The following is a 54,655-nucleotide window of genomic DNA, read 5'->3' as shown; positions in this document are numbered from 1 at the left end:
CCTGCTCTATCAGGGCGGACCCCAAACCGGCAAACCGCGCCTTTTCCGTCGTGGCGCTCGCGTTTCGGCCGATGATCTGATCCACAGCGGTCGTCGGTGTCTGCTCCCATACCTGCATTTGTCGGCTGCTGGTCTGCGATGGGGCGATTGCTTCGTATGTGATGTCGATCGACTCCATCGCCGAGGGCCACTGGGTCACGTGCAGAAACCTGGTGTCACCCATCGTCGAAGGCACGGCTTCCGAGAGGGCAGATGGAGTGAAAGTGGTGACGCTGTTGCGGGTCACGTCTGGCGATACCGCGCTCGTTAGCGGCACACGTGACGAGGCCTGCGCAGAGGCCGTCACCGATGCTTGGGTGGAATTTCCTGACGGGCTCCAGCTGGTGGAAAGAGGGGAGAGACTGATCGCGCTCATTCAAGATATGTCATAGCTGTCTTGTGGATATCGGCAGAAACGAGGAGGACTGAAGCTTGGCGTTCTGCGCGAGAGAACACTGAGACAGGACGTGGGCGCTTCCGGGATACAAAAGCGCCCTCGTGCGAAGGCCAATGCATTGGTCTAGGGAAATCCTGCGAAACCTCGCGAGCAGTCTGATAGACGCAGCTCAGTCATGACATCCTCGCAGGCCATGAGGCAAAGCAGCCTTGATCTGAATCTGAGCACCAAGAAGACCCGCAAGCAAGATCTACTGGCCCAGATGGATCGGGTGGTTCCCTGGGCCGCGTTGGTCGAACTCATTGCGCCCTATTACCCCGAAGACAAGAACGGCCGCCCACCCTTTGCACTGGAGGCCATGCTGCGCATTCACTGCATGCAGCAGTAGTTCACCTTGTCGGATCTGGCCATGGAAGAAGCCTTTTTTGACACGCCGATCTACCGGGAGTTTGCAGGCCTTGATGCTCACGGCAGGGTGCCTGACGAGAGCACCGTCTTGCGCTTTCGTCATCGGCTGGAGAAACACAATTTGGCCGAACAGATTCTGGCCACCGTCAACGAACTGCTGGCGGCCCAGGGCCTGCTGCTCAAGGCAGGCACGGCTGTTTGCGCTGTCCAACCTGTGGATGGTGCGCCATCAGCCATCAATTACTGGCGGCACAGGGATGAGCACGCCTGAAAACAGGCAAGGGGCCGCGAAAGCGGTGCAGGTGGCCCGGAGGGGCGTGAAAAGTGGGGCGAACACGCGAACAACACGGCTGCGATTGCGTGATCTGAAAATACGCGCTCTGTATCACTCACAAATCCGAGTTGTTCAGGACATCCCTAGCCCTTATTCAGTAAGCGCTAGCAGCTATGATTTTGGATAGCACCATCCGCAACAGCGCATAGCAGCGTGAACCGGCTCAGGGGAGATCACAGCTTCGGAATCCGAATCCGGCTGATCATCAACGACCCCGACACCGCGAACACCAGCACCAGCGGGTGTAGGGTGAACCCGCCCACCAGTACCTGACCGAACCACAGGTTCTCGCGCACGGCGCCCATGTAGGCGGCCAGGGCCATCAGGCCGACCAGCACGATCGAGGTGGGGATGGGTGTGCCTTCAAAGTATTTGACCTTGCCATCGTCGCCCGACAGCGTTTCGGCCGTGACGTTGTAACGGGCCAGGCGCGACACACCGCAGGCAACAAAGTAGGCCAGCACCACGCGGTCATACAGCCCCTGCATTCCGCAGCCATAGGCAATGATGGCCGGGGCCACGCCAAACGAGATCACGTCGGCAAGTGAATCCAACTCGCGGCCCATGGCCGAGCTCTTCTGGCGCCAACGCGCAATACGGCCGTCCAGCACATCAAAGATCAGCGCCGCCAGCACCAGCGCACATGCGAAGTACACGTGCAGCACGTCGTTCGTCTCCAGGTACGACATCACCGAGAACAGCGCACCCACGCCGCAGACGGCGTTGCCCAGCGTGAACCAGTCGGCCAGATGGAACTCGCGGATCATCGAAAAGCGCTTGGGGTGGGGGGTATGTTCATGGAGCAAAAGCGCGCCAGCGGCGTACAGTGAAGTCGGGGCCATTATGGGCGCGGTGCAGCGGGCTGACATCTGCGTGACTGCTTTGGTGCCCGCGCACGGCGACACTGCGATTTTGCAGCGGGGGCTGCCTGATGCTGCTGGCGGTATGCCCTTGACCCGCCGCCGGACCGCCGCCCCTCTCACCCCAGAAAGGCTGGAGACAGACACTATGCCGACCCCCGTGGTCCCGACGCCCCCCGTCCACGCACCGTTTGCGCGCGCCTTCCCCATCCGCAGCCTGCAAGACGTGCAGCGGCTTGAAGCCCGCCCTCTGGCGGAGGTGCTGCCCGTTCAAAGCACCTACGAGATCTTTGTGAACTCGGCCCATGCGTTTGGCGACAAAACAGCGCTGACTTTTCTGCCCACAGCCGACCCGGCGGACGAACCCATCCGCTGGTCGTATGCGCAACTGCTCACCGGCATCCACCAGACGGCCAATCTGCTGCACCACCTGGGCGTGGGCCCGCAGGACGCCGTGGCCGTGCTGCTGCCCGGCTGCCTCGAATATCACCTGGCCCTTTGGGGCGGCGAGGCGGCGGGCATTGTGCAGCCGCTCAACCCCATGCTGACCGACGAGAAGATCGCTGCCATGATGACCCTGGCAGGGGCCAGGGTGCTGATCGCCTACGGTGCCGAAGGCGACGTGGGCTACTGGAGCAAGGCGCTGCGCCTGCGCGGCATGGTGCCCGGCCTGCAGACGCTGCTGCGCGTGGCCCCGCACGACGAAGCCCCCGGCGCCGCGCCCGCTCTGCCCGACGGCGTGATGGCGCTGGCCGAGCGCCATCAGCACCCCGGCGACCACCTGGTGAGCGGTCGCCGCATTGCCGCCACAGACATTGCCGCGTACTTCCACACTGGTGGCACCACCGGCGCCCCCAAACTGGCGCGCCATAGCCACGGTGCGCAGGTGTTCACCGCCTGGGGCAGTGTGCAGATGCAGGGCATTGCCCCGCAGGATGTGGGCATCAACGGTTATCCGCTGTTCCACGTGGCCGGTGTGCTGCCGGGCTCGCTGGCCGCACTGTCGGCGGGCGTGGAAACCATCATTCCCACCACCGGGCTGTTCCGCAACCGACAGGTGATTGCCAACTACTGGCGGCTGGCCGAGCGCTACCGCTGCACCTATCTCTCGGCCGTGCCGACGGTGCTGGCAGCGTTGGCCAACGTGCCACTGGACGGGGCCGACATCAGCGCGCTGCGCTACTGCCGCACGGGCGCGGCCGTCCTGGCGCCTGAACTGGCGGCGCGGTTTGAACGCCTGTTTGGCTTGCACATCCACGAAAGCCTGGGCATGACGGAGATGGCAGGCATCTCCACCGTCACCCCACCTGGCGTCAACGCGCCTGCAGGCTGCGTGGGCTGGCGGCTTGCATACATGCAGCTGCGCGTCGTCGCACTGGATGCACACGGCAACGCGTCGGACCACGACATGCCGCCCGGCCACTCGGGCATGGTGCTGTTCAAGTCGCCCAACCTTTTTTCGGGCTTTCTTGACCCCGCAGACACCGCTAAGGCCTTTACACAGGACGGCTGGCTGGCCACAGGCGACCTGGGCTTTCTGGATGAGCAAGGGCGGCTGCACCTGAGTGGTCGTTCCAAGGACCTGATCATCCGCAGCGGTCACAACATCGACCCCAAGGTGATTGAGGATGCGCTGGGCGCCCACCCTGCCGTGCAGCTGTGTGCTGCCGTGGGCGCACCGGATGCGTATGCCGGAGAGCTGCCTGTGGCCTATGCCACGCTGGTGCCGGGGGCGCAGGCCACCGAGGCCGAGTTGCTGGCCTTTACCGCCGAGCGCGTGGACGAGGCCGTGGCCCGCCCGCGCTGGGTGCAGGTGCTGGGCACCATGCCAGTGACCAATGTGGGCAAGATCTACAAGCCCGAGCTGCGCCTGCGCGCCGCTTGCCACACCGTGCAGGCGCTCGTCGACAGTGTGTGCGCCGACACCGGCACCGGCAGCATGCCCCGTCCCCAGGTGCTGCCTGACGGCGATAACGCGGTGCGCGTGACCCTCAGCGCGGCGAGCGCCCCCCTGGATGACGCTACCGCCTTGCAGGCCCGCCTGCGCGAGGCGCTGGCCCCTCTGCCCTTGACCGTTACCGTGACACTGAACACGGCCGCGACTGCCGTAACTGCCGTGGCATCCGAGAACCCCCAGCCCGCATGAGCCCATGGCGTGACACGCCCGCCGCGACAGGCCACTATGCACGGTGAGGTCCGTTTCAAATTCTTATAACCCTGACAGGAGACAAAGCATGCAATTTCACAACCCTTTGATGACACGCCGCCACTTGCTGGGCGCCGCGGCCCTGGCCGCCGGGGCCTTTGTGGGAGCCGGTACCAGCACCGCAGCGTTCGCGCAGGCCTATCCCAGCAAGCCCATCAAGGTGATCGTGCCGTTTGCCGCAGGTGGCGCCACCGACGTGCTGGCGCGCGTGCTGGCCGAGAAAATGACGGTGGGCCTGGGCCAGCCGATCGTCATCGACAACAAGCCCGGCGCGGCCGGCATCATCGGCACCGACGCCGTGGCCAAAGCCGCACCCGACGGCTACACCCTGCTGCTGGGCCTGAGCAACTCCATGCTCACCAACCAGTTCCTCTACACCAAGCTGCCCTACAGCCCCGAGCGTGATATCTCTCCCGTCTACCAGATCGCCATCGCGCCGTTGGTGCTGGTGGCCCACCCCAGCGTACCGGTAGCCACGGGCCCCGAGCTGCTCAAGTACGTGGTGGCCAACAAAGGCAAGGTCGCCTATGGCTCGTACGGCACGGGCGCCTATCCGCACCTGGCTGGGGCCTATATGAGCCTCACGCAGAACGCCGACATGAGCCATGTGGCCTACCGGGGCGAAGCGCCCATGGTGCAGGACCTGCTGGGTGGCCAGATCCAGATCGGCTTTGCCAGCGCGCTGCAGGTCAAGCCGCACATCGAGGCCGGCAAGCTCAAGGCCATCGGCGTGAGCGGTGAGCGCCGCATGGGCACGCTGCCCAACGTTCCCACGCTGGCCGAACAGGGCCTGAACGACGAAGCCTACCGCGTCGCAGGCTGGCTGGCGTTTGGCGCCCCAGCCGGCACGCCCGCGCCCATCGTGGAGCGCATTGCGGCCGAGGTGCGCAAGGCCGTCGAGCAGCCCGACGTGGCGCAGCGCATTGCCGCCATGGGGTTCGACGTGCAAAAGAGCTCGCCCGCACTGTTTACAGCAGCGATGGCCAAGGAGCGGCCGGTGTGGGAACGGCTCATCAAGGCGTCTGGCGCAAAGCTCGACTGAGCGCCTGAGCGCCTTGGTACCTGAGCGGCTACGCTGCTTTCCCAGGAGGAGGCCACGGCCGCAGCTGCAGGGCAGCATGGCTGTGTACTCCACGACGCAGGTGATGCTTTGTGGCCGCGCATTGCGCACCAGACCGACGATGGGATGCACCCTGGCGCGCTCGCAGCAGTTGATGAATGCGTTGCCTGCAAAAACGCGAGTCGGTGCGGAGCGCACTTTGCGCAGCTATGCGCCATGCTTAGATGCCTTCCGCGTGTCGCGTTTGGTTCCCAGTTACCCAGACGCTGCGCCAGTAAGCCCGCCCACCCCACGGTTATGCCTCCCCACTCAACGCCGTGATTCTTTGATCATGGAAAATCGGCCCCATGCCTACCACCCTCAAAATCGATTTCGTCTCTGATGTGTCCTGCCCCTGGTGCATCATCGGCCTCAAGGCGCTGGAGCAGGCGGCCGACCGCCTGAAAGGCGAAGTGGCCCTCGATATGCACTTTCAGCCCTTCGAGCTGAACCCGCACATGGGCCCCGAGGGCCAGGACATCACTGAGCATCTGCAGGAAAAGTATGGCTCCACGCCCGAGCAGCTGGAGCGCAACCGCGAAGCCATCGCGGCGCGGGGGGCCGACCTGGGGTTCACCTTCGGCAAGGGCAAACGCAGCCGTGTCTACAACACTTTCGACGCACACCGTCTGCTGCACTGGGCTGAAGAAAAGGGGCTGCAATCCCAGCTCAAGCATGCGCTGTTCACCGCCTATTTCACCGATGGGCAAGACCCGAGTAGCCACGAAGTGCTGGTGCGCGTGGCGGGTGAGGTGGGTTTGAATGCGGACGAAGCGCGTGAACTTTTAGCGTCTGATCGTTTTGGCAACGAGGTGCGCGAGCGTGAGCAGTTGTATTTGCAAAATGGCATCCACTCGGTGCCCGCCATCATCATCAACGAGCGCCACCTGATTCAAGGGGGCCAGCCGGTGGAGGTGTTTGAGCAGGCGCTGCGGCAGATTGCGGCGCAGGGTTGAGCTGCCGTAATTTCAGGGTGTAGTATGAATTTGATAGCCGCTAGCGCTTGATGGATAAGCGGTAGAGGCCGTTTTGACCATAAAAATGGGGCTTTTTGCAGCCCCATTTTTTCGACTTCTTTGTCTCGGTCTTCGTCGGAGTCTCGGGTCTTACTGCTCCGTCTGCTGACGCATGTCGCGTGGACTCACTTGCGCAGCGGAATCGTCATGGCCCGGTCCACCGGCACGGCGGTCACGCTGTTCTGGGGTGATCCGTCGATGAGCTTTTCGGAGTAGGTCAGGTACACCAGCGTGTTGCGGGCCGGGTCCACCATGCGCACGATGCGCAGGCGCTTGAACAGGATGGACATGCGTTCGCTGAACACTTCTTCCTGTTTTTTGAGCGGCTCAGGAAAGCTGATGGGCCCCACTTGGCGGCAGGCAATCGAGGCTTCGGCGCGGTCTTCGGCCAGGCCCAGGGTGCCTTTGATGCCGCCCACGCGCGCCCGCGATACGTAGCAGGTGACACCCGCGACGCCGGGGTCGTCATAGGCCTCCACTATGATGTCGTGGTCGCGGCCGATCCATTGGAACGCGGTGTCCACGGTGCCGATCTTTTCGCTGGCGGCGTTGACCGTTCCGGCCAGCGTGAGGGCCGCTGCGGCGATGAGCACCGCGCGGGTCAGGTGGGTCAAACGGGTGAAGCGTGCCAAGGTGCTGAGCATGTTCATGCGTTGGCTCCGGTTTCGGTGCAGCGCTGGGCCAGGTGCGCAAGGGCTTCTTCCACCTGGTCCACCAGCACCAGGCACAGGTCGCCGGGTTGCAGGCGGGCCAAGGCCGTGTCGATGGCAATGAACTCGCCGCGAATTTCTTCGACATGGGCGGTGCGTGCAGCACCCGCCAGGCCCTCGCGCAACAGCGCCATCACCTCGCCATCAGCACGGCCGCGCTGGGCCGCATCCTGGTACAGGATCACGTCGTCGAATGCGCCGCCCAGGATCACCGTCTGGTCGCGGATGTCTTCGTCGCGGCGGTCGCCCGCGCCGCTGATCACCACGCTGCGGCGCTTGCCGGGCAGGGCGTCCACAGCGGCCACCAGTGCGCGCATGGCGTCGGGGTTGTGGCCGTAGTCAGCGATCACGGTAGCGCCGCGGTAGTCCATGATGTTGAAGCGGCCGGGGGCATTGTCGCTGTCGTTCACAAAGCCCGACAGGCCACGGCGAATGGTCTGCCAGGGCAAGCCCGCGCCCCACACGGCGGCGACGGAGGCCATGACGTTCTCCACCTGAAAACCGATCTTGCCGTTGCGCGTAATGGGCACGTCACGCAGGTGAATCGTTTCGCGCCACGATCCTTCCGACGCCACGATGGAGTCGCCATCGACATACACGGTGCGGTGACCTTGCGCGCGGTGCGTGGCCATCACGGGGTGGTGGCGGTCGCTGGCAAAAAAGATGATCTTGCCGGGGCACGCGGGCGCCATCGCGGCCACGATAGGGTCGGCGGCATTCAGCACGCCGTAGCCGGTGGTGGCCACGTTCTGCACGATCACGCGCTTCAAGACCGCCAGGTCTTCCACCGTGGTGATGTAGTTCAGGCCCAGGTGGTCGCCCGCGCCGATGTTGGTGACCACAGCCACCTGGCAGCGGTCAAAGCCCAGGCCTTCGCGCAGGATACCGCCGCGTGCGGTTTCGAACACGGCTGCATCCACCTCGGGGTGCAACAGCACGTTGCGGGCGCTCTTGGGGCCGCTGCAGTCGCCGCTGTCGATCTGGCGGCCGTTCACGTACACGCCGTCGGTGTTGGTCATGCCCACGCGCAGGCCATGGGCCGTGAACAGGTGGGCGATCAGGCGTGCGGTGGTCGTCTTACCGTTGGTGCCGGTGACGGCCACGGTGGGGATGCGGCCGTCGTCGCCGTGGGCATACAGCTTGTCGACCATGGCCTGGCCCACATTGCGGGGCTTGCCATAGCTGGGTGCCAGGTGCATGCGCAGGCCGGGGGCAGCGTTCACTTCCACAAAGCCGCCGCCTTGTTCTTCCAGCGGGCGCAGCACGGTTTCGGCCACCATGTCCACGCCACAGATGTGCAAACCCACCATCTGCGCAGCCGCAATGGCGCGCGCGGCGACCTCGGGGTGTACGTCGTCGGTCACATCGGTGGCGGTGCCGCCGGTGGACAGGTTGGCGTTGTTGCGCAGGATGACGCGCTGCCCTTTGGGTGGCACCGATTCGGCGGTCAGGTCCTGCATGGCCAGGCGCGCAAGGGCGATGTCGTCCAGGCGAATCTTGGTGAGCGAGGTGGCGTGGCCCTCGCCGCGGCGCGGGTCGAGGTTGACCAAGTCCACCAGCTCGCGCACCGTGTGCTGGCCGTCTCCCAGCACCTGGGGCGGCTCGCGGCGGGCGGCGGCTACCAGCTGGTCGCCCACCACCAGCAGGCGAAAGTCATGGCCGGGCAAAAAGCGCTCGACCATCACGGTGCCGTGCTCGACGGCGTTCTTGTAGGCTTCTTCCAGCTGTGCGCGGTCGGTGATGTTCACCGTCACGCCCTTGCCCTGGTTGCCGTCCTGCGGCTTGAGCACTACGGGCAGCCCCACCTTCTGGGCGACTTCCCAGGCCTCGTCCACCGATTCGACCGGTTTGCCCAGGGGCACGGGCACACCGGCCGCGTGCAGCAGGCGTTTAGTCAGGTCCTTGTCCTGGCCGATGGACTCGGCCACGGCGCTGGTCGAATCGACCTCGGCGGCCTGGATGCGGCGCTGTTTGGAGCCCCAGCCAAATTGCACCAAGCTGCCGCGTGTGAGGCGGCGGTACGGAATGCCCCGTGCCACGGCGGCGTCGACGATGGAGCCGGTGCTGGGGCCCAGGCGTTCGTCTTCGTCCAGTTCGCGCAGTTTGGCGATCACCGCGTCGGCATCGAAGCTGCCGTTACCCAGCGCAGCCTGGATGAGCTGCTGGGCTTCTTCAAAGGCCTGTCGGCCTACGGCCTCTTCGCTGTATTCCACTACCACCTGGTACACACCGGCGTCGGTGGTGGCGGTGGTGCGCGCAAAGGTCACCGGGCAACCCGCCTGGGCCTGCAGAGCCAGTGCGGCGGTTTGCAGCACGTGGGCCAGAGAAATGTCGGTGTCGCCGCCTTCGGGGTGCAGCACGCCGATGGCGGGGAAGAGGGCCCGCAGCCGTGCTTCAAAACCGTCGATCTGCGCCATGGCGCGCTCCGATTCAGCGCAGGCCACCACGGCCTCGATGGCCATGTGGCGGCTCCAGAGGTTGGGGCCACGCAGGGCCCGGGTGCGGGATACATCCATGGAAATGTCTCTTTCAGTGGTCGATCGGGGCTTGTGGCTCCCGTTCAAATCAAGTCGTTCGCTTGGGGGCAGAATCAATCAATCAATCAATCAGGAGGGCAGGCCTGCAGGTGCGGGCAGGTCGGGCTCAAAAGTCTTGATGCCTGCTCCGATGAGGTCAGGTGCAATGTCCAGGGCCCAGGCGGTGCCAATGGCGGCCAGCAGGGCATCTGTGTCGGGCACCACGGCGTTGCGGCCGAAGGTCAGGTCCGTCAGCGACCCCAGCACGTGTTCTGCAGTGCCCGTGGCCAGCACCACGCGGCCGTTTTTCACGACCACGGCGCGGCCGTTGTCCGTTGCGCGGTGTTCCACGATGGCGGGCAGCGTGGCGTCTTGCGCGTACAGCACCACAGCGCCGTCCGATAACGGGGCCAGGTCGGCCACCTGCGGGATGGCGGCATTGAGCACCGCAGCACCTTCTGACAGCACCACGTCCACCTGGGTACGCATCACCTTGGTCATCTGGTCCTGCTCGTGCACATCAAACTCGGCCAGCGTTTCTACACCGTCCATGTCGGTCACCACGCCCACCTGGCAACGGTCATAGGCCAGGCCGTCGCGCAGGATGGTGCGCGCGTCGCTTTCGATGACGGCAGCCTGTACCGTCTTGTTCATCAGCAGGCGGTGCGCGGCCTCCCAGTGGGCGCAGTCGGTGGATTCGACTTGGCGGCGGTCCAGGAAGAGCCCTTCGCGGCAGGCCAGGCCCGTGTGGTGTCCGCTCAGGTGCAGAAGCCAAGCCACCACACGTGCGATGGTGGCGGTGCCGCGCGTGCCCGCAACGCCCACCAGCGGGATGCGGCCTGCCTGGCCTTCGTCGTCTTCTGCAGGGAACAGGTGTTCTGCAATGGCCTGGCCCACGGGGCGCGGTGCGCCCACGGCGGGTTTCAGATGCATCAGCAGACCCGGGCCTGCGTTGACTTCGACGATGGCACCGCCCTGGGCATGCAGAGGCTTGGAAATGTCCTTGGCCACCATGTCGATACCGGCAATATCGAGGCCCACCACCTTGGCGGCGAGCTGCGCGATGTAGGCCACCTCGGGGTGCACGTCATCCGTGCAATCGACGGCCACATTGCCGTTGCGCTGCACCACCACCTGGCGGCCCGAGGCGGGCACCGAGTCGGCACCCAGGTCCTGGCGCTTTAGTTCAAGCTGCACTTTGGTGTCGGTGGCCAGGTCGATGATTTCGAGCGGGTACTCTTCTTCGTAGCCCCGGCGCGGGTCAGAGTTGAGCTGGGCGTCAATGAGTTCCTTGACGGTGGACCGGCCATTGCCGGTGATGCTGACCACCTCGCCACGCGCCGCAGCCACCACCTTGCCATTGACGACCAGCAGGCGGTGCTCGTCGCCGGGGATGAAGCTTTCGACCATCACGTCGCTGCCTTCAGGGTAGGCCACGTGGTAGGCCGCCTTGATGTCTTCTTCCTTGCGCAGGTCCAGCGTCACGCCGCGGCCGTGGTTGCCGTCTGACGGCTTGACCACGACGGGCAGACCGATGTCCTGCGCGGCTTCCCACGCTTCCTCAGGGCTGTTGACCACCTGGCCTTCAGGGATCGGCACGCCGCACGACTTGAGCAGGCTTTTGGTCAGGTCCTTGTCGCTGGCAATGCCTTCGGCGATGGCGCTGGTGAACTCGGTCTCGGCCGTCCAGATGCGGCGCTGGCTGGCGCCGTAGCCCAGCTGCACCAGGTTGCCGTCATTCAGCCGGATGTGCGGAATGCCGCGGTCGGTGGCGGCCGTGACGATGCAGGCGGTGCTGGGGCCCAGGTACTGGTCGTCCACCTCGGTGCGCACGCGGGCCACGGCGGCCTGCACGTCAAACGGCTCGTCATTGATGGCCGCCATGATGAGCGCATGGCCCTGCGCCAGCGCCACACGCGCCACGCTTTCGTCGCGCGCCCGGAACACCATGCGGTACACGCCGCGTTGGCTGGTGCTGCGGGTCTGGCCAAAGCCGGTGGGCATGCCTGACAGATTGAGCAGCTCAATCACGATGTGCTCCAGCACGTGGCCGCACCAAGTGCCTTCCTGCAGCCGCTGCAGGAACCCGCCGCGCTCGCCCACGCCGCAGTGGTGCTCGATCAGCGCGGGAAGCCACGCCGTGAGGCGGTCATTGAACCCTGGCAAGAGGTTGGAGGGATAGTCCTCCAGTTCGCCCAGGTCCAGCCAGACTTCCAGGACTGGCCGATAGGTCCAGATATTGGGGCCCCGCAGGTAGTTGATACGAAGCAGTTGGATGTCGTTGTGTTTCGCCATGGATTGCAGCGGGTAGTTTCCGGCGTTGCGGGAAGGGTGATTTTTGTGGACAGTGATTTTGCGCCTGTCGCGGCGCCCATGCAGTGTCAGCGAAATGACGGCTGCAAACGTTACAGGAGGATGCCGTTGCACTGTGGCGTGCAGTATCGGGGAGAATTCGCCCTTTCGCGAGACCGGTCACCGCAGGCTGCCGGGGGCGGAAAAACCAACCAAAAATGCAACATCACCATTCTGTGGACGCCTCGGGTGTCTTTTCTGGCCCTGTAGGGGCTGATCTGCGGGCCATGCTCGCACCCCATGAGAACGTGCTGGCGGCGCTGCAGGTTGACCTGAGCACCGATTTGCGTTTTGCCGCCGGTTGGGTGGTGGTGACGTCTGAACGCCTTCTGGCCCGCGACCCCGGTACCGCCGCATGGCAGGGCTGGCCGCTGAGCGACGGCTTGGCGCTGCGCTTGCAGGACCACGGCGGCGTCGGGTCGCTGGAGCTGCACAACCCCGCCGCCCGCCTCGCCCTGTGGCGCTTTACCCTGGCGCACCACCCGCAGGCGCTGCGCCTGGTGCAGCGGTTCGAGCAACAAAGCGCCCGTGGTGATACAGGCGCCCAAGACGAGGTGGACGACCCAGCGTGTCCTGTCTGCCACACCCCCTTGCCGCCCGACACCGACGAATGCCCCGCCTGCGCGCGCGCCCAGCCGCCACAGACCTCCACCTGGGTGCTGCTGCGCCTGTGGCGGTTTGCCCGCCCATACCGCAAGCAGCTGGCCGCCGGATTTTTCCTGACACTGGCGTCTACCGCCGCCACGCTGGTGCCGCCGTACCTCACCATCCCGCTGATGGATGACATCCTCATTCCGTTTCAGAACGGCCAGCAGATCGAGCCCGGCCTGGTGCTGCTGTACCTGAGCGGCCTGCTCGCATCTGCCCTGGCCGCCTGGGGGCTGAGCTGGGCACGCACTTATATATTGGCGCTGGTGTCCGAGCGCATCGGCGCTGACCTGCGCACTACCACCTACGAACACTTGCTGCGCCTGTCGCTGGACTACTTTGGTGGTAAGCGCACGGGCGACCTGATGGCGCGCATCGGGTCAGAAACAGACCGCATCAACGTCTTCCTGTCGCTGCATGCGCTCGACTTTGTGACCGACGTGCTCATGATCATGATGACGGCCGCCATCCTGTTCTCCATCAACCCCTGGCTGGCGCTGGTCACGCTGGTGCCGCTGCCGTTCATCGGCTGGATGATCCACACCGTGCGCGACCGCCTGCGCACCGGGTTTGAAAAGATCGACCGGGTGTGGAGCGAGGTGACCAATGTGCTGGCCGACACCATCCCCGGTATCCGCGTGGTCAAGGCCTTTGCGCAAGAAAAACGCGAGGCCCAGCGCTTTCGCGACGCCAATCAGCACAACCTGGAAGTCAACGACAAGCTGAACAAGACCTGGAGCCTGTTCACGCCCACGGTGTCGTTGCTCACTGAAATTGGCTTGCTGGTGGTTTGGGGCTTTGGCATCTGGCTGGTCTCGCGCAACCAGATCACGGTGGGTGTGCTGACCGCGTTCATTGCCTACATCGGCCGGTTCTACGGGCGGCTGGATTCGATGAGCCGCATCGTCTCGGTCACGCAGAAGGCCGCAGCGGGTGCCAAACGCATCTTTGACATCCTGGACCACGTGAGCAACGTGCCAGACCCGGCCCAGCCGGTGAAGGTGGACAAGGTGCAGGGCGCCATCAGCATGCAGGGCGTGGGTTTCCGGTATGGCAGCCGCGCTGTCATCAAAGGGTTGGATCTGGAGATTCGCCCCGGCGAGATGATCGGCCTGGTGGGCCACAGCGGCTCGGGCAAGAGCACGCTGGTCAATCTGATCAGCCGCTTTTACGACGTGAGCGATGGCTCCATTCAGGTGGACGGCATTGACATCCGCCGCTTTGCGGTGGCCGACTACCGGCGCCACATCGGCTTGGTGCTGCAGGAGCCTTTCCTGTTCTTCGGCACCATCGCCGAGAACATTGCCTACGGCAAACCCGAAGCCACACGCGAAGAGATCGTGGCAGCAGCGCGGGCCGCCCATGCCCACGAATTCATCCTGCGCCTGCCGCATGGCTACGACTCGCTGGTGGGCGAGCGTGGTCAGGGCCTGTCGGGCGGTGAGCGCCAGCGCATCAGCATTGCCCGCGCGCTGCTGATTGATCCACGTATCCTGATCCTCGACGAGGCCACTTCCGCCGTCGACACAGAGACGGAGAAGGAAATCCAGAAAGCCCTGGACAACCTGGTGCAGGGCCGTACGACGATCGCCATTGCCCACCGCCTGTCTACCCTGCGCAAGGCCGACCGCCTCGTGGTGATGGACCGGGGCGAGGTGGTGGAAGTGGGCCCGCACGACGAGCTGATGGATAAGCAGGGCGCCTATTGGCGGCTGTACGAAGCGCAGGCGCGTCGCGCCGAAGAAGATGCGCAGGCTGCCGGCGTGATCATCGACAGCAGCCTGCTGCACCCGGCCCACCCCGCCGGTAACTCCTGAGACGCCGTGAACGAGTCCGCCATGAACGCACCCTCTTCCCTGTCTGCTTCACGAGCCGTTGCCTTCGGTCTGGAGCGCAACCCCCACGGCCGCCTGGTGGCGACACTGCCGGACGGCAGCGTGCACGAAGGCGTGACGCCTGTGCGTGCGTTCCCGATTGCCGCACCTGCTGAGGGGCTGTCGCTGGTCGGCTCGGATGGGCATGAGCTGCTGTGGATTGCGCGCCTTGATCAGGTAGCGCAGCCCGCGCGCCAGCTGATCGAAGACGAGCTGGATGTGCGCGAGTTTGTGCCCACTATCGAAAAAATCATTGCAGTGTCGAGCTTCTCAACACCCAGCACCTGGGATGTGGAGACAGACCGAGGCCCGGCACGCCTGGTCCTCAAGGCCGAAGAGGACATCCGCCGCCTGGGCGGGCGCACCCACTTGTTGATTGCAGGCGGTGACGGTGTGCAGTTCCGGGTGCGCGACACCACCGCGCTGGATCGGCATTCGCGCCGACTGCTGGAACGGTTTCTCTGATCCCCTGATCCCCGGCGCTCCTTGTCCTGTCCCCGTTTCGAACCGTCGTAGCTAGGAGCCTGGCGGACTTGGACGTCGTCGGCTGCAAATCGGCCGCAGCGGTCCATTTTTGGCTACGCCGCTCTTCGAGAACACCGTCTTTTTGCCCCATAACCGCGCTATGGGGCTGCAAATTCGGCAAAAACTGTCCTCGCTGGGGCCGATTTTGGCGAAACCTACGGTTTTCGCTTTCGACGCTCCAAGCCCGACAGGCTCCTAGAAGCGGCTGAGGGCGGCACGGTGCAACGCGCCCGCGTGCTGTTCTGGGGGGCGCATGCGTGGTCTAAAACGGACGTTTATGACAGCGACGCGCCGCATCGGCTCACCCGTTTGTACTCAGCCACGTTATCAATCCAGTGATCTCGGACGGTTTGCCTCCGTCTATGGCGTGGCTTTGGTTGAAAAGGGGTTGTTTTTATAGGGGTAAACCCTATATTTCGACCAATCCCCTAAAAAGACCTAAATTTGCCCTTCTTTTTGCCGTTATTAATTACGAAGACGGCGAAAAAGCATCTTCACTTTGTCACACCTATTTCAACCACTGGGCCACTGCCATGCAAATGCCACCTGTCGACCGATCGCCGAGTTGGCGTCCTCAGGGCGCTGATTTGTATTCCACTGGCGCCTCTGGTGCTCCGCCGGTGCGCCCTGTCAATACGCCCAACCCCGTGGAGTCCATGGACCGGTTGGGCGAGGGGGCCATTGTGAAAGCGCCCGACAAACCGTCGGCGCCCGATACGCCCAACCGTGACTGGACGGAAGTCAAGAAGAAGGAAACCGTCGAAGAGCCCCCAGAGCCGCCCAAGGAGCCCATCTACAAGCAGTTGCTGGAGCTCATTCAGTCCATGTGGCGCGCCAGCGGCAGTGCTATCGAGATCGCGCAGGAAGTGAACAAAATGACGCTGCAGGAGCGCATGGCCCAGCAGGTCAAGAACGAGCCGTTGACCTATGCCGACCCCAAGGTCAAGCGCACAGGCGGTTTGTGAACGCGCCGACTGCGGCAGGGTGGCGGGGAGTGATGTGATTAAGCGCTGCGTGGGGCCCTTGCGACATGACCGGGTCGCACACCTAAAATGCTCCTGAAAATATAGCTGCTAGCGCTTGATGGGTAAGCGTTCGAGACGTTTTTGACGTAATTTTCAGCGGCTGGATGTGTGCGGCAGCGAGCAGCCGTTGCCTGCCTCTCTCGGTCAGCGTTTCGGCTGGGACGCAGCCGCTGCAGGTGCCGCCGCTCCCGCCGCCGCCTCGACAGCTCGTTTGCGGTCGCGCTCGGCGCGGTACTTGGCGGCAAACACGCGCACCTCTTCGTACGATACATAGCCGTCTTTGTTGGTGTCCGCATCGTCAAACGCGGCAGCAAGGCGGGGGAACAGCTTGACCTCGGTCCGGCTCAGTTTGCCGTCGCCGTTGAAGTCCAGCATCTTGAACTCGCGCATGGCCTTGATCTCGCCCTTTGTCAGCGCAGCTTGCTGCGCGGGCGCGGACGATTCAGCAGACGTGCCCGCAGCAGGTGGTGCGGGTTTGGTGGGCTTGGCGGGTTTGACGGGAGTAGCAGGTGCGGCTGGCGTGGCGGGGGCAGATGGAGCAGATGGGGTTTGGGCCAGCGCGCTGCTGCAAGCCAGCGCCAGGCATGTGGCCAGGCTCGCCAATGAAATTCGTGTTCGCAAACGCTTGCTCCTTGAGTGCAGGGCCGTGATGGTTGCACAGTTGGACGCCAGCATTGGGATTGCAACCGGGTCTTTGCAGGCTTTCACCCAGCGTTGCAAGGCTTTGCAGAACTTTTCGCGCGGGCCCCGGTTTCCGCCTTCATTCGCCGGTGTTCTGAAGCGGGTTGGAGACACCGCTGTTCACATGCCCCGCAGGCACATGACGGGCCGCAGAGGTGGCATGGCCCGTCTGGTCGTCAAAGAAAAAGTCGGGCTCAAATTCGCGCAGGAACGGGCCTTTTTCAAGCCCGCCCAGAAACATGGCCTCATCCACAGCCAGGTTCCATTTCATCAGCGTGTTGATGGCGCGTTCATGCGCGGGCGCGCTGCGGGCAGTAACCAGCGCGGTGCGCAGGCGCATGCCCGACACGTCGGCCTGCTGCTGCAACTGGTGCAATGCGGCCAGCAGCGGTTTGAACGGCCCACCCGACAGCGGAAGCGCCGCCTTGCTGATCTCGTGCGTCTGGAACGCGGCCAGGCCTTCGGCCTGGTACACCCGCTCCGCCTCGTCCGAAAACAGAACGGCGTCGCCGTCAAACGCAATGCGCAGTTCCTTGGGGTAGTTGACGCCCGCAGCGGCCGAATCCGTCAGCACCCGCGCTGCCGGAAAGCCCAGCGCCAGCGCTTCGCTCACATCCTTCTCGTTGGCAGACAGAAACAGGTGCGCACCCAGCGGCCGCAGGTATTTGAACGGATCACGCCCTTGCGTGAACACCCCCCGCTCCAGCGGCAGGCCGGCGTTGTGGGCTGAATGGAAGATACGCAGCGCGCTCACCGGGTCGTTGCGCGAGAGGATCACGACCTCCACCGGCCGGGCCTGGGGCGTGTTGAATGCCAGCAGCTTGTTCACCAGCGGAAACGCCACGCCCGGCTTGGCGGGCACGTGCAGCCGCTCTTGCTGCAGCTCCATGTACGGACGCGGGTCCAGCGGGTCGAAGATGCGGTTCTCTTCCTCAAAATTGAACAGGGCGCGCGAGGAGATCGCCACCACCAGCTTGTCATCCAAGGTTACGGCCATGGTTTTTTACTTCACAAACTGGTTGAGCTGGATGATGGGCAGCAGCACTGCCAGCACGATCAGCATCACGATCAGACCCATGCCGACGATGAGCAGTGGCTCCAGGATGGTGGCCAGCGCCATGGCCCGACGCTGCACCTCGGCGGACAACTGCTTGGCGGCGCGCTGCAGCATCACCGGCAGTTGCCCGGTCTGCTCGCCCAGGCGCGCAAACATCGACAGCAGCCCCGGGAAGCGCTTTTTCTGCGCCAGCGCAGACGCCAGCGGCGCGCCTTCGCGCACTAGCACCAGCGCGTCCAGCGCGTCGGCGCGCAGCGCGCGGTTGTTCAGCGTCTCAGCGGCAGCCTGCAAGGCCTTGAGGATGGGCACACCCGCGCCCGCCAGCATGGCCAGCGTGGCCGCAAAACGCGCCGCGTTGTAGCCGCGGGCCAGCTTGCCGACCAGCGGCAAGTTGAGCCAGGCGGCATCAAACCGCTGGCGGAAATGTTCAAACGTCAGCGCCCACCGAGCTCCCACCGCAATCAACACGGTAGCAATCAGCATCACCCAGCCGTAGTTGCGCACAAAGGCGCTGATGCCCAGCATGGCCATGGTCAAGAACGGCAGCGCCCGCTTGGTACCGGCAAACACACTGGCCACCTGGGGCACCACATAGCCCACCAGAAACAGCACGATCACGATGGCCACGATGGTGACGATGGCCGGGTACAGCGCCGCGCCCACCAGCTTGGCTTTGAGCGCCTGGCGCTCTTCCAGGTCGTCGGCCAGGCGCTCCAGCACCAGGCCCAGGTTGCCGCTGTGCTCGCCCGCACCGATCACGGCGCAATAGATGTCAGAAAATTCACGGGGATGTTGCGACAGCGCGCGCGCAAAGGTGGCGCCTGCGTTGACCTCGGCACGCAGCGAGGCCACCAGGTGGCGCTGGCGTTCGTCGTCGGCTTCTTCAGACAGCGCGGTCAGCGCGCGTTCGAGCGGCAGGCCGGACGACACCAGCCCGGCGATTTGCCGCGTCCATATGGCCAATGCCGTGGCGCCGAACACGGGGCGGGTGAACAGCCGCTGGCTGAGCCCGGCAGAGCTGCCGTCCAGCGACTGGCCGGTCTGCACCAGCTCCACTGCCAGCGGCACCAGTGCCTGGGCCCGCAGCAGGCTGCGTGCGGACTTGGCGGTGTCGGCCTCCATGAGGCCCTTGCGGGTCTGGCCCTGGGCGTCCAGGGCTTCAAAAGAAAAAGCGGGCATGCGGGCGAGGGCGGTGAGAAAGAGCTAGCGGCAGGGCGGGCAACAACACCCGCAAACCGTGATGGTAGCCGCTACCCATGGCACCAGTGACGCGCGCCAGTCCCACTGCCCAAGGCATGACCCACGTCAAGGTACTGACGCACCGGGCGCGCAGAATAAAAACGGATCTGTGGCATCGGGTTGCAGGCGGTCTGGACAAACAAGGAGTCTTTCATGCTGAAGAACAAGGTGGCGTTGGTAACGGGCGCGTCGTCGGGCATCGGGCGCGCGATTGCGCTGGTGTGGGCGCGCGAAGGCGCCAAGGTGGTGGTATCTGACGTGAACGTGGCTGCGGGCGAAGAAACTGCAGCCTTGGTGCGTGCCGCCGGGGGTGACGCGATATTTGTGGCGGCAGACGTTGGCAAGCCCGAGGACTGCGAAGCGCTGGTCAACAGCACCGTTGCTCACTACGGCCGCCTGGACGTGGCCTGTAACAACGCGGGCATTGGTGGCCCGCAGGCGCCCACCGCCGACTACCCGCTGGACGGCTGGGCGCAGGTCATCAACATCAACCTGTCGGGCGTGTTCTACGGCATGAAGTACCAGATCGCCGCCATGCTCAAGAACGGCGGCGGCTCCATCATCAATATGGCGTCCATCCTGGGCTCGGTGGGGTTTGCCACCGCGTCGGCATACACCGCTGCAAAACACGGTGTGGTGGGGTTGACCAAGGCGGCGGCCATTGAATACAGCGCGCACGGCGTGCGCATTAACTCCGTGGGGCCTGCCTTTATCCACACGCCCATGATCAGCGGGCTGGAGCAAGACGCGGGCATCAACGCGATGCTGGTGGGGTCACACCCCATCGGCCGCCTGGGCCAGCCCGAAGAGGTGGCCGAACTGGTGAGCTGGCTGGCGTCCGACAAGGCGTCGTTTGTGACCGGGGCGTATTACCCGGTGGACGGCGGCTACCTGTCGCGCTGACGTTCCAAAAAGGCGCTCAGGCTGGCACGGCGGCCTGGCTGAGCGCAGCGTGCGCCTGGGCTGCAATGTCCATCGAGCGCAGGCGCAGCGCCGGGTCGTAGACATCGCTGACCAGCATCAGCTCGTCGGCCCCTGTGGTCTCGGTCAGGTGCGCCAGTCCTGCACGAACCGTGTCAGGCCCGCCAATCACGGCGGCTGCCAGAAAGTCGCCAATGGCCGCGCGCTCTTGCGGTTGCAGGCGCGCGGTGTAGTTCTCGATGGGCGGCTGCAGGCGGCGGCGGTCGCCCGTCAAAATGCCCAGCACCCGCTGGTAAGTGCTGCTGGCCAGGTAGTCCGCCTCGTCATCGGTGGGCGCTGCAATCAGCGGCACGCCAATCGCCACATAGGGTTTGGGCCAGGCGGCAGACGGGCGGTACAAGTTGCGGTACAGGTCAATGGCCTGGTGCAGCAGCCGCGGCGCAAAGTGCGAGGCAAAGGCGTAGGGCAGACCACGCTCCGCCGCCAATTGCGCTGAAAACAGGCTGGAGCCCAGCAGCCAGATGGGCACATTGGTGCCCGCGCCCGGCATGGCAATCAGGCGCTGGTTCGGCTCGGCCGGTGCCAGCAGACGCTGCAACTCGGCCACATCCTGCGGAAAGTCGTCGGCCGTCTCCACCCGGCTGCGGCGCAGCGCGCGCATGGTGGCCTGGTCGGTGCCCGGTGCGCGGCCCAGCCCCAGGTCGATGCGGCCCGGGTACAGCTCGGCCAGTGTGCCAAAGGCCTCGGCCACCACCAGCGGCGCGTGGTTGGGCAGCATCACGCCGCCCGACCCGACACGGATGCGCGAAGTGCCGCCAGCAATGTGGCCCACCAGCACCGCCGTGGCCGAGCTGGCGATACCCGCCATGTTGTGGTGTTCAGCCAGCCAATAGCGGGCAAAGCCCAGCTTTTCAGCGTGTTGCGCAGTGCGCAGTGCAATCTGCAGCGCATCGGCTACGGTGCCGCCTTCTCGGACGGCAACCAGGTCGAGCATGGACAGGGCGGGGCGGTGTGCAGTGGATGTCATCTGCGCATTGTCCGGCGGCCTGCGGTTTTGTGCCGTGCGCGCGTGAGAGCTGGCAGCGATAGCAGGGTCGCCCGCAGCGGATTTCATCAGTTGGTGATTTTTTGGTAGCCAAAACTACTCAGCCCCCACAAAATGTTTCAAGACATTTCGGTGGGTGCTTGGGTGGCGCCTTGCGCAGCGTGCTGCAAAAAGGGATCTCGCATGGGTTTTTTCAGTCGATTATTCAGGATCAAGGAGCAGGACCCTGACAACCAGGACACCACCTGGGCCATGGAAGACAACGGGAGCGAACTGGTGCTGGACGCCGAATACGCCGCCACGCTCATGACCGAGATCGATATCGATGCGGCCATTGCCAGCCACGAAGGATGGCGACTGCAGCTGCAGGACATGGTCAACCGCCGATCGGATGAAGTCATGCGCCCCGAGCGCATCTGCCACGACGACCGCTGCGACCTGGGCCGCTGGCTGTATGGCACCGGGCGCCTGCGGCTGGGGCACTACCCCGCTTTTGGCATGTTGGTGGCGCGGCACAAATACTTTCACCAACAGGCGGCCGAAGTGGTCACGCTTTTCCAGGCGGGCGAGCAGCAAAAGGCGGTGCAGCTGCTCAACAGCAGCTGTCGCCACGCATCCAACCAGGTGTTGCTGTTGCTCAAGGAACTCAAGCGCGGGCTGGGGCGCTGACGGACACACATCTGCACTCTTGGCGTGTGCAGAGCGGTGTGAAGGCTTGCAAAACGCGCTCGCACCGCCAGTGGGTCATTGACTCATCTATTGATAGCTGTGAGCGCTTGATGAATAAGCGCTAGAGCCACTTTTGGCTTGAATTTTGACTCCCATCGCGCGGTAGAGCCTGCGCCTTGTGTAGCCACGGGGTGTGGGTCAATGCAGCCCACCCAGCGCATCGCCCAGCGGCCAGCATCGGCACACAGGTCTTACATCTGCAGACAACCCCCACCCCCAAAACAGCGGGTTGCGTGGCTATATTTCGGCGCACATGAGAGCCAATGCCTGCAGACGGTTGCTCAAAAAAACAAAGAACACACAAATTCAACCACCTATAGAGAGAGGGAATCCCCGATGGACCGCCGTAAATTATTGACGCTCGTGACCCTGGCTTCTGGCGTGAGCGCCGTATCGCCCGTGTGGGCGCAGTTTGACCTGGGCAAGATGCTGGACGCAGGCAAAGACTTGGCCAAATCCGAGTCGCTGACCGACGAAGAGGTGAAGTCGGCCTTTGACCAGATGGCCGCCGAAAGCGACCGCCAAAACCGCATCGCCCCCGCAGGCAGCCCCTATGCATCGCGCCTGACCAAACTCACCTCCGGTCTGGGCACGTATGACGGCCTGAAGATGAACTTCAAGGTCTACCTTACCCCCGACATCAACGCCTTCGCCATGGCCAACGGCACCATCCGCGTGTACTCCGGCCTCATGGACAAGTTCACTGACGACGAAGTGCGCTACGTCATCGGCCACGAAATCGGCCACGTCAAAAAGGGCCACAGCAAAGCCCGCATCCAGGCCGCCCTGCGCACCAGCGCACTGCGCAACGCCGTGTCGGCCAGCAACAGCCGCGCCGGCGCCATTGCCGACTCGCAACTGGGTGAACTGTTTGAAAAAGTGGTGCGCGCCCAGCACTCGCAAAGCAACGAACGCGAGGCCGACGACTACGCGATGGGTTTCATGAAGGCCAAGCGCTACCAGCCGGCTGCCTGCGTCAGCGCACTGGAGAAGCTGGCGGCCATGTCGGGCAGCGAATCGACCAGCTTCTTGTCCACCCATCCATCGCCGAAGGAGCGGGCGGAGCGGATGAAGACGCAGGTGGCTTGATCACATTACGGCGGCCCGAGCCGGAAACCAACAACGTAGCAAGGAGCATGAAGTGATAACAGACACGGTTGGCCAAGGGGGCCGCAACGCCCTGAACGACACCATGATCGTTCAGCGGCTGCTCAATCAGATCGACATTCCGGGAGCCCAGCAGTTGGTCGCTGACGGCTCACCAGGAGTTCGGACCATCTTCAAAATCCAGGCGTTTCAGCGCAGTATCGGAATCGCCCGCCCTGATGGGATCATCGCGCCGCGCAGCAAGACCATGACGGAATTGATGTGCCGGGCGAATGCGGAGAACTCGGTGCACGCGCAACTGTCGCTGACCAATCCTGCTCCGACCAGCGCTGATCTCGGAGCGCCTTGGATCGCAACAGCTGAGCGGGAAATCGGTCAGAAAGAAGTCGCGGGCCCAAAGGCGAATCCTCGCATCATGGAATACCACAAGGCCGCGAAATACTGGGCCAAGGATGATTCACTCGGTGTTAACGCGTGGTGCGGATCGTTTGTGGCCTGGGTCATGTCCCAGCACGGCCATGCAGCGCCTGCAAATGCATTCCGCGCGAAAGAGTGGGCTAGTTTTGGGACACCACTGAAAGCGCCTGTTTATGGCTCCATCGGTATCAAGAGCCGTTCGGGCGGAGGGCATGTGGCATTTGCCGTGGGCCAAAGCCGTGATGGCAAACACTACTACATGCTGGGTGGCAATCAAAGCAATGAAGTCAACGTCAGCCGCTATGGTGCGGACGTCTGGGATGCCTTCGTGTTCCCTGCGGGCGTCGCAGCAGGAGACACTCTGCCGGTCTATCAGGGCACAGCCAGTGATGCAGGGAGCGAAGCGTGAGACTGAAATTTCAGAGTGTTTGTCTTGTACTTTTTGCGGCAGTCGCAGGCGTAAATAGCACTCTTGCTACTCCGTTGGCCCAGCAGGCACCTTCTCTGATGGTTGATGCCGTCGAAGCTGAAGCGAGAGATTTTTTGATCAAATCAATTGCTGAAACACCGTATTCGGCGCTGGTCGTCCAGACAAGGGTCAGCATTCGACCCGTGGTTGAGAAGAAGCGCTCGGGAGACGAGCCGGAGGTGGTCAAAGACGAAATCCACACCTACCATGCTCGTGTGCTAGAGACGTTTCGCGGTAAGTCACTGACTCATATTCGGTATGAGATGGTCGTAGAAGCGGGCGAGGGAGCTGCGTTGAGCAGCACTCCACAGATTCTGACGCTGTGCGCAGGTCCTGCGGGCTTCTACTGGCCGGGAACGGGAGCTAGTTTCCCAGGTACTAAAGATTTTGTGGTCATTGCGCGCCGCGCAGGGCGTGAAGTGTCTTCACGCCCGCCGCGAGGATTTGCGCAGTGCAACTGACGCCAGCAGAGACAAGCATCGAAATTAGCTTCTCGGCCGCGAGGTTTTTCAAGCGTTTGGCGTAGCCCGGTCTAGCCACAGCTTTGACGCGGCCTTGCAACATAGGCAACGCGGTTCTTTGTACGTTGCCTATGCAATGGCATCGCCCATAGCTGTTCAACCAATCAACTGAAATGAACGTTCTCAAAGCAGTATTCGGTATCGATTTCACTCTTGCCGAGGGTGGCGCGTCTCGGTTTCACCACAATTGTCTGCCGGGCGGTTTGGCCTTGGTGAGCGCTACTCAAAAGGCCATGCTTGAACTCCATTTGCGCACGGCTTCTATGGCCGCTGCTTTGGTGGGGCCTCTCTTTTTTTTGACGGTTGTGCTGGGCATATTGGCAAACAACGGGTGGTTAGTCCTGCCTGTGCTTTTACTGACCGGAGGACTGGGTTTTTGGCATGTTCATGCCATTCACCGCATCGTCCTCCGCTCGAGGGATATTGCCACCGGGTTGCCGGAATCAGACATTCCAGTTTCCAGGGTCACCACGCCTTCGCCACGCAAGGTTTTGTTAGGACTCGTTGTTTGCAATGTCGTGTTAGCAGTCATGAGTGGTGGTCTTGTCCTGCTATCGGATCGAAGCTTTTATGTGGTGGTTGGCGCTATTGGATGTGGCATCGCGACGCTGCTTGCGCTGGTGTTCATAGGGGTTTGGATCAAAGCGCCACGACCTGCATGAACGTGCTCGCGCAGGCGGCAGAGTTGCTTCTTTGCCGTTACCGGGGCGGCCGAAGGTACCCAGGCGCTTGCGGATGCCCGCGGAAGTCGCTGTAAACCTTGCCATCCGGGTAGTACTCCGCCCCAAACTGCACCTTGCCTGCGGCCTCTTCGCTGCCCACCTGCGCAATGAACGCGAGCATCAGGTCGATGCCAGCAGACACTCCCGCAGATGTCCACACCGCACCGTCCTGCACCCAGCGTTGTTCTACGACCTCCACATCGCCCAGCGCGCGCAGGCGGTCCAGTGACCCCCAGTGCGTGGTGGCGCGCTTGCCGCCCAGCAGGCCGGCCGCGTGCAGCACAAAGGCGCCGGTGCAGACGGACAACACGGCCTGGCAGTGTTGCGCCTGTCGCGCCACAAATGCGCACATGGCGGGGTTGTCCACTTCACGCCGCGTGCCTTGGCCGCCGGGGATGAGCAGGTAGTCCAACTGCGGGCAATTGTCGAAAGCGTGGTGGGGATTGACCGAAAGCCCTTTGGCGCAGGTGATGGGTGCGGTGGTCTGCGCCACGGTCAGGCAGTTCTGGGGGCCATCGGCGTAGCGGCTCCACATGGTGAGCATCTCCCAGGGGCCGACGAAATCGAGTTCCTCAACGTCGGGGAAGAGAACGATGCCGAAATTCATGCCAGGCTCCTCGCGTTGTGGCGGCTCACAAAGCCGACTTTTCAATAACTCCGCCCACCCTTGTACATCGCATGCTGCCGCCGGTTCAGCGTGGCGGCTTCGCCCAACCGGGCCATGGCTGCCCCCGCATGCGCGTGCGTGATCGCCATGCCCAGGCCATCAGCCGCGTCGGTGCCTGGCAGGCCGGGCAGGCTGAGCAGGCGGCGCACCATCTCCTGCACCTGGCTTTTGGCGGCGCGGCCGTGGCCGACCACGGCTTTTTTCATCTGCAGTGCGGTGTATTCGGCCACCGGCAAATTGCTGGCCACCAGGGCGGTGATGCAGGCGCCGCGCGCCTGGCCCAGCAGCAGGGTGGACTGTGGGTTGACGTTGACGAACACGATCTCGACCGAGGCCACGTCGGGCTCGTAGCGGGCGGCCACCTCGGAAATGCCGTCGAACAAAATCTTCAGGCGCCCCGGCAGGTCGCCCAGCGCCAGCGTGGTGGTGCGGATGGTGCCGCTGGCCACGTAGCTGAGCTTGTGGCCGTCCATGTCCACCACGCCAAAACCGGTGGTCTGCAGGCCGGGGTCGATGCCTAAGATGCGCATTTGCTCATTATTTGATAGCTGCTAGCGCTTGATAGTAAAGCGCTAGAGGCCAATTTTGTTTAAATTTTCTCTGTCGATCTTTTACAGACCGAAATACCAGCGCACCGAATGGAAGAACACGGGCGCCGCAAAACACAGCGCGTCCACCCGGTCGAGCAGGCCCCCCGCGCCGGTGACGGACATGCCCTGCATGCCCCAGCTGGTGATCCCCCGGTCGCGCTTGAGGGCCTTCATCACCAGGTGCCCCAGGCTGCCCGCCACGCAGGCCAGCAGCGCCATGCCCAGCGCCTGGCCGGGCTTGAACGGGGTGATGAACGACAGCAGCCCACCGGCCAGGCCCCCCGCCGCTACACCGGCCAGCCAGCTTGTCCACTGAAAGCTCTGGCTGACCTGCGGCGCCACCGGCTTGTGCGAAAAGCGCCGGCCCAGCAAGTGCTGCACCAGCATGCAGGTCTGCACCACAAACACCAGGAAGAAAACGAGGAACGCACCCTTGTCGCGGTAGCCCGGGAAGTCCAGCAGCAGCAGCGCGGGTACATGGCTCATACCGTATACGCAGACCATGATGCCCCACTGCAGCTTGGCGTTTCGCTCCAGAAATCGCTGCGGGTCGTTGGCCAGTGCGCTCACCACCGGCAGCGCCAAAAACACGTACACGGGGATGAACACCGTGAACAGGTCAAACATCTTGCTGCCCACGATCCAGAACTGCAGCGGCAGCACCACAAAAAACGCCAGCACCAGGCTGCGGTGGTCGCCGCGCCGCGTGGGCGACAGCGTGATGAACTCGCGCAGCGCAAAAAAGCCCACGATGGCAAACAGCACCGTGGCCACCGTGTCGCCCAACACCCAGCCAATCCAGAACACCGTGGCCATGGCCCACGACGTTTTGAGCAGCCCCCAGAATCGCTTGGCCTCCAGCACGCGTGCTTCCGCTTCGGGGTCGTCGCTGGCGTGCTCGCGCAGATTGCGCACAAAGGCCCAGACGGTGACAACGGACAGGATGCCGAACATCACCAGGAACAGGGCGCCGACCTGTTGGGTGGCGGTGAGGTTGCGAAGGAAGTTGTTCATGTTCAGACTTCCCTGAGCGCAATCACGGCTCGGCGTGCGCGGTCCAGGAACGGACGGCGCTCTTCCCCTGCTTCCAGCTGCACAGGTGCCCCGAAGGTCACCGAACACAGGATGGGCACCGGCACCACTTCACCCTTGGGCATTACGCGCTGCACGTTGTTGATCCAGGCGGGCACCAGCACCACCTGCGGGAACATCTGCGCGAGCTTGAACAGGCCTGATTTGAAAGGCTGCGGCTCGTCTCCGTGGCCGCGCGTGCCTTCCGGAAAGATCACGATGGAGTCGCCGCTCTCCAGCGCGCGCACCAGCGGCGCCAGCGGATCGGATTCAGATAGGGCAGCGCGCAGGGCTTCGGGCGTGGGGGCAAGCGGCGGGGCTTCGGGCGACGGATCGGGCCCACCCGCCATGGCGGTGTCTGCATCGGCGGCAGCACTGGCTAGGGCGTGCAGCACGCCCACCGGTTCAGCAGCGACGGGCGCTGGAGGGCGTGCGGGCGTGGCCTGACGGTCGACATACACGGCGTTGAACACGGCGGTGGTGATCCATTGGCGGAACGGCGTCTTGGTCCAGTAGTCCTTGGCGGCAATGGGCCGGGTGATGCTGCGCAGCTCTTCGGGCAGCGCAGCCCAGATCAGCACCATGTCGGCGTGGCTCTGGTGGTTGGCGAAATAAATGCGCTGTTCGGCCTTGGGTGGGCAGCCGTACCAGCGGGCCTGGGACCCGGTCAGAAACCGCACGATCCCCAGCAAAAGGAAACTCATCAACTTGGCAAGCATGGCGGGGATGATACGGGGCGGTGTGCCTTGCTGGTCGTGTGCTGTGACGTGTCGCATCGCGGCAGCTGCTGCCCCTATGGCCGCTACACCCAGATTCGATATGCCCAGAACGCTTCGTCGCCGTAGATACCTTCGTACAGCGCCTGCGGGGAGTAGCCCGTGATGCGCCGCGTCACGCGGCACAGGTGCGACTGGTCCGAGAAGCCCGCGCCCGCAGCTACATCCGCCCAGTTCACTGTGCCGTGGGCGGTATCGGCCGCGATGGTGTCAAAGAACGCCTGCTCGGCCTTGCCAAAACCGCGCAGCTCGCGCAGCGGCAGCCCGGCCCAGCGCTTGATGCGGCGTTCCAGCTGGCGCAGGCTGCGGCCCGGGGCCGACATGGCGGCGCGCTGCGCCAGGTGCATGGCCCAGTCCCCATAGCGCTGTGCCTGCAGTATGTGCACGGGGCGGCAGGCTTGCCAGCGGGGCTCCAGAAACGCCTCCAGGCAGTCCATGCGCGCCGCGTCATCGGGCTGGTGCTGCACGGCCTCGCACATCGCAATCCAGTCGCGCGGCAGCACGGTTTGCGCATCCACGATGCGGTCGGTCAGCGCCTCGGGTTCCAGGCCGGTGAGCTGGTGCAGCGCATCGGGCATGAACATCACCATCATGGCGTGGGTGGGATCGGCGCAATAGCTGGTGCTGGGCCGGGTGTGCGGGCCCGTCAGCACCCAGCGGCCCGGGTAGGCCTCGCGCGGGCTGTTCAGACCGGGCATAGTGTCAGGGCGCTCAGAAAGCAGAGCCTCGCTGCGGCCTTCGAACCACCAGCTCAGGCTGCACAGGGGCGTGGCCGGGAAGCGGTTGATGCGTTGCTCGTCAGAAAGTGTGTGGCCCAGCGTGCTGCGCACCATGGCACCGCGCAGGCAGGCCGACAGGCTGGCGCGCGGCAGCCACAGCTGGCCAGAGGGGATCAGCCCCTGTGGATGCCGTGCGGAAGGTGGGACCAGGGTTGCCATGGGCCGCGAGTGTAGGGCAGGGGCGATGTCGAATTCGTTCAATACCTGGCCGCTGTTGCGCCGCACCATGCGGGCCATGAACCACGCCACCCCCACTGCGACGCCGCCGATCCCCGCATCCTCGCCCGAACCTGCGCGCACCGCGCCAACCCCCGGCGTTTTGCCCACAGGCCCCTCCAGCCGCTGGTGGGGCCTGCCCTTGTTGTGGGAGATGCGGGCCGACTACCTCGGTTTTGTGACCCGCCTGCAGCGCGACCATGGCGACCTGACCCGCATGCGCGTTGGCCCTGAAGACGCCTGGGATCTGCTGTCGCCCGACCTGGTGCGCGAGGCGCTGGTCACCCACGCAGACCAGCTGATCCGCTGGGAGCGTGGCATTGCCGTGTTTGAGCAGGTTTTCGGCCAGAGCGTTCTGGTGACCGAGGGCGACACCTGGAAGCGCCAGCGCCGCATGCTCATGCCTGCGTTCACCCCCAAACGCGTGGCGGGCTACGCGCAGCTCATGACCGATGCGGCCCGCAGCGCGCTCGATGCCGCTGTGCCCGCAGGCCAGTCCGAAGCCCTGGTGCCCATGGACACACTCTGGACCGATGTGGCCATGGATGTGATCCTGTGCACGCTGTTCAGCGAATCGGCCCAGGCCGATGCGCGCGATGCCGCCTGGGCCACACAAACGCTGTCAGAAGCCGCGTTTCGGGAAATGTTCATGCCCTTCACGCTGCCCGACTGGTTGCCCCTGCCCGGCAAAGCGGCCAAGCTGCGTGCACTCCGGGCACTCAAGGGGCTAGTGCAGCGCCATATCGACGCGCGCAGGCGAGAGGCGGGCGTCCCTTCGGGCGCCGCCCCGCAGCGCACGGATTTATTGCACATGCTGCTGGCGCTGCGCGACGAAGCCACCGGCGAGCCGCTGTCGCCGCAGGAAGTGTTCGACCAGTGCATGGTCAGCTTCCAGGCCGGGCACGAGACCAGCGCCACCACGCTGCTGTGGTGGAGCCGCCTGATGGCCGAACACCCCGAGGCCGCGCAACGCGCACAGGCCGAGGTGGACAGCGTGCTCCCCCCAGGTCAGACGCCCGGCCCCGAGCACTTGGCGCAGCTACCCTTTCTGGCCGCCACGCTCAAGGAGGCGCTGCGCCTGTACCCACCCATTGCCGCGCTGATGACCCGGCGCACCACCGCACCCATCACGCTGGGCGGCGTGGAGGTGCCCCAGGGCGCCATGCTGCGCATCACGCCCTGGGTGCTGCACCGGGATGAACGCTGGTTTGCCCAGGCCGACCGGTTTGTGCCGGAGCGTTTTCTGGACGATGCCCCGGCCATCCCCAAGGGCGCGTGGATCCCTTTTGGCGTGGGCCCGCGCGTGTGTATTGGGCAGCACTTTGCGATGCTGGAGATGACGCTGCTGGCGGCGCTGCTGCTGCAGCGTTACCGGCTGCAGTTGCCGGAGGGGGCGGCGGCGTGCGCGCCGAAGCTGCAGGTGACCTTGCGGCCGGATGCCCCCGTGGTGCTGCGGCTGCAGCGGCGCTGATCAGCACCCTCTGAATGCGCGCATGCATGCATCCAGGCCGGCAGACGTGGCGTGGCGCCAGCGGTGCGGTCTCCAACCGCTGACAGGCCCTGTCAGGGCAGTTCGGTACTCCCCATCCGCCCCGCAATCGACCGCGTCCTTCCCGCCAGATACGCCGACCCCGGTGTCTTCTCAAACCGCTTGGGTGCAGGCAGCATCACCGCCAGCCGCGCGGCTTCCGTGGCGCTCAGGCGTGAGGCGCTTTTGCGAAAGTAATGCTGCGCGGCCGCCTCGGCGCCGAACACGCCTTCGCCCCATTCCACGCTGTTGAGGTAAATCTCCAGGATGCGCTGTTTGCTCAGCAGTTGCTCCAGCAGCAGCGTCAGCACAAATTCCTGGCCCTTGCGCAGCAGGGTGCGTTCGCCTGATAGCAGCAGGTTTTTGGCCAGCTGCTGGGTGATGGTGGAGCCGCCGCGGATTTTGGGGGCACGCACGGGGCGGTCTGGGGCGCGGGCCTGTGATTTGCTGGCCTGGGCTTCGGCTTTGGCGTTGCGCTCCCAGGCTTTTTCAATCGCGTTCCAGTCCACGCCGTCGTGGGTCACGAAGCTGTCGTCTTCTGCTGCGATGACGGCGCGCTTGAGGTTGTCGGAGATGTCGGTGTACGGCACCCATTGCTGGCGCCAGCGCACGCGGCCGGTGCTGGCGACCTGGGTCCACGCCTCCGAGCGCTGAAAGCTGGTGGATTCCGGGTCGATGGCCGCCATGGCCGCGATGCGGACCACAAAGAACAGCTGCAGCGCCACCAGGGCGAACACTACCAGTCCCAGCCAGCGCAGCACAGCTTTCATCGCAGCGTGTCTCCGTGTGTGTTGTTGCCGGTCACGCGGCCCGCTGCATCTCGGCGAGCACCTGGGCCGACGGCGGGCGCACGCCGCGCCACAGCAAGAAGGCCTCTGCCGCCTGTTCCACCAGCATGCCCAGTCCGTCACGTGGCACGGCGCCGTGGCTGCGTGCCCAGTCCAGAAAGCCCTGGGCGGCGGGGCCATACATCATGTCGTAGGCCAGGCAACCCGGGCGCAGCACGCTGGCGGGCACGGGCACATCGGCACCGGCCAGGCTGCTGGCTGTGGCGTTGATAATTACATCAAAATTGGCCTCTAGCGCTTTTGGGGTAAGCGCTAGTAGCTCTGATTTTTGTAGCGTTGAGAGTGCGCTGTGCGATTGCACCAGGGCTTGCGCCTTGGCCAGCGTGCGGTTGGCCACGGTAATGTGCCGCGCGCCCGCCAGCAACAGCGGGCCCAGTACGCCGGCAGCCGCACCACCCGCGCCCACCAGCAGCACGTCGCGCCCCGCCAGTGACACGCCCGCATTGCGCGTGATGTCGGCCACCAGGCCCAGGCCGTCGGTGTTGTCGGCGTAAATGCTGCCGTCGGCGCGGAAGGTGAGGGTGTTGGCCGCGCCCGCCAGCTGCACGCGTTCGCTGCATTCGGTGGCCAGGCCCGGTGCCTCGGTCTTGAAAGGCACGGTCACATTGCAGCCGCGCCCGCCCTGGGCTGCAAACTCACGCACGCCCTGCGCAAAGCCGTCCATGGGCACCAGGCGGCGCTCGTAGGAGATGGGTTCCCCCGTCAGCTCGGCAAACCGGGCGTGGATGGTGGGCGAGCGGCTGTGGGCCACGGGGTTGCCCATCACGCAATAAAGATCAAGGGAGGATGTCATGGGGTTGCTACAGGGGGCGGGTCCGGGTGGGCGCCGGGCCAGGGATTGCGCGGGGCGGGCTTTGCCGAGCCGTTGGCAGCGATGAAAGACGCCGCCGCAGCTACCGCACCACGGTTTCCAGCGTCTGGTCGCGGGTGAACTTGAAGCGCGCCACCATCGCGATCTGATCGGCCTTCTGGCGCATGTCGGCATTGAACGTGCCAAACGGGCCTGCGGCACGTGCAATGGCTTCGGCGCGCCGGTCCAGCGTGGCGTTGCCCGAACTTTGCACCACCTCGGTCTCCAGCACGCGGCCGTCGTGATTGACGGTGACGATCATGGTCAGCTCGCCGTACAGCTTGCGCCCGCCCTGTTCCGGGAAGTTCTCCGTGCCCTTGTCTTCCACCTTGCGGCGCAGGGCGTCGTAGTAAATAGCGTACGCCTCTTCACGCGTGGCGGGGCTGATGTAGCGTTTCTTGGGGCGCGAGTTTTCTTCGTTGATGCGTTTTTCGATCTCGGCCAACAGCTTGACGAGCTGGCGGCGCTTCTCCTGCTCGTTGGCTTGGTCGGCGCTCTGGCTGGGCTTGCGCGGATCGGGCTCGGGCATGGTGGCCAGTTGTTTGCGCAGCTGGGCCAGCAGCTGCGCCTGCTGCTCTTGCATCGCATCCATCTTGCGCTGCGCTTCTTCAAAGTCGTCGCCAATGGCCGTCAGCGCCGAGTACGGCAGCGGGCTGGTGGCCCGGCCCTTGTCCGCGTCGCCGCCGCCCGCCAGGTTGGCCTGGGCAATGGCCTGCGCCTTGTCCGGGCGCTCGTTGGACTTGGCGTTGACCAGGATGACTTCGAGCGGCGTGTCCTGGAACACGCGGTTGAAGCTCACCGGGTCGACAAACCGCACGGTGATGAGCGCGGCATGCACGGCCACCGAGATGCCCAGCGCCAGCTGCAGCGTGCTGAAGGTGCGAAGGAAGGAGGGCAGTTTCATCGCCGGCAATTATCAGTGGGGATCAGGGCCCATCAAGGGGTAGTGGCTGCCGCAGGGGATTCTGCAGGCGCCTCGTTCACATCCACCGCAATGGCGATCGGGCCCGCCACGGTGTCGTCGTCTTCCGCCTCGGAATCTTCCACCGGGCCTTCATCGCTGGCGTCGGCCGGGTCGTCCAGACGCTCGATGACGGTGCCATGGATGTCCAGCGTAATCTCGTCCACCTCGCCCAGCTTGATTTTGAGGCGAGCGCCGCGTGGCAAGTTTTGGGCGCCTAGCACCGGGAACACGAGCGGGATGTCGTCCGCTCGCACCAGGAAGCTGCCGCCGGGGCCTTCCTTGAAGACGGTGGCGTTCAGCTCGGTGATGCCGTTTTGCTCTACATACTTGAGCGTCCAGAAGCGTTCCATGCCGCCCTGGTACCCGTTGTAGGCACTGTAGGCGGCGTCAAAACTGCTGATGATGGAGAACAGGTCCGCATCCTTGGGCTTGAAGGGCGCCGCCAACGCCGCAGTTTTGCCATGGCGCGCGCAGGCAATGATCTGCCACTGGTTCACCAGGTCGGTGTAGCGGCGCAGGGGCGATGTGGCCCATGAATACGCTTTGACACCGATGCCCGCGTGCGGCAGCGCCTTGGTGCCCATGCGCACCTTCACGCCGGGCGCCATGCTGGCCTGGCTGCGGTAGATGCCGGGAACACCATGGTCGGCCAGCATCAGCCCCCAGGTGCTGTTGGCCACGATGGCGGCCTCCGCCACGATCAAATCCAGCGGGGCGCCGCGCTGGCGGGTGGTGATCTGCACCTGCTCGGTGCCATTGGGCTCGCCGCGGTCGTTGCCGATGAGGCGGAAGTTGTAGTCCGGGCGGTTGAAGTTCTCGGGCTTGCCACGCACCACTTCGCGCTGCGCCTTGAGGCTTTTGGCCAAGCGGTGCAAAAACGATAGCTGCTCGCGCAGATCTAGCAAGCGCTGAGGGGTGTTTTCGACCTGAACTTCGGGGTCAGTCAGCCACGCCTCGGTCACGATGTGGTCCAGCTGGTCGTGGCGCAGGTTGGCCACCACAGGCACCCGTTCGAGTTTGGTCTCGGTGCCGGTGATCTCCAGCGTGGCTTCGTTCACCGTCACATACAGCGACACGGCCGGGTTGGCGCGGCCTTCGTCCAGCGTGTAGATCTGCACCACCTCGTCGGGCAGCATGGTGATCTTGTAGCCCGGCATGTAAACGGTGGACAGGCGATTGCGGCCCAACTGGTCCAGGGGCGAGCCCGGCACGATGGCCAGGCCGGGCGCTGCAATGTGAATGCCGAGCACCACGGTGCCCGTGCCCAGGCCCTGAACAGACAGCGCATCGTCGATTTCGGTCGTCTGCGAATCGTCGATGGAGTAGGCTTGGACGGTGGCTAGGGGCAGGTCGTCCGGGGGCTGCGGTGCCGTGAGCGCCGGAAACCCCGTGCCCTTGGGGAAGTTGTCGAACAAAAAGCGCTTCCAGTGGAACTGGTAGCTTGAATCGATGGCCCCGGCCTTTTGCAGCAGATCCAGGGGCGCGGTGTGTGTGGCGCGGCTGGCCTCGACCACGGCCTTGTATTCGGGCGCGTTCTTGTCCGGTTTGAACAAAATTTTGTAGAGCTGGTCGCGGATGGGCTGTGGGCATTCGCCCCGGCCCAGGGCGGATGCCCAGTCGTCGATCTGCGCCAGCACGGCCTTTTTCTTCTCGATGGCGGCCAGCGCCTGCTGCAGGATCTCGGCCGATGCCTTCTTGAACCGGCCCTTGCCTGCCCGGCGGAAATAGTGCGGTGCGTCGTACAGGCGAAACAGCGCGCCGGCCTGCTGGGCCAGCGTGGCGTTCTCCGAAAAGTAGTCGCGCGCCAGATCGGCAAAGCCGAACTCGTCTTCGGGCGCGAATTCCCAGGCCAGGTCCAGCTCGATGGTCTCAGCCACGGCCTGGGCCTGTGCGATCAGATCGGCCGGAGCGGGCTTTTCAAACTTCAGGAGGATGTTGGCGGCCTTGACCTTGACCCGCTTGCCCGAGTCAAGCTCAACCTGGGCGGATGTGTCGGCTTCCGACAGGATACGACCGGCCATGAACTTGCCGGCTTCTTCAAACAGTGCGTGCATGGCGGGGATTGTCCCATGGGTGGCGCAGCCGCCCTTCAGCCGTGAAGGCGCCTGAGGCATGACCCTATGATCCCGGGCTTCCCATGACTGTCTTTCTTCTTTTACAGCTGTGACCCGCCTTATTGCCGCACCGTTGTGCTTTCTGGCGGTCGCCCTGCCCTTTCTGTTCGGCTACACCGACTCGCCCATCTCCAACTTCTGGCCGCTTCTCACCGCCTGGGTGTGTGGTGCCGTGCTGCTGGCGGTGGGTGCCTGGGCTGCATGGGGCGGCGTTCCGACGTGCTCTCAGGCCAGCGACGCGGAACGATGGGCGCGCGTGCTGGCGGGCGGGCTGATTCTGGCGGCCGTGGTGGCCAGTGCCATTGGGCTTGTCCAGTATTGGGCGGGAGATGTGGGTTTAAGGCCCTGGATCCATGCGTCGCAGCCCGGGCAGGCGGCGGGCAACCTGCGCCAGCGCAACCAGCAGGCCACGCTGCTGGCGCTGGGCGCCTGGGCGCTGCTGTGGTGGACGCTCCACGGTCAGCCACAGGCGCAGCAGTGGATGCGCACTGCAACGGGTGGATCTGTGGCTAGGCGGGGGCGGCCCGGCTTGCTGGGCAAGGTGCTGGCGGCCATAGGGGTGGTGATAGCCCTGGTGGCCGTTGCCGTGGCGGGCTCGGCAACGGCGTCGCGCACGGGGGCTGTGCAGTGGCTGGTGATTGTGGGGCTGCTGGTGGTGTGGCGGCGCACTGGCGCGGGGCCTGCGCTGCGGCTGGCGCTGGTGGGGGTAGCGGTGTTTTTTGTGGCGGCCTGGGTGCTGCCCGAGCTGCTGTGGCGGTTGCAGGGCGTTCGCACCGATGCGCTTTTTCACCGGTTCACCGATGGTTCCCCGGCCTGCACCAGCCGGCTGGCGCTGTGGTCCAACATGCTCACGCTGATCGCACAAAAGCCCTGGCTGGGCTGGGGCTGGGGCGAGCTGGACTATGCGCATTACGTCACCCTGTTCCCCGGGGACCGCTTTTGTGTGCTGCTGGACAACGCGCACAACCTGCCGCTGCATCTGGCGGTAGAGCTGGGGCTGCCCGCAGCGGGCTTGCTGTGCGGGGCCTTCGTGCTGTGGGTGCTGCTGTCGCGGCCGTGGCATGAGGCGCGGCCGGAGCGCCAGCTGGCCTGGGGCGTGCTGGCCCTCATCGGGCTGCACAGCATGCTGGAGTACCCGCTGTGGTACGGGCCGTTCCAGATCGTGGCGCTGTTTGCACTGGTGCTGCTGGTGTGGCCCCAGTGGCCCCGGCGCACCGCCGCCGTGGTGCTGGGCGGGGGCGCGGTGCTGGTCTGGTGCATTTGCGGCCTGGCCGCGTGGGACTACTTTCGAGTGAGCCAGCTGTACAAGGCCAACGCCGACCGCTCGGCGGCCTACCGGGATGATGCGCAGTCCAAGGTGACGCGGTCGGTGTTGTTCACGGACCAGCTGAACTTTGCACGGCTGACCACCACGTCGCTGACCCGCGAGAACGCGGCGTACTTGAATGCGCTGGGCAAGGACCTGCTGCACTATTCGCCCGAGCCCCGCGTGATCCAGGTCGTCATCGAAAGCGCGGTCATGCTGGGCAAGGACGACGAAGCCGCCGTTCATATGAAGCGCTACCGCATCGCCTACCCCAAGGACTACGCGCGGTGGATGGGCCCCGCAGGCGGCAAGGCATCGGCCGAGGCCCGCTGACAGGGTGGGTACTTTGGGTGCTATTTTTTTGGTAGCTATCAGCGCCTGATGGATAAGCGATAGAGGCCAAAAACACTCAAATTTATGGTGGTTGCAGCGGCTGGGGTTTGCCGTTGGCAGCCGCCGCTCAGGCGAGGTCTAGAAACTCCGCAACCGTCGGCAGGTAGTCGCTGAAGTTGCTGAGCGCGTGGTCGCCTCCCTCTTGCACCACCTGTCGCGCCAGCGGGTAGCGCCCGGCCATTTCCTGCCAGTCCAGCACTTCGTCGCCCTTTGCAATGATCACCAGCTCCGGCGCAGCGGGGAGCAGGGCGTGGGCGCCCAGCGCCTGCAGCTCGCCAATGTATTCCGGCAGAAAGAAAAACCGCTCCGACGGGTTTTGCCAGGTGGTCTGCTCGCCGATGTACCGCGCGAGGTCGCGCACCGGGTGCACGGCCGGGTTCAGCATCACGCTGGGGCAGCCCGCATGCTGCGCCACCCAGCTGGCATAAAACCCGCCGAGGGACGAGCCCATCACCGCCATCGCATGGCGGGGCCAGTGGGCGATGCCCTGGGCCACCAGTGCCACGGCCGCGCGCGGCGACGGTGGCAGCTGCGGACACCAGAAGTTCACGCCCGGGTGGTGCTGCGCCACGTACGCTGCCATTTGCCGGGCCTTGGCTGACTGCGGTGAGGAGCGAAAACCGTGCAGATACAGGAGGTGGGTGGTGGTCATGCGGACGTGGACAAAAGAGCAACAGCGCCAATGGGGTCACTGGTCTATGAACTGGCGGGCAGGGGAATCACTGCTCTACCCGGCACAGCGCAGGGCATAAGATGGGGCCACAAGGGCGTCACGCCGTGTGGTGCCTTGTTTTGCCGCCCGCACCATGACCGATTTTGCCCCGCTTTCCACCGCCAAACGCTGGGCCTTGGGGGCGGGCGAGAAGCCACCCACATCGCTCGGCCGGTTTGAGCTCAAGAAGCTGCTGGGCCGCGGCGCCCAGGCCACGGTGTGGCTGGCGCTGGACCCACGCCTGCAGCGCGACGTGGCCATCAAGCTCATGCGCCCCGTGCAGGACCAGGACCCTTCGGTGCTGGAGCAATGGCTGCGCGAAGCGCGCCACGTGGGGCGTCTGGCCCACCCGTTCATCGTGCCGGTGTTCGAGGCCGACGTGCAGGGACGCCAGCCGTACATCGTTTTTGAATATGTGCCGGGCAAGACGCTGGCCGAGCACCTGGCCCAGCAGGGGCGCTGCACGCCGCACGATGCGGTGGCGCTGATGGTGGATGTGCTCGATGGCCTGCAGGCCGCACACCAGGCGGGCATCGTGCACCGCGACCTCAAGCCGTCGAACATCATGATCGACACCCAGCGCCACGCACGGGTGATGGACTTTGGCATGGCAGCCCCGGTGCAGGCGCAGGCCGATGCACAGCTGGCCAGCGGCACCCCTGCTTACCTGGCACCCGAGGCGGCGGCCGGCGCGGCCCCTGCGCCGTCGATGGACGTGTACTCGGCGGCGCTGGTGCTGATCGAGATGCTCACCGGCCAGCCCCTCATTCACCACAAGGACACCTGGCAGGCGCTGTACCAGCTTGCCAACGAAGACCTGGTGCTGCCCAAGGACCTGGGGCAGGGCGTGGACGATGGCCTCAGGGCCATCCTTCAGCGGGCCATGGCGCGCGACCCGGGCCAGCGGTATACATCGGCCGCGGATTTCAGGGACGCGCTGCGGGCCTGGGCGGCGCCCGCCAGCGCGCCGTCGGCCGCCAGCAACGCCACGCTGGACTTTTTGCTGCGGCGCATGCGGCACAAAAGCGACTTTCCGGCGCTGTCGGACTCGGTGGCGCGCATCCAGCGGGTGGCCAATTCAGAAGACGACAGCATCAGCGACCTGACGCACGAAATCTTGAAGGACGTGGCGCTCACCAACAAGCTGCTGCGCCTGGTCAACAGCGTGCACTATGCGCATGCCAGCCGGGGCACCATCAGCACGGTGTCGCGGGCGGTCAGCCTGGTGGGCTTCAATGCGGTGCGCAACATGGCGCTCAGCCTGGTGCTGCTGGACCACATGCAGGACAAGGCCCATGCCAGCCAGATGCGCGAGGAGTTTCTGCGCGCCATGATGGCCGGATCGGTTGCTGCCGAGCTGTGCAGCACCAGCCAGGCGGCCGAGGAAGCGTTCATCGGTGCCATGTTCCAGAACCTGGGGCGGATGTTGTGCGAGTTTTATTTTCCGGAAGAGGCCCGGCAGGTGCGCAGCCTGGTGGCCGCGGGACGGATGGAAGGCGGGGAGGAATCGGCGTCGGTGCAGGTGCTGGGGCTGGGTTTTGAGGACCTGGGCGTGGGGGTGGCCCGGGTTTGGGCCCTGCCGGAGACCTTGCAGCGCTGCATGCGCAAGCCCCTGGGCTCGCCCATGCAGCGCGCGCCCGAGGAGGGCGTGGAGCGCCTGCGCTGGGCGGCCATGGCGGCCAACGAAGTGGCCAGCACCTTGCTGTTCAGTGAACCCGCCCAGCTGGAGCCCCATCTGGGTCAGATAGGTACACGCTATGCGCGCACGCTGGCCCTGTCTGCCCAATCCATTGCCGAAGCCACCCTGCGTGCCCGTCACAAGCTGGTGGCCCTGGCCGAGGCTCTGGACCTGCGCGTGGCGCCCGGAACGCCTGCCGCAAGGCTGCTGACGCTCCCCCCTGCCGAGGGTGCCGCGCCCACACCGGACGACGCGCTGGAGCCGCACGAGCTGCGCGCCAGCGACACACAGCCGCTGCCCGCCGTGCTTGCGTCACAGGCGGGAGGGGCGGTCTCTGTGGCCCAGGTCAATGAGGTGCTGGCCGCGGGCATCCAGGACATCACCAACGCCATGGTCGAGAGCTTTCAGCTCAACGATGTGTTGCGCATGATCCTGGAGACCATGTTCCGGGCGCTGGGTTTTCGGCGCATGGTGTTTTGCCTGCGCGACGCCAAGACCGAGGTGCTGACCGGCCGGTTTGGCCTGGGCGAGGGCAGCGAGGTGGCGGTGCGCGCGATGCGGGTGCCGCTCAAGGCGCAGGGCGATCTGTTTGCTGCGGTGTGCCTGCGCGGCGCCGACACGCTCATCAACGACGCCACCGAACCCCGCATGCTGGCCCGGCTGCCAGAGTGGTACCGCTCGGGGCTCAACGCCCCGTCATTTCTGCTACTGCCCCTGCAGATCAAGGGTCAGCCGTTTGCGCTGATCTATGCCGACCAGTCCAGCGCGGGCGGCATTGTGGTGGATGACAAGGCGCTGGGCCTGCTGCGCACGCTGCGCAACCAGGCTGTGATGGCCTTCCGCCAGGCGGGTTGACCGCAGGGCGCGGCGGCGGGGCGGATAATTGCAGGATGTCCGCCGTTTTTGAAAAGCCCACCCTTTCGCAGCGTTTTGCCCCCTTGTTTCGGGGTTTTGACCTGCCGCTCATCGTGGTGGTGCTGGTCCTGGCCGCTTCCGGGCTCGTGGCCATGTATTCGTCGGGCTACGACCATGGCACGCGTTTTTCAGACCATGGGCGCAACATGCTCATTGCGGGCGCCATCCTTTTCATGGTGGCCCAGGTGCCGCCGCAGAAAATCATGATGTTCGCTGTGCCGCTTTATGCGGCCGGTGTGGTGCTGCTGTTGGGGGTGGAGTTTTTTGGCATCACCAAAAAAGGCGCGACGCGCTGGCTTAATGTTGGGCTTGTTATCCAGCCCAGCGAGATTCTGAAAATCGCCATGCCCCTGATGCTGGCCTGGTGGTTTCAAAAACGCGAGGGCACCTTGCGCCCCCTCGACTTTGCCGCCGCCGGGCTTTTGCTGGCGATCCCGGTGGGGCTGATCATGAAACAGCCCGATCTGGGCACCTCGCTGCTGGTGCTGGCTGCGGGCCTGTCGGTGATCTTCTTTGCGGGCTTGTCGTGGAAGCTGGTGCTGCCACCGGTAGTGATCGGTGGGGTGGGCATTCTTACCCTGGTTCTGCTTGGAGATCAGCTGTGTGCCGAAGGCGTGCGCTGGATGGTGTTGCACGAATACCAGCAGCAGCGCGTCTGCACCCTGCTCGATCCGACGCGGGACCCGCTGGGCAAGGGGTTTCACATCATCCAGGGCATGATCGCCATCGGGTCGGGGGGCATGTGGGGCAAGGGCTTCATGGCGGGCACCCAGACGCACCTGGAGTTCATCCCGGAACGCACTACCGATTTCATCTTTGCAGCCTTCTCCGAAGAGTTTGGTCTGGTGGGAAACCTTTTTCTGGTGGCCTGTTTTCTCATGCTGATCTGGCGGGGGCTCGCTATTGCCGCCGGGGCCAACAGCCTGTTTGGCCGCTTGATGGCGGGTGCGGTGTCCATGATCTTCTTCACGTACGCGTTTGTGAACATGGGCATGGTCAGCGGCATCCTGCCTGTAGTGGGCGTTCCGCTGCCCTTCATCAGCTACGGGGGCACAGCCATGGTGACCCTGGGACTGGCGCTGGGCATCCTGATGTCGGTGGCGCGCGCGCAAAAGCAGGACTCCAAAGACCCCCGGCCGGCGCTTTGACCGCCGCGCTCCAGGCTCCGAGGCGTTGCGTGCGCGGCTACAAGAAGGTACAAACCAGCAGGCCAACTGTGCCTTGGCCCGGAGGGATTTCCTATGGCGGCGAAATTCGCACTGACAAAGTCGAAGAACGATAAATTTATCTTCAATCTGCTGGCCTCCAATGGCCAGGTCATCCTGACGAGCGAAATGTACGAATCACGGGCCAGTGCGTTGAACGGCATCGAATCCGTGCGCAAAAATGCCCCGGACGATGGTCGTTTTGGTCGCCTGAGCGCAAAGAACGGGTCGCCCTATTTCACGCTCAAGGCAGGAAATGGTCAGGTCATCGGCCAAAGCCAGATGTATTCGGGCGCCAAGGCTCGCGATGCGGGTATCGAGTCGGTGCAAACCCACGCACCGCAAGCCGCCCTGGACGATCAGACGGCAGCCTGACACCGCGGCCTGCAGAGTCGGGCAGCGGCAGGGCGGCATAGGGGCATGCGCACCGTTGTCCGGCGGGGCAGGGCTGCACGCCTAAAATGCCCGGATGACTTTTCGCTCCACCACTGCCGCGCCCCAGCGCGCGGCCACCAGCCAGCGCATTGATGTTGCTCGCGAACTGCTGCTGACCCCTTTTGGGCTTGACGAGAGCCACCTGGCCCGCGCGCTGGCCGAGATCCGCACCCACAAGGTGGACGATGCGGATCTGTACTTTCAGTACACCCGCAGTGAAGGCTGGAGCCTGGAAGAGGGCATCGTCAAGACCGGTTCCTTCAGCATCGACCAGGGCGTCGGTGTGCGCGCGGTGAGCGGCGAGAAGACGGCTTTTGCATATTCGGACGACATCTCTGAAGCTTCCTTGCTGGATGCGGCACGAACTGTGCGGTCTATTTCGTCGGTAGCGCAGGCTGGTAAAGCGCGAGTAGCTCCTAAAAAAGTAGCAGCTGGCCGCAGCCTGTATCCGGGCGTGGACCCTATTGCCTCGCTCGACAGCACCGCCAAGGTGGCCTTGCTGGAAAAGCTGGAGCAGCGCGCCCGCGCCAAGGACCCGCGCGTGGCGCAGGTCATGGCGGGTTTGGCCAGCGAATACGACGTGGTGCTGGTGGCACGTGCCGATGGCACCCTGGCGGCCGATGTGCGCCCGCTGGTGCGCTTGTCGGTGACGGTGATCGCCGAACAGAACGGCCGCCGCGAAATGGGCTCTGCCGGGGGCGGTGGACGTTTTGGCCTGGCCTACTTCGACGACGAGCAGATGGGCAAGTACGTGGACGAAGCCGTCAACGCCGCCCTGGTCAACCTGGAATCGCGCCCTGCGCCTGCCGGCGAGATGACGGTGGTGCTGGGCTCAGGCTGGCCTGGCATCCTGCTGCACGAGGCCATCGGCCACGGGCTCGAAGGCGACTTCAATCGCAAGGGGTCGAGTGCCTTCAGCGGCCGCATCGGCCAGCGCGTGGCAGCCAAGGGCGTGACGGTGTTGGATGACGGCACCATCGCCGACCGCCGCGGATCGCTCAACGTGGACGACGAAGGCCACGCCAGCCAGCGCAACGTGCTGATTGAGGACGGCATTCTGAAGGGCTATATCCAGGATTCGCTCAACGCACGCCTGATGGGCGTCGCGCCCACCGGCAACGGTCGGCGCGAGAGCTATGCCCACATCCCCATGCCGCGCATGACCAATACCTACATGCTGGGTGGCGACAAGGACCCGCAGGAAATCATTGCCAGCATCAAGAAGGGCCTGTACGCCAGCAACTTTGGTGGCGGGCAGGTGGACATCACCTCGGGCAAGTTCGTGTTCTCGGCCAGCGAAGCGTATTGGGTGGAGAACGGCAAGATCCAGTACCCCGTGAAAGGCGCCACCATCATCGGTAGCGGGCCGGAGTCGCTCAAGAAAGTGACCATGATCGGCAACGACATGCGCTTGGATAGCGGCGTAGGCACCTGCGGCAAGGAAGGCCAGAGTGTGCCTGTGGGCGTGGGCCAGCCCACGCTGCGTATCGAGGGGTTGACGGTGGGCGGCACGGCTTGAACCTGGCACCCCACGGCCTGCAAGTGTGGGGTGCTATCAGCATTCGCGTTTTCACCCCCTTTTCAACGCTTGCACTGCGCGGGAGGCGGCGCACAATCAGCAGCACCATGCCTGCCACGCGCCCCAGTCAGCTGCTGACCCTCCAGTCGTTTGGCGACATCAGCCGGTTTCTGCGCGAAGGCGTGGCGGACGAGGACTCCCGCCAGCTGCGTGACAGCCTGGGCGCGCTGTCCATGCAGATCGATGAGGCCGTTCGCATACGGCGCACCAGCACCGACACTGCAGCCATTGCCCGTCGTGTGACCACCTTGTCGCATTGCGCGCGTGAACATCAATTGTTTTTGACGGGCCTGGGCTCCGCGTGGCATGCCCTGTATGAGTTTGGCGCCTACCAGCGTGCGCTGCGTGAACTGCGCAACGCCATTGCCGATTGGCAGCAGATGCTGGAACGCCGCAGCCCCAAGGAAAGCGCAAGCTTTGACCAGTTTGAACTGCTGGCCTGGCGCACGCTCGGCGAGGCGCTTTTGCTCATCGATATGTATGAACACCAGAGCGATCCACAAAGCGATCTGCAGGAGGCAGCCCCTGCGCGCAGGCTGTCGGCGCTGCAAAGAATGCGAGCCTGGTTTCGCAGCTGGGGGCGCTGATCTCGCGTGTTTGCCGCACGCTTTGCGCCTTCTTTTGTCGCGCAATCGCAACAGCGGGAGCTTGCTGCACCGCCGCACTCCTGTGCTACATTGGCCGCCATGCAAGTTCGCAGCGCGTTTTATTTTTGGTTTTTTATCTCAGTCCCTGGCGGATGAGAGGAAAACGCGCAAGTAAACGCAACCTCCCCATACCAACCGCCGACGCTGCAAAGCCCGGCGGTTTTTGTTTTTCTGCCCTCCCGTTTTTCATCTCACTTCAATCAACTTACTCCACGAGGTAGCAACCATGACGGCCCTTTCCAACCCCACCAGCGATGCCTGGTACCGCAGCGTCGAGAAAACCAGCCAGACCGACGACGAACGTATCAAGGACATCACCGTGTTGCCACCTCCCGAGCATCTGATCCGCTTTTTCCCGATTGGCGGTACGCCGGTCGAGACGCTGATCACCCAGACCCGCAAGAACATCCACAACATCATGGCGGGCTCCGATGACCGTCTGCTGGTCGTGATTGGCCCTTGCTCCATCCACGACCCCGCCGCAGCGCTCGAATACGCCCGCCGCCTCAAGGTGGTCCGCGAGCAGTACAAGGACACGCTGGAGATCGTGATGCGCGTTTACTTCGAAAAGCCCCGCACCACGGTGGGCTGGAAGGGCCTGATCAACGACCCCTACCTCGATGAGACCTACCGCATTGACGAAGGCCTGCGCATTGCGCGCCAGTTGCTCATCGACATCAACCGCCTGGGCGTGCCCGCTGGCAGCGAGTTCCTGGACGTGATATCGCCCCAGTACATCGGCGACCTCATCAGCTGGGGCGCCATTGGCGCACGCACCACCGAAAGCCAGGTGCACCGCGAGCTGGCCTCGGGCCTGTCGGCGCCCATCGGCTTCAAGAACGGTACGGACGGCAACATCCGCATCGCCACCGACGCCATCCAGTCTGCCAGCCGGGGCCACCACTTCCTGTCGGTGCACAAAAACGGGCAGGTCGCCATCGTCAACACCAACGGCAACAAGGACTGCCACGTGATCCTGCGTGGCGGCAAGACGCCCAACTATGACGCAGCCAGTGTGGCCGCCGCTTGCAAGGACCTCGAAGCCGCCAAGCTGCCTGCCACGCTGATGGTCGACTGCAGCCACGCCAACAGCAGCAAGCAGCACCAAAAGCAGATGGACGTGGCGCGCGATGTGGCCGGGCAGGTCGCCGGCGGCTCGCGCAGCGTCTTCGGGCTGATGATCGAAAGCCATCTCACGGCTGGTGCCCAGAAGTTCACGCCGGGCAAGGACGACGCTGCGTCGCTGACCTACGGCCTTAGCATCACCGATGCCTGCCTGGGCTGGGATGATTCGCTGCAGTCGCTGGCTGAGCTGTCTGATGCAGTGAACGCGCGCCGCGCGCGCTGAGCGTTGGGGCCATCGCAGGCTCTAAACTCGGACCCGTGGGCTGCAGGCACACCATCGCAGTCACGGGTTCGGCATTCAGAAGAGAAAGGCAATTTCCATGCACAGCGAAGTATCGGTCCGGCTGGCCGGACACCAGGAGTTTCGGTTTGACCTCGCGGGCGCTGAGCCCATGGGGCATGAGGAGGGGCGGCGCTGGCTGGACGATCAGTTCATCAGCCTGGACTGCGAGCCGTTGCGCGCCAGCGGCAAGGTGCTGCTGGCCGACAAGGTGCTGACCGTGGCACGCGCCGCAGGGGCATCGCTGATGGCCGACCCGGCGTGGTCGCGTGACTTTGCACGTGCCGCCAGCGCGGCACTGGCCAAGCCTGTGGTGCGTGTGGACGTACCCGGCATGGCCGTCACCTACTGAAAATATAGGCCAAATCAGCCTCTAGCGCTTATCTGTAAAGCGCTAGTAGCTATTATTTTTGCAGTGCTTGCAGCAGTTTGGCGTGGATGCCACCAAACCCGCCGTTGCTCATGCACACGATGTGATCCCCAGTGCGCGCTGCCTGGATGACCTGGGCCACCAGGGTGTCGATGTCGGGCGCGGTTTGCGCGCGCTGGCCCGGGCCCACGCCCATGGGTGCCAAGGCTTGCGCTGCGTCCCAATCCAGCCCGGCCGTGTGGCAGAACGCCAGGTCTGCGGGCTCCAGCGCCCAGGGCAACTGGCTCTTCATGGCGCCCAGTTTCATGGTGTTGCTGCGCGGTTCAAACACGGCGAGGATGCGCGCGCTGGTGCCCAGGCTGCGGCGCAGGCCATCGAGCGTAGTGCGCAGGGCCGTGGGGTGGTGGGCGAAATCGTCGTACACCGCAATGCCGCCCACGGTGCCGCGCAGCTCCATGCGGCGCTTCACGTTCTGAAACGTTGCCAGTGCGGCTGCTGCCTGCTGAGGGGTTACACCCACATGGTGCGCAGCGGCAATGGCGGCCAGCGCGTTGAGTTGGTTGTGCACGCCGGTCAGTGCCCATTCCACGCGGGCTACGGTGCGGCCTTGGTGCAGCACATCAAAGGCGTGGGGCTCGCCCTGCGCGGTAAAGTCGCTCACCGTGGCGCCGAAGTGGGTCACCTGGCTCCAGCAGCCGGTGTGCAACACGCGCGCCAGGCTTTCCTCCAGCCCGTTGGCCACCACGCAGCCCGAGGGCGGCACGGTGCGCACCAAGTGATGAAACTGCCGCTCGATCGCCGCCAGGTCGTCAAAGATGTCGGCGTGGTCAAACTCCAGGTTGTTGAGCACGGCTGTGCGGGGCCGGTAGTGAACAAACTTGCTGCGTTTGTCGAAGAAGGCGGTGTCGTATTCATCCGCCTCGATCACGAATAAGGGCGCTGCACCGAGCGGAGCGGTCGATGGAACGGGCCTCTGCGGTGCGCCCAGCCGGGCCGATACGCCAAAGTTCAGCGGCACCCCGCCGATCAGAAACCCGGGCTGCTGACCGGCGCTTTCCAGAATCCACGCCAGCATCGACGTGGTGGTGGTCTTGCCATGGGTGCCCGCCACCGCCAGCACATGGCGGCCTTGCAGCACGTGCTCGGCCAGCCACTGCGGCCCGCTGGTGTAGGGTGCCCCAGCGTCCAGGATCGCCTCCATCAGCGGAAACTTGGGGCTCCCGTCGGGCAACCTTGCGCGGCTTACCACGTTGCCGACCACGAACATGTCGGGCTGCAGGGCCAGCTGGTCGGCGCCAAAACCTTCGATCAGGTCGATGCCCAAGGCCCTGAGCTGGTCACTCATGGGCGGGTAAACGCCAGCGTCGCAGCCCGTCACCTTGTGGCCTGCCTCGCCCGCCAGCGCGGCAAGGCCGCCCATGAACGTGCCGCAGATGCCCAGTATGTGTATATGCATGGGCGCAGATTCTAAGCCTGCCCGCAGGGCGCTCAATTTGATATCAAATATGCCTCCAGCGCTTATTGGATAAGCGCTAACAGCTATTAAAAGCGTAGTGTAGGGCGAACACTTGCTTTAGCACCCTCAGGGGGTATGGGGTGAAGCCATGGTCCCTGCCGCGTGACCAAGCCACAATGCAGCCTCCTGTCTTCGCGTCTACCACCATGCACACACCTTTGAGCGACGAAATCGCCCACACCACGGCCCGGCTGGTGGTGGAAGAAGGGCTTGAATGGGGTCCGGCCAAACGCCGTGCGTTGCGCGAGATGGGCCTGCCGCCCCGCACACCGCTGCCCGACAACGATCGCGTCGAAGAGGCGGTGCGAGAGTACATCCAGATATTTTGCGCCGACACGCAGCCCCGCGAGCTGCGCGCCCTGCGGCAGCTGGCGCTGGTGTGGATGGTGCGCATGGCCGCGTTTCGGCCCCATTTGGCAGGTGCCGTGTGGCACGGCACGGCCACACGGCTTTCAGATGTTTATCTGCAGTTGTTTTGTGATGATTCCAAATCGGCAGAAATAGCCCTTATCGACCACCATGTCGATTACGAACCCCGCACCGTGTCCGGTTTTCACGGCCACTCGGTCGAGGCGCTGAGCATCAGCAGCAAGTCGCCTGAACTGGGTGAGATGATCGGCGTGCACCTCATGATTTACGACCTCGATGACCTGCGAGGCGCCCTGCGGCCTGATTCCAAAGGCCGCACCCCGCGCGGTGATCTGACCGCCGTGCGCCGCCTGCTCCAAGACACCCCTGAGCCATGACGAATCCTGCTGAACATTCTCAATCTCCTGCGGCTGACGCTGCTCCCGCCGGTCAATCGGGCCAAGCCGACCCAGGCGCTGCTGCCCTGCAGCCCGCCCGTCGACGTTTTTTGTATGCCGGTGTGGCGGGCGCCGCTGCCCTGGGCGGCGCGGGGCTGGCGTGGTGGAAGTTTCAACCCCATGCCATGGAACCCGGTGCCGAGCAGGCGCTGTGGGGCATGGAGTTCGACACGCCGGACGGTGGAACACTTGCCTTGAAGTCGTTCGCGGGCAAGCCGGTGCTGCTGAACTTCTGGGCGACCTGGTGCCCGCCCTGTGTGGAGGAGCTGCCCATGCTCAATGCCTTTTACCGCGAACATGCTGCCAAAGGCTGGCAAGTGCTGGGATTGGCCATTGACCAACCTTCGGCTGTGCGCAAGTTTCTGGCGCGCATTCCACTGGACTTTCCCGTGGGGCTGGCGGGTTTGGGGGGCACGGAGCTGGGCCGATCCCTGGGCAACCTGACCGGTGGCCTGCCGTTCACGGTGGTGCTGGGAGGGGAAGGGCGGGTGCTGCATCGTAAAATGGGCCAGGTGACCCCCGACGACCTGAAGCTTTGGTCGGCGCTGCGCTGACCGTTTTGACGGCAAATAGAGGCCGAACACGGGAAGTCGCCCGCTTGTGATCCGCGCCGTATCCCTACAGGTCATGTTGAAGTTAATGAAAATTACCCGGGGATGGCTGCGTTAGGGTGAAATTAGAGTAAATTCGCGCCCTATTCAGTTTTATAGCCGTTGGAGCTTCCATGGATCTGCGAAAACTCAAAACCCTGATCGACCTCGTATCCGAGTCGAACGTCTCCGAACTCGAAATCACCGAGGCCGAAGGCAAGGTCCGCATCGTCAAGAGCGGCGGCAACGTGGTTCAGCAATATGTCCAGGCGCCCATGCAGGCTCCGGGCGCTCCGGCTCCTGCCGCTGCCCCTGTGGCGGAGCTGCCCGCCCCGCCAGCCGCTGCGCCTGCAGGCCACATCGTCAAGTCGCCCATGGTCGGCACTTTCTACCGCTCATCCAGCCCGGGCGCCAAGGCGTTTGTCGAGATCGGCAGCCAGGTCAAGGAAGGCGAGACCATCTGCATCATCGAAGCCATGAAGATATTGAACGAGATCGAAGCCGACAAGTCGGGAACGGTCACCCGCATCCTGGGCGAAAACGGCCAGGCAGTCGAATACGGACAACCGCTGTTCGTCATCGAATAAGGCGCTCATGTTCAAGAAGATCCTTGTTGCGAATCGCGGAGAGATCGCCCTTCGCATTCAGCGCGCGTGTCACGAGCTGGGCGTGAAGGCCGTGATGGTCTACTCCGAAGCCGACCGCGACGCCAAGTATGTGAAGCTGGCCGAAGAGGCCGTGTGCATCGGTCCCGCGCCGTCGCCTCTCTCTTACCTCAACATGCCGGCCATCATTTCGGCGGCGGAGGTGACCGATGCTGAAGCTATTCACCCCGGCTACGGCTTTCTGTCTGAAAACGCCGATTTCGCCGAACGGGTGGAAAAGAGCGGCTTCCAGTTCATCGGCCCCACGCCCGACAACATTCGCACCATGGGTGACAAGGTGTCGGCCAAGCAGGCCATGATCAAGGCGGGTGTGCCCTGCGTGCCAGGCTCTGAGGGCGAACTGCCCGACGACCCGGTCCAGATCCGCCGCATCGCCAAGGCCGTAGGCTACCCCGTCATCATCAAGGCGGCTGGCGGCGGCGGTGGCCGGGGTATGCGTGTGGTGCATACCGAGGCGGCGCTTGTCAATGCCGTGCAGATGACCAAGGCCGAGGCAGGCGCTGCATTTGGCAATCCTGCGGTCTATATGGAAAAGTTCCTGCAGAACCCGCGCCATATTGAAATCCAGGTGCTGGCCGACAAGCACCGCAACGCTGTGTACCTGGGCGAGCGCGACTGCTCCATGCAGCGACGCCACCAGAAGGTGATTGAAGAGGCGCCAGCACCGGGCATCCCCCGCAAGTTGATCGAGAAGATTGGCGAACGTTGCGTGGCCGCCTGCAAGAAGATCGGCTACCGTGGCGCGGGTACGTTCGAGTTTCTGTACGAAAACGGCGAGTTCTATTTCATTGAAATGAACACCCGTGTGCAGGTGGAGCACCCGGTGACCGAATGGATCACGGGTGTGGACATAGTGCGTACGCAGATCATGGTGGCGGCGGGCGAGAAGCTGCCCTTCACCCAGCGCCAGATCGAAATCCGTGGCCACGCGATCGAGTGCCGTATCAATGCGGAAGACGCTTACAAGTTCACCCCGTCTCCCGGCCGCATCACCACCTGGCATGCGCCGGGCGGGCCCGGCGTGCGCGTGGATTCGCATGCGTACACCAACTACTTCGTGCCCCCCAACTACGACTCGATGATCGGCAAGATCATCGTGCACGGCGACACGCGCGAGCAGGCCCTGGCCCGCATGCGCACGGCGCTGTCCGAGACGGTGATCGAAGGCATCCACACCAACATACCGCTGCACCGCGAGTTGATGGTGGATGCCAAGTTCACGGCGGGCGGCACCAACATCCATTACCTGGAAGAGTGGTTGTCGCAGCACAAGCGCTGAGTTGGCACTGCGCAGGTCGTTCACATGCTGGCTCCTGGCAACGGGTGCCAGCATTTCATTTTTTTTGAGAGGCGCCTATGTTTGAGTTGAGTCTGATGTGTCCGGAAGACCGTATCGAAGCGGTCAGCGATGCGCTGGATGCGCTGGATGCGCTCAGTGTGTCGGTCGAAGATGCCGATGCCCAGACCGACGCCGAGCAAGCCCTTTTTGGTGAACCCGGTATGCCGCCTCCCAAGGATGGCTGGCAGCGCAGCCGCGTGGTGGCGTTGTTCCCGTCCGAGGTGGCGGCACGCGAGGCGCAGCAGTTGCTGGTGGTGCAGGATTTTTTTGCGGGGTGCCAGGTGCTGGGTGTGGCTGCGGTGCCGGACCAGGACTGGGTGCGGCTCACACAGTCACAGTTTGCGCCGGTGGACATCACGCCCGACTTCTGGATCGTGCCCACCTGGCACGAGTTGCCTGCACAGGCGGTGCGCAGTATCCGGCTCGACCCTGGGCTGGCCTTTGGCACCGGCACGCACCCCACCACGCGCATGTGTCTGCGCTGGATTGCGGGCCACGGCGCCACCGGTGCTGCCCAGGGCAATCCGCTCGGGCGCGTTTTGGACTATGGCTGTGGCTCGGGCATTCTGGCCATTGGTGCTGCCAAATTTGGCGCCACCGACATTGATGCGGTCGATATCGACCCAGCGGCGGTGGAGTCCACCGCGCAGAATGCGCAGGCCAACGACGTGCAGTTGAATGCAGGCCTGCCCGACAAGGCCAACGGCGAATACCAGACGGTGCTTGCCAACATTCTGGCCACGCCGCTGCGGGTGTTGGCACCCCTGCTTTGTGCCCATGTTGCGGCGGGCGGCCATCTGGTTTTGGCAGGTATTCTGGAGCGCCAGGCCGATGAGCTGAAGGAGGCATATGCGCCCTGGCTGCAGCTCCAGGTGTCGGATGCCGAGGATGGCTGGATTTTGATGACCGCCAAGCGCTGAGGCTGCGGGTTTCTGCCGCCATCGGCAGCAATGCCCGGGCCCCTACAATCCACCGCTGATGAGCCAGATCACTCGCTGCCCGTCCTGTGCCACGTCTTTCAAGGTGGTGGCTGACCAATTGCGCATATCGGAAGGATGGGTGCGCTGCGGCCAATGCAAAGAGGTGTTTGATGCGTCGGCGCATTTGTTGCCGTCTGCGCCCCCGTCGTTGTTGCCCGATGTGTCGCTCACCGATATCCGGCCGCCCCCCGCTCCCGTAGCGCGGGCGACAGGTGCGGACCGTGCTTGGGGTGTGCCACCGCCACCGCCACCCGTCCCACCGTTGGTTGCAGCGCCTGCAGCCTCTTTTGCGGCTCCCGCGGCCCCACCGGCCGTTGCCTCGGGGCTGGGCGCGGCGCTTCGTAGTGTGCAATCGACAGCGCCCAGGCATTCAGGGGCTGATCTGAACCCTGCATCCCCGACCGCAGCGCCGTCCCCTGCACCTGAGCCTTTTGTACCACCCGCTCCATGGGTTGCCCCATTGCCCGAGGCGTCATCACCGCCAGTCATGGACGTGCCCACGCCAGCGGTTCCGGCGTTTCTCACCGCTGGTGCGCGGGGCGCATCGGGGGGCGAACTGAGCCTGGAGCCGGTGACCCCGTTTGCCTGGCGCCCATCCCCGCCACCTCCGTCTGCGTCTGATCTGGACAAGTTGGCGCGCGACGCTGCTTCGTCGTACAGGGCCGCGCCCGCTTTCTCTACCCCGGCGGCGCCCACCCCAATTCCTGCGGCATCGGTGTCTGTGCCTGCGGCGCACGATGTGCCTCCACCGGGGTTTGCGGACACAGTGCCTGCACCGCTGGATGCGTTGGAGCCTCCAGTTCCTGGCGGATACGAGCTGCCGTTTGCCGAACTGCGGGATTCTGAATGGCCGGCTCACCTAGTGCAGGCCACCGACCCCGCTGGGAGGTCTGTGCCTGAAGCGGGCGATGCTTCCTTTCCTTCGCTGGACGCCTCTGTGGCCCCGGCGATGGGTGCGCCGGGAGCGCCTGGTGCTCCTGGTGTTCTCAGTGCGTCTAGCGGCAGTGTGAAATGGGCTGCGGATGCCGCACCCCAAAGCGGGACGCCACCGCCCGCTGCTGATCAGGCGGGGATGGATTTGCCACCAGTCGATTTTGTGCCCGCCCAGCCCCTGCAAGCCGCCGAATCGCTGGCGTTGGTGGAGGATGATTCCGCTGCCGCCGTGCTGCGAGCCGACACGCGCAATTCGTCCACCGCGCTCGATGCCGACGAGGACCGAGACCCGGAGCATGACGAAGTTAGTTTCGTGCGTGCTGCCCGTCGCAAAGCGTTCTGGCGCCAGCCCGGGGTGCGCGTTGTTCTGGCCATGTTCGCGCTGACAGCGCTGGTGGCGTTGGCGCTTCAGGTGGCTGTGCAGGAGCGTGACCGCATTGTGGCCATGGACGCCCGCGCGCGCCCCTGGCTCATCAAGCTGTGTGCCCCGCTGCAGTGCGAAATCGCCCCGCAGCGCCAGATTGCCGACGTGGTGATCGACAGCTCGTCCTTCAACAAGGCGCGGGGAGACAGCTACCAATTGGCGCTCACCATGAAGAGCCAGGCGACCATACCGCTGGCGATGCCTGCGGTGGAGCTGACGCTGACGGATGCGCAAGACCAGCCCGTTCTTCGCCGTGTGCTGCTGCCGACCGATATGGCGGCACCCGCCGAGTTGCCCGCACGTGGCGAGTGGAGCGCGTCGGTGGCCGTGATCGTCACCACCGGCGGCGCGCGTGTCGCAGGCTATCGGCTGCTCGCGTTCTATCCCTGAAATTTTTTGACCAACCCACTTCTTTGATATGGCTGCCATCATTTGCGGTTCTCTGGCGTTCGACACCATCATGACTTTTGAGGGGCGGTTTGCCGAGCAGATACTGCCCGACCAGCTGCACATCCTGAATGTGTCGTTCCTGGTGCCTTCACTGCGCCGCGACTTTGGCGGTTGCGCCGGCAACATTGCCTACAGCCTGAAGCTGCTGGGGGGCGAGCCGCTGCCCATGGCCATGCTGGGCAGCGATGGCGCGGACTATCTTCAGCGCCTGGGCGATCTGGGCATCAGCCAGCGGCACGTGGGGCAGGTGCAGGACACCTACACCGCGCAGGCCATGATCATGACGGACCGTGACAACAACCAGATCACGGCGTTTCACCCCGGGGCAATGATGCAGGCCCACGCCAACCGGATCGAGCCCGATGCGACGGTGACCGTGGGCATCATTGCGCCTGATGGGCGCGATGCCATGGTCCAGCACGCAGCACAGTTTGTGGCCGCAGGCATCCCTTTCGTGTTCGATCCTGGTCAGGGGCTGCCCATGTTCAATGGTGCCGAGTTGTCGGCCTTTGTCGAGCAGGCCTCGTGGGTCACCGTCAACGACTACGAAGGCAAGATGCTGTGTGATCGCACGGGTTGGTCCCTGGCGGATATTTCGCGCAAGGTGCGTGGCTTGGTGGTGACGCTGGGCGCTGAAGGGTGCGAGGTGTGGGTGGAGGGTGACAAGACCCACGTGCCCCCCGTCGTGCCTGTCGCCGTGGTAGACCCCACAGGATGCGGTGATGCATGGCGCGGCGCGCTGCTGTTCGGGCTGGAAAAGGGCTGGCCGCTGGTGCGCTGCGCCGAACTGGGCAATCGGGTGGGTGCGCTCAAGATCGCGCAACGCGGGCCGCAAAACTACACGCTCGATTTCACACCCGTTTGAGGCAGGGCAATCGCATCTAAATAGGGCCGCTATTTGCGGCGAAACTGCAGCGTTTGATCACCCAACCAGCCCCTGTGACCCTGCTGCAGCACCTGCAAGTCATCCCCGACCCGCGCCTGGCG

At 64.4% G+C, this 54,655-nt stretch carries 48 protein-coding genes and 2 pseudogenes; 31 read left to right on the top strand and 19 right to left on the bottom strand.

The window, feature by feature from the left end; all coding sequences use genetic code 11:
• Positions 1 to 161: 161 nt before the first annotated feature.
• Positions 162 to 431, top strand: a complete 270-nt coding sequence (locus ACK4OE_RS11060; protein ID WP_409884862.1) for a hypothetical protein — start codon at positions 162 to 164, stop codon at positions 429 to 431.
• A 198-nt stretch (positions 432 to 629) separates the two neighbouring features.
• Positions 630 to 1,079 (top strand): annotated as a pseudogene (locus ACK4OE_RS11055) (transposase); the annotation flags it as partial.
• A 272-nt stretch (positions 1,080 to 1,351) separates the two neighbouring features.
• Here the strand turns inward: ACK4OE_RS11055 and pssA are convergent.
• Positions 1,352 to 1,945 (bottom strand): CDP-diacylglycerol--serine O-phosphatidyltransferase, encoded by a 594-nt coding sequence (pssA, locus tag ACK4OE_RS11050; RefSeq protein ID WP_409884865.1) that lies wholly within the window; start codon positions 1,943 to 1,945, stop codon positions 1,352 to 1,354.
• Positions 1,946 to 2,186: 241 nt separating this feature from the next.
• On the opposite strand from pssA, the gene ACK4OE_RS11045 reads away from it, so the two are divergent.
• The 3 genes from ACK4OE_RS11045 to ACK4OE_RS11035 all read left to right on the top strand — a co-directional run bounded on the left by ACK4OE_RS11045 (position 2,187) and on the right by ACK4OE_RS11035 (position 6,299).
• Entirely contained in the window at positions 2,187 to 4,184 is a 1,998-nt protein-coding gene (locus ACK4OE_RS11045; protein WP_409884861.1) for an AMP-binding protein, read from the top strand.
• Positions 4,185 to 4,272: 88 nt separating this feature from the next.
• Positions 4,273 to 5,286: a Bug family tripartite tricarboxylate transporter substrate binding protein gene (locus ACK4OE_RS11040; protein ID WP_409884860.1), complete on the top strand. Its 1,014-nt coding sequence runs from the start codon at positions 4,273 to 4,275 to the stop codon at positions 5,284 to 5,286.
• Positions 5,287 to 5,651: 365 nt separating this feature from the next.
• Positions 5,652 to 6,299, top strand: a complete 648-nt coding sequence (locus ACK4OE_RS11035) for a DsbA family oxidoreductase (protein ID WP_409884859.1) — start codon at positions 5,652 to 5,654, stop codon at positions 6,297 to 6,299.
• Positions 6,300 to 6,484: 185 nt separating this feature from the next.
• Here the strand turns inward: ACK4OE_RS11035 and ACK4OE_RS11030 are convergent, their stop codons facing one another.
• From ACK4OE_RS11030 to cphA (ACK4OE_RS11020), 3 genes are all read right to left on the bottom strand, one after another.
• Positions 6,485 to 7,003 carry a CreA family protein gene (locus tag ACK4OE_RS11030; protein WP_409884864.1) on the bottom strand — a complete coding sequence of 173 codons (519 nt, stop codon included), beginning with the start codon at positions 7,001 to 7,003 and terminating at the stop codon, positions 6,485 to 6,487.
• 2 nt (positions 7,004 to 7,005) lie between these two features.
• On the bottom strand, positions 7,006 to 9,585 hold the full coding sequence (gene cphA / locus ACK4OE_RS11025; protein ID WP_409884858.1) for a cyanophycin synthetase: 2,580 nt from the start codon (positions 9,583 to 9,585) through the stop codon (positions 7,006 to 7,008).
• Between the two features lie 90 nt (positions 9,586 to 9,675).
• Positions 9,676 to 11,880 carry a cyanophycin synthetase gene (gene cphA / locus ACK4OE_RS11020; RefSeq protein ID WP_409884857.1) on the bottom strand — a complete coding sequence of 735 codons (2,205 nt, stop codon included), beginning with the start codon at positions 11,878 to 11,880 and terminating at the stop codon, positions 9,676 to 9,678.
• A 215-nt stretch (positions 11,881 to 12,095) separates the two neighbouring features.
• On the opposite strand from cphA (ACK4OE_RS11020), the gene ACK4OE_RS11015 reads away from it, so the two are divergent.
• From ACK4OE_RS11015 to ACK4OE_RS11005, 3 genes are all read left to right on the top strand, one after another.
• The gene (locus ACK4OE_RS11015; RefSeq protein WP_409884856.1) at positions 12,096 to 14,402 is read left to right on the top strand and encodes an ABC transporter transmembrane domain-containing protein; all 2,307 of its coding nucleotides are present in this window, start codon (positions 12,096 to 12,098) and stop codon (positions 14,400 to 14,402) included.
• Positions 14,403 to 14,423: 21 nt separating this feature from the next.
• The gene (locus tag ACK4OE_RS11010; protein WP_409884855.1) at positions 14,424 to 14,924 is read left to right on the top strand and encodes a DUF1854 domain-containing protein; all 501 of its coding nucleotides are present in this window, start codon (positions 14,424 to 14,426) and stop codon (positions 14,922 to 14,924) included.
• A gap of 593 nt (positions 14,925 to 15,517) precedes the next feature.
• Entirely contained in the window at positions 15,518 to 15,949 is a 432-nt protein-coding gene (locus ACK4OE_RS11005; protein WP_409884854.1) for a hypothetical protein, read from the top strand.
• A gap of 204 nt (positions 15,950 to 16,153) precedes the next feature.
• On the opposite strand, the gene ACK4OE_RS11000 is transcribed toward ACK4OE_RS11005, so the two are convergent.
• The 3 genes from ACK4OE_RS11000 to gspF form a co-directional block, all read right to left on the bottom strand.
• Positions 16,154 to 16,630 carry an EF-hand domain-containing protein gene (locus ACK4OE_RS11000; protein WP_409884853.1) on the bottom strand — a complete coding sequence of 159 codons (477 nt, stop codon included), beginning with the start codon at positions 16,628 to 16,630 and terminating at the stop codon, positions 16,154 to 16,156.
• Between the two features lie 139 nt (positions 16,631 to 16,769).
• Positions 16,770 to 17,687 (bottom strand): 5'-nucleotidase, encoded by a 918-nt coding sequence (locus ACK4OE_RS10995; protein ID WP_409884852.1) that lies wholly within the window; start codon positions 17,685 to 17,687, stop codon positions 16,770 to 16,772.
• Positions 17,688 to 17,693: 6 nt separating this feature from the next.
• Complete coding sequence (gspF, locus tag ACK4OE_RS10990; RefSeq protein WP_409884851.1) at positions 17,694 to 18,926, bottom strand: type II secretion system inner membrane protein GspF; 1,233 nt, start codon at positions 18,924 to 18,926, stop codon at positions 17,694 to 17,696.
• A 213-nt stretch (positions 18,927 to 19,139) separates the two neighbouring features.
• On the opposite strand from gspF, the gene ACK4OE_RS10985 reads away from it, so the two are divergent.
• Entirely contained in the window at positions 19,140 to 19,889 is a 750-nt protein-coding gene (locus ACK4OE_RS10985) for an SDR family NAD(P)-dependent oxidoreductase (RefSeq protein WP_409884850.1), read from the top strand.
• Positions 19,890 to 19,905: 16 nt separating this feature from the next.
• On the opposite strand, the gene ACK4OE_RS10980 is transcribed toward ACK4OE_RS10985, so the two are convergent.
• Positions 19,906 to 20,934 (bottom strand): LLM class flavin-dependent oxidoreductase, encoded by a 1,029-nt coding sequence (locus ACK4OE_RS10980; RefSeq protein WP_409884849.1) that lies wholly within the window; start codon positions 20,932 to 20,934, stop codon positions 19,906 to 19,908.
• A gap of 201 nt (positions 20,935 to 21,135) precedes the next feature.
• Between ACK4OE_RS10980 and ACK4OE_RS10975 the strand changes: the two genes are divergently transcribed.
• The 5 genes from ACK4OE_RS10975 to ACK4OE_RS10955 all read left to right on the top strand — a co-directional run bounded on the left by ACK4OE_RS10975 (position 21,136) and on the right by ACK4OE_RS10955 (position 24,857).
• Complete coding sequence (locus ACK4OE_RS10975) at positions 21,136 to 21,621, top strand: CZB domain-containing protein (RefSeq protein WP_409884848.1); 486 nt, start codon at positions 21,136 to 21,138, stop codon at positions 21,619 to 21,621.
• 396 nt (positions 21,622 to 22,017) lie between these two features.
• Complete coding sequence (locus tag ACK4OE_RS10970) at positions 22,018 to 22,770, top strand: M48 family metallopeptidase (RefSeq protein WP_409884847.1); 753 nt, start codon at positions 22,018 to 22,020, stop codon at positions 22,768 to 22,770.
• Between the two features lie 52 nt (positions 22,771 to 22,822).
• The gene (locus ACK4OE_RS10965) at positions 22,823 to 23,614 is read left to right on the top strand and encodes a TIGR02594 family protein (protein ID WP_409884846.1); all 792 of its coding nucleotides are present in this window, start codon (positions 22,823 to 22,825) and stop codon (positions 23,612 to 23,614) included.
• Positions 23,611 to 24,135, top strand: coding sequence for a hypothetical protein (locus ACK4OE_RS10960; protein WP_409884845.1), 525 nt, complete (start codon positions 23,611 to 23,613; stop codon positions 24,133 to 24,135). Before ACK4OE_RS10965 ends, ACK4OE_RS10960 begins: the two co-directional genes overlap by 4 nt.
• Positions 24,136 to 24,308: 173 nt before the next feature.
• Positions 24,309 to 24,857: a hypothetical protein gene (locus ACK4OE_RS10955; RefSeq protein ID WP_409884844.1), complete on the top strand. Its 549-nt coding sequence runs from the start codon at positions 24,309 to 24,311 to the stop codon at positions 24,855 to 24,857.
• 37 nt (positions 24,858 to 24,894) lie between these two features.
• On the opposite strand, the gene ACK4OE_RS10950 is transcribed toward ACK4OE_RS10955, so the two are convergent.
• From ACK4OE_RS10950 to ACK4OE_RS10930, 5 genes are all read right to left on the bottom strand, one after another.
• Positions 24,895 to 25,524 carry a DJ-1/PfpI family protein gene (locus tag ACK4OE_RS10950; RefSeq protein WP_409884843.1) on the bottom strand — a complete coding sequence of 210 codons (630 nt, stop codon included), beginning with the start codon at positions 25,522 to 25,524 and terminating at the stop codon, positions 24,895 to 24,897.
• A 41-nt stretch (positions 25,525 to 25,565) separates the two neighbouring features.
• Positions 25,566 to 26,114, bottom strand: coding sequence for a crossover junction endodeoxyribonuclease RuvC (ruvC, locus tag ACK4OE_RS10945; RefSeq protein WP_409884842.1), 549 nt, complete (start codon positions 26,112 to 26,114; stop codon positions 25,566 to 25,568).
• A gap of 81 nt (positions 26,115 to 26,195) precedes the next feature.
• Positions 26,196 to 27,188: a phosphatidate cytidylyltransferase gene (locus ACK4OE_RS10940; RefSeq protein ID WP_409884841.1), complete on the bottom strand. Its 993-nt coding sequence runs from the start codon at positions 27,186 to 27,188 to the stop codon at positions 26,196 to 26,198.
• Between the two features lie 2 nt (positions 27,189 to 27,190).
• A complete protein-coding gene (locus ACK4OE_RS10935; protein ID WP_409884840.1) occupies positions 27,191 to 27,964 on the bottom strand; it encodes a lysophospholipid acyltransferase family protein in 774 nt (257 codons plus the stop codon).
• A gap of 83 nt (positions 27,965 to 28,047) precedes the next feature.
• Positions 28,048 to 28,959, bottom strand: a complete 912-nt coding sequence (locus ACK4OE_RS10930; protein ID WP_409884839.1) for an AraC family transcriptional regulator — start codon at positions 28,957 to 28,959, stop codon at positions 28,048 to 28,050.
• 25 nt (positions 28,960 to 28,984) lie between these two features.
• Between ACK4OE_RS10930 and ACK4OE_RS10925 the strand changes: the two genes are divergently transcribed.
• Entirely contained in the window at positions 28,985 to 30,487 is a 1,503-nt protein-coding gene (locus tag ACK4OE_RS10925; RefSeq protein ID WP_409884838.1) for a cytochrome P450, read from the top strand.
• A 92-nt stretch (positions 30,488 to 30,579) separates the two neighbouring features.
• Here the strand turns inward: ACK4OE_RS10925 and mtgA are convergent, their stop codons facing one another.
• The 4 genes from mtgA to ACK4OE_RS10905 all read right to left on the bottom strand — a co-directional run bounded on the left by mtgA (position 30,580) and on the right by ACK4OE_RS10905 (position 35,260).
• A complete protein-coding gene (gene mtgA / locus ACK4OE_RS10920; protein WP_409884837.1) occupies positions 30,580 to 31,314 on the bottom strand; it encodes a monofunctional biosynthetic peptidoglycan transglycosylase in 735 nt (244 codons plus the stop codon).
• 31 nt (positions 31,315 to 31,345) lie between these two features.
• The gene (gene aroE / locus ACK4OE_RS10915; RefSeq protein ID WP_409884836.1) at positions 31,346 to 32,185 is read right to left on the bottom strand and encodes a shikimate dehydrogenase; all 840 of its coding nucleotides are present in this window, start codon (positions 32,183 to 32,185) and stop codon (positions 31,346 to 31,348) included.
• 100 nt (positions 32,186 to 32,285) lie between these two features.
• A complete protein-coding gene (locus ACK4OE_RS10910; protein WP_409884835.1) occupies positions 32,286 to 33,146 on the bottom strand; it encodes an energy transducer TonB in 861 nt (286 codons plus the stop codon).
• Positions 33,147 to 33,178: 32 nt separating this feature from the next.
• Positions 33,179 to 35,260 carry a ribonuclease catalytic domain-containing protein gene (locus ACK4OE_RS10905; protein ID WP_409884834.1) on the bottom strand — a complete coding sequence of 694 codons (2,082 nt, stop codon included), beginning with the start codon at positions 35,258 to 35,260 and terminating at the stop codon, positions 33,179 to 33,181.
• 109 nt (positions 35,261 to 35,369) lie between these two features.
• Between ACK4OE_RS10905 and ACK4OE_RS10900 the strand changes: the two genes are divergently transcribed.
• Complete coding sequence (locus ACK4OE_RS10900; protein WP_409884833.1) at positions 35,370 to 36,959, top strand: PglL family O-oligosaccharyltransferase; 1,590 nt, start codon at positions 35,370 to 35,372, stop codon at positions 36,957 to 36,959.
• 127 nt (positions 36,960 to 37,086) lie between these two features.
• On the opposite strand, the gene ACK4OE_RS10895 is transcribed toward ACK4OE_RS10900, so the two are convergent.
• Complete coding sequence (locus tag ACK4OE_RS10895) at positions 37,087 to 37,671, bottom strand: YqiA/YcfP family alpha/beta fold hydrolase (protein ID WP_409884832.1); 585 nt, start codon at positions 37,669 to 37,671, stop codon at positions 37,087 to 37,089.
• A gap of 154 nt (positions 37,672 to 37,825) precedes the next feature.
• On the opposite strand from ACK4OE_RS10895, the gene ACK4OE_RS10890 reads away from it, so the two are divergent.
• The 7 genes from ACK4OE_RS10890 to ACK4OE_RS10860 all read left to right on the top strand — a co-directional run bounded on the left by ACK4OE_RS10890 (position 37,826) and on the right by ACK4OE_RS10860 (position 45,947).
• Positions 37,826 to 40,264 carry a protein kinase domain-containing protein gene (locus tag ACK4OE_RS10890; protein WP_409884831.1) on the top strand — a complete coding sequence of 813 codons (2,439 nt, stop codon included), beginning with the start codon at positions 37,826 to 37,828 and terminating at the stop codon, positions 40,262 to 40,264.
• A gap of 35 nt (positions 40,265 to 40,299) precedes the next feature.
• Positions 40,300 to 41,472 carry a rod shape-determining protein RodA gene (gene rodA / locus ACK4OE_RS10885; protein WP_409884830.1) on the top strand — a complete coding sequence of 391 codons (1,173 nt, stop codon included), beginning with the start codon at positions 40,300 to 40,302 and terminating at the stop codon, positions 41,470 to 41,472.
• A gap of 93 nt (positions 41,473 to 41,565) precedes the next feature.
• Positions 41,566 to 41,904 (top strand): YegP family protein, encoded by a 339-nt coding sequence (locus ACK4OE_RS10880; protein WP_409884829.1) that lies wholly within the window; start codon positions 41,566 to 41,568, stop codon positions 41,902 to 41,904.
• A gap of 94 nt (positions 41,905 to 41,998) precedes the next feature.
• On the top strand, positions 41,999 to 43,483 hold the full coding sequence (tldD, locus tag ACK4OE_RS10875) for a metalloprotease TldD (RefSeq protein WP_409884828.1): 1,485 nt from the start codon (positions 41,999 to 42,001) through the stop codon (positions 43,481 to 43,483).
• Positions 43,484 to 43,590: 107 nt separating this feature from the next.
• The gene (locus ACK4OE_RS10870) at positions 43,591 to 44,130 is read left to right on the top strand and encodes a hypothetical protein (protein ID WP_409884827.1); all 540 of its coding nucleotides are present in this window, start codon (positions 43,591 to 43,593) and stop codon (positions 44,128 to 44,130) included.
• Between the two features lie 286 nt (positions 44,131 to 44,416).
• Complete coding sequence (locus ACK4OE_RS10865) at positions 44,417 to 45,538, top strand: 3-deoxy-7-phosphoheptulonate synthase (RefSeq protein WP_409884826.1); 1,122 nt, start codon at positions 44,417 to 44,419, stop codon at positions 45,536 to 45,538.
• 97 nt (positions 45,539 to 45,635) lie between these two features.
• Positions 45,636 to 45,947: a hypothetical protein gene (locus ACK4OE_RS10860; RefSeq protein WP_409884825.1), complete on the top strand. Its 312-nt coding sequence runs from the start codon at positions 45,636 to 45,638 to the stop codon at positions 45,945 to 45,947.
• Between the two features lie 52 nt (positions 45,948 to 45,999).
• On the opposite strand, the gene mpl is transcribed toward ACK4OE_RS10860, so the two are convergent.
• Positions 46,000 to 47,421, bottom strand: a complete 1,422-nt coding sequence (gene mpl / locus ACK4OE_RS10855) for a UDP-N-acetylmuramate:L-alanyl-gamma-D-glutamyl-meso-diaminopimelate ligase (protein WP_409884824.1) — start codon at positions 47,419 to 47,421, stop codon at positions 46,000 to 46,002.
• Between the two features lie 206 nt (positions 47,422 to 47,627).
• Here mpl and ACK4OE_RS10850 point away from each other — a divergent pair, with 206 nt between their 5' ends.
• The 8 genes and pseudogenes from ACK4OE_RS10850 to ACK4OE_RS10815 all read left to right on the top strand — a co-directional run bounded on the left by ACK4OE_RS10850 (position 47,628) and on the right by ACK4OE_RS10815 (position 54,533).
• Complete coding sequence (locus ACK4OE_RS10850; protein ID WP_409884823.1) at positions 47,628 to 48,227, top strand: hypothetical protein; 600 nt, start codon at positions 47,628 to 47,630, stop codon at positions 48,225 to 48,227.
• On the top strand, positions 48,224 to 48,841 hold the full coding sequence (locus ACK4OE_RS10845; protein WP_409884822.1) for a TlpA family protein disulfide reductase: 618 nt from the start codon (positions 48,224 to 48,226) through the stop codon (positions 48,839 to 48,841). The genes ACK4OE_RS10850 and ACK4OE_RS10845 overlap by 4 nt, the downstream gene beginning before the upstream one ends.
• A gap of 170 nt (positions 48,842 to 49,011) precedes the next feature.
• Positions 49,012 to 49,464 (top strand): acetyl-CoA carboxylase biotin carboxyl carrier protein, encoded by a 453-nt coding sequence (gene accB / locus ACK4OE_RS10840; RefSeq protein WP_409884821.1) that lies wholly within the window; start codon positions 49,012 to 49,014, stop codon positions 49,462 to 49,464.
• A 7-nt stretch (positions 49,465 to 49,471) separates the two neighbouring features.
• Positions 49,472 to 50,821 (top strand): acetyl-CoA carboxylase biotin carboxylase subunit, encoded by a 1,350-nt coding sequence (gene accC / locus ACK4OE_RS10835; RefSeq protein WP_409884820.1) that lies wholly within the window; start codon positions 49,472 to 49,474, stop codon positions 50,819 to 50,821.
• 77 nt (positions 50,822 to 50,898) lie between these two features.
• Positions 50,899 to 51,801: a 50S ribosomal protein L11 methyltransferase gene (gene prmA / locus ACK4OE_RS10830; protein ID WP_409884819.1), complete on the top strand. Its 903-nt coding sequence runs from the start codon at positions 50,899 to 50,901 to the stop codon at positions 51,799 to 51,801.
• 58 nt (positions 51,802 to 51,859) lie between these two features.
• Positions 51,860 to 51,925 (top strand): annotated as a pseudogene (locus ACK4OE_RS10825) (MJ0042-type zinc finger domain-containing protein); the annotation flags it as partial.
• Positions 51,926 to 52,348: 423 nt separating this feature from the next.
• Positions 52,349 to 53,608: a DUF3426 domain-containing protein gene (locus ACK4OE_RS10820; protein ID WP_409884863.1), complete on the top strand. Its 1,260-nt coding sequence runs from the start codon at positions 52,349 to 52,351 to the stop codon at positions 53,606 to 53,608.
• A 28-nt stretch (positions 53,609 to 53,636) separates the two neighbouring features.
• Positions 53,637 to 54,533, top strand: coding sequence for a carbohydrate kinase family protein (locus tag ACK4OE_RS10815; RefSeq protein ID WP_409884818.1), 897 nt, complete (start codon positions 53,637 to 53,639; stop codon positions 54,531 to 54,533).
• The last annotated feature ends 122 nt before the right edge of the window (positions 54,534 to 54,655 follow it).

Source organism: Acidovorax sp., from assembly GCF_046314175.1.
Lineage (GTDB): Bacteria > Pseudomonadota > Gammaproteobacteria > Burkholderiales > Burkholderiaceae_C > Acidovorax.
Note: the sequence above shows the minus strand (reverse complement) of the source record. Positions and strands in the feature narration are given on the sequence as shown.

Excerpts from the sequence above, each read along its gene's own strand:
- ACK4OE_RS11060 (WP_409884862.1), top strand. The coding sequence starts at position 162 with ATGTCGATCGACTCCATCGCCGAGGGCCACTGGGTCACGTGCAGAAAC.
- pssA (WP_409884865.1), bottom strand. The coding sequence starts at position 1,945 with ATGATCCGCGAGTTCCATCTGGCCGACTGGTTCACGCTGGGCAACGCC.
- ACK4OE_RS11045 (WP_409884861.1), top strand. The coding sequence starts at position 2,187 with ATGCCGACCCCCGTGGTCCCGACGCCCCCCGTCCACGCACCGTTTGCG.
- ACK4OE_RS11040 (WP_409884860.1), top strand. The coding sequence starts at position 4,273 with ATGCAATTTCACAACCCTTTGATGACACGCCGCCACTTGCTGGGCGCC.
- ACK4OE_RS11035 (WP_409884859.1), top strand. The coding sequence starts at position 5,652 with ATGCCTACCACCCTCAAAATCGATTTCGTCTCTGATGTGTCCTGCCCC.
- ACK4OE_RS11030 (WP_409884864.1), bottom strand. The coding sequence starts at position 7,003 with ATGCTCAGCACCTTGGCACGCTTCACCCGTTTGACCCACCTGACCCGC.
- cphA (WP_409884858.1), bottom strand. The coding sequence starts at position 9,585 with ATGGATGTATCCCGCACCCGGGCCCTGCGTGGCCCCAACCTCTGGAGC.
- cphA (WP_409884857.1), bottom strand. The coding sequence starts at position 11,880 with ATGGCGAAACACAACGACATCCAACTGCTTCGTATCAACTACCTGCGG.
- ACK4OE_RS11015 (WP_409884856.1), top strand. The coding sequence starts at position 12,096 with ATGCAACATCACCATTCTGTGGACGCCTCGGGTGTCTTTTCTGGCCCT.
- ACK4OE_RS11010 (WP_409884855.1), top strand. The coding sequence starts at position 14,424 with ATGAACGCACCCTCTTCCCTGTCTGCTTCACGAGCCGTTGCCTTCGGT.
- ACK4OE_RS11005 (WP_409884854.1), top strand. The coding sequence starts at position 15,518 with ATGCAAATGCCACCTGTCGACCGATCGCCGAGTTGGCGTCCTCAGGGC.
- ACK4OE_RS10995 (WP_409884852.1), bottom strand. The coding sequence starts at position 17,687 with ATGGCCGTAACCTTGGATGACAAGCTGGTGGTGGCGATCTCCTCGCGC.
- gspF (WP_409884851.1), bottom strand. The coding sequence starts at position 18,926 with ATGCCCGCTTTTTCTTTTGAAGCCCTGGACGCCCAGGGCCAGACCCGC.
- ACK4OE_RS10985 (WP_409884850.1), top strand. The coding sequence starts at position 19,140 with ATGCTGAAGAACAAGGTGGCGTTGGTAACGGGCGCGTCGTCGGGCATC.
- ACK4OE_RS10980 (WP_409884849.1), bottom strand. The coding sequence starts at position 20,934 with ATGACATCCACTGCACACCGCCCCGCCCTGTCCATGCTCGACCTGGTT.
- ACK4OE_RS10975 (WP_409884848.1), top strand. The coding sequence starts at position 21,136 with ATGGGTTTTTTCAGTCGATTATTCAGGATCAAGGAGCAGGACCCTGAC.
- ACK4OE_RS10970 (WP_409884847.1), top strand. The coding sequence starts at position 22,018 with ATGGACCGCCGTAAATTATTGACGCTCGTGACCCTGGCTTCTGGCGTG.
- ACK4OE_RS10955 (WP_409884844.1), top strand. The coding sequence starts at position 24,309 with ATGAACGTTCTCAAAGCAGTATTCGGTATCGATTTCACTCTTGCCGAG.
- ACK4OE_RS10950 (WP_409884843.1), bottom strand. The coding sequence starts at position 25,524 with ATGAATTTCGGCATCGTTCTCTTCCCCGACGTTGAGGAACTCGATTTC.
- ruvC (WP_409884842.1), bottom strand. The coding sequence starts at position 26,114 with ATGCGCATCTTAGGCATCGACCCCGGCCTGCAGACCACCGGTTTTGGC.
- ACK4OE_RS10940 (WP_409884841.1), bottom strand. The coding sequence starts at position 27,188 with ATGAACAACTTCCTTCGCAACCTCACCGCCACCCAACAGGTCGGCGCC.
- ACK4OE_RS10935 (WP_409884840.1), bottom strand. The coding sequence starts at position 27,964 with ATGCTTGCCAAGTTGATGAGTTTCCTTTTGCTGGGGATCGTGCGGTTT.
- ACK4OE_RS10930 (WP_409884839.1), bottom strand. The coding sequence starts at position 28,959 with ATGGCAACCCTGGTCCCACCTTCCGCACGGCATCCACAGGGGCTGATC.
- ACK4OE_RS10925 (WP_409884838.1), top strand. The coding sequence starts at position 28,985 with ATGTCGAATTCGTTCAATACCTGGCCGCTGTTGCGCCGCACCATGCGG.
- mtgA (WP_409884837.1), bottom strand. The coding sequence starts at position 31,314 with ATGAAAGCTGTGCTGCGCTGGCTGGGACTGGTAGTGTTCGCCCTGGTG.
- aroE (WP_409884836.1), bottom strand. The coding sequence starts at position 32,185 with ATGACATCCTCCCTTGATCTTTATTGCGTGATGGGCAACCCCGTGGCC.
- ACK4OE_RS10910 (WP_409884835.1), bottom strand. The coding sequence starts at position 33,146 with ATGAAACTGCCCTCCTTCCTTCGCACCTTCAGCACGCTGCAGCTGGCG.
- ACK4OE_RS10905 (WP_409884834.1), bottom strand. The coding sequence starts at position 35,260 with ATGCACGCACTGTTTGAAGAAGCCGGCAAGTTCATGGCCGGTCGTATC.
- ACK4OE_RS10895 (WP_409884832.1), bottom strand. The coding sequence starts at position 37,671 with ATGACCACCACCCACCTCCTGTATCTGCACGGTTTTCGCTCCTCACCG.
- ACK4OE_RS10890 (WP_409884831.1), top strand. The coding sequence starts at position 37,826 with ATGACCGATTTTGCCCCGCTTTCCACCGCCAAACGCTGGGCCTTGGGG.
- rodA (WP_409884830.1), top strand. The coding sequence starts at position 40,300 with ATGTCCGCCGTTTTTGAAAAGCCCACCCTTTCGCAGCGTTTTGCCCCC.
- ACK4OE_RS10880 (WP_409884829.1), top strand. The coding sequence starts at position 41,566 with ATGGCGGCGAAATTCGCACTGACAAAGTCGAAGAACGATAAATTTATC.
- tldD (WP_409884828.1), top strand. The coding sequence starts at position 41,999 with ATGACTTTTCGCTCCACCACTGCCGCGCCCCAGCGCGCGGCCACCAGC.
- ACK4OE_RS10870 (WP_409884827.1), top strand. The coding sequence starts at position 43,591 with ATGCCTGCCACGCGCCCCAGTCAGCTGCTGACCCTCCAGTCGTTTGGC.
- ACK4OE_RS10865 (WP_409884826.1), top strand. The coding sequence starts at position 44,417 with ATGACGGCCCTTTCCAACCCCACCAGCGATGCCTGGTACCGCAGCGTC.
- ACK4OE_RS10860 (WP_409884825.1), top strand. The coding sequence starts at position 45,636 with ATGCACAGCGAAGTATCGGTCCGGCTGGCCGGACACCAGGAGTTTCGG.
- mpl (WP_409884824.1), bottom strand. The coding sequence starts at position 47,421 with ATGCATATACACATACTGGGCATCTGCGGCACGTTCATGGGCGGCCTT.
- ACK4OE_RS10850 (WP_409884823.1), top strand. The coding sequence starts at position 47,628 with ATGCACACACCTTTGAGCGACGAAATCGCCCACACCACGGCCCGGCTG.
- ACK4OE_RS10845 (WP_409884822.1), top strand. The coding sequence starts at position 48,224 with ATGACGAATCCTGCTGAACATTCTCAATCTCCTGCGGCTGACGCTGCT.
- accB (WP_409884821.1), top strand. The coding sequence starts at position 49,012 with ATGGATCTGCGAAAACTCAAAACCCTGATCGACCTCGTATCCGAGTCG.
- accC (WP_409884820.1), top strand. The coding sequence starts at position 49,472 with ATGTTCAAGAAGATCCTTGTTGCGAATCGCGGAGAGATCGCCCTTCGC.
- prmA (WP_409884819.1), top strand. The coding sequence starts at position 50,899 with ATGTTTGAGTTGAGTCTGATGTGTCCGGAAGACCGTATCGAAGCGGTC.
- ACK4OE_RS10820 (WP_409884863.1), top strand. The coding sequence starts at position 52,349 with ATGGACGTGCCCACGCCAGCGGTTCCGGCGTTTCTCACCGCTGGTGCG.
- ACK4OE_RS10815 (WP_409884818.1), top strand. The coding sequence starts at position 53,637 with ATGGCTGCCATCATTTGCGGTTCTCTGGCGTTCGACACCATCATGACT.